Source organism: Polaromonas aquatica (genome assembly GCF_042659145.1).
GTDB classification, from domain to species: domain Bacteria; phylum Pseudomonadota; class Gammaproteobacteria; order Burkholderiales; family Burkholderiaceae_C; genus Polaromonas; species Polaromonas aquatica.
In genome coordinates, this window is the sequence record NZ_JBHSRS010000084.1 from 398,253 (window position 1) to 453,600 (window position 55,348).

Here is a 55,348-nt window from a genome sequence, read left to right on the forward strand (position 1 = left end):
ACATCGCCGGCAACGGCGGCATCAAGACCGAAGTGGCCCATTTCTTCACCAAGCTCAAGACGGCAGCCGAGGTGCTCGAATACACCGGCGCGTTTTGCGAGCTCTACCGCCAGGAGGGCTGGTACCTCGAGCGCACGGTGCACTACGTGAACCGCGTCGGCCTGGACTATGTGAAGAAAAAAATCCTGGAAGACCACGAAGGCCGCAAGGCGCTGTGGGAACGCCTACAGTTCGCGCTCGACGGCGAGCCCGATCCCTGGTTCGACCTCAAGGAAGCGGCTGTTGATACGCGCCAGTTCACCGCGCTGCCCGCCTGAGAGGCCGGTTCACCCTTCACACAACACAAGAAAACCTGATGCGACACACCCTTCAACGCCGCGCCTTTTGCAGCCTGACGCTCGCCCCTCTCGTTTCACTGGGCTCCCTGGCGCCTTTCACCGTCCACGCGCAAGTGGCCGGCATCGGCGACGCCATCAACAAAGCCGGCCGCCAGCGCATGCTGTCGCAGCGCATGGGCAAAGCCTGGTTCGGCCTGGGCCAGGGCATTCAGGCCGACTCCGCACGCCGCGTGCTGGACCAGTCCATGGCACTGTTTGACCGGCAGCTGGTGGAGCTCAAGGCGTTTGCGCCGGCCGGTGAAACCCGCGACACCTATGTCCAGCTCGAAGCGGCCTGGTCCGACTACAAGACCCTGTTGATTGGAACCACGCCCTCACAGGAAAAAGCCAAACAGGTGCTCGAGCAAGCCGGCAAGGTGCTGGCGCTGGCGCACAAGGGCACGGGGCTTTTTGAGCAGCAGGCCGGCAAGCCCGGCGCGAAGCTGGTCAACGTCGCCGGCCGCCAGCGCATGCTCTCGCAGCGCATGGCGCAGTTTTACCTGGCCAACAGCTGGAACGTTGAAAGCGCTGTCAGCCTGCGCGAAATCAACAAGGCCCGCGACGAGTTTGTGCCGGCGCTGGAGCTGCTGCGCAACGCACCTGAAGCCACGCCGGAGATCAAGCAGGAACTGGCGCTGGCCGACAACCAGTGGTTCTTTTTCGACAACGCCCTGAAAGCCCGCGTGACCAGCCCCAAAGCGGCCACCGACGTGTTCGTCAGCAGCGAAAACCTGCTGCAGGTCATGGACCGGGTCACCGGCATGTATGCCCGGGTTCTGGGTTAAGAGCGTCAGGAGGAGACAACCATGAGTGAATGGAAAAAAATCTGCCTGGTCGATGAAATCCCCGTACTCGGCTCACGGCGCGTTGCGCGTGCACAGGGCATGGATGTCGCGGTGTTCCGCAATGATCAGGACCAGGTCTTCGCAGTGCTGGACCGCTGCCCGCACAAGGGCGGGCCACTGAGCCAGGGCATTGTCTTCGGCACCAGTGTGGCCTGCCCCCTGCACAACTGGACGATTGACCTGGAAGGCGGCTGCGCCAAGGCGCCGGACGAAGGCTGCGTGCAGAAATTCAGCGTGCGCGTGGAAAGCGGCGCCGTGCACCTCGACGCTGGTGAGCTCGCCACGCTGGCCATCGATCTTTCCCCGCCAATAGCGGGACCAAAGCTCTTATCCCCTCTCCCTCTGGGAGAGGGCTAGGGTGAGGGCAGCCGCGTGACCACTGCACCCACCGCCGACCCTCACCCCCACCCTCTCCCAGCGGGAGAGGGAGCCAGACAAACCCGATCAACCTGCCCTTATTGCGGCGTCGGCTGTGGGGTGATCATTGAATCGCAGGGTGACGAAATCACCGGCGTGCGCGGCGACCCGCAACATCCGGCCAACTTCGGGCGGCTGTGCACCAAAGGATCGACGCTGGCGCTGACGGCCTCGGCGTCCGTCACGCGGCAGACGCGCCTCTTGCAACCGATGCGGCGCGAGCACCGGCATGAGGAGCCCAAGGCGGTGTCGTGGGACCAGGCGCTGGGTTTTGCCAGCGAAAGCTTTGCACAGATCATCCGCGAGCACGGCCCCGATGCAGTGGGTTTTTATATTTCTGGCCAGTTGCTGACGGAAGACTATTACGTCTTCAACAAACTGGCCAAGGGCCTGATCGGCACCAACAACGTCGACACCAACTCGCGCCTTTGCATGAGCAGCGCGGTGGCAGGTTACAAGCAGACGCTGGGCGCAGACGCACCGCCTGCCTGCTACGACGACGTGAGCCATGCGCAGTGCATCTTCATCGTCGGCAGCAACACGGCGTATGCGCATCCCATCCTGTTTCGCCGCATTGAAGACGCCAAGGCCGCCAACCCGGCGCTCAAGATTATTTTTTGCGACCCGCGCCGCACCGACACGGCCGAGATCGCCGACCTCTACCTGGGCATACAGCCGGGCACCGATGTGTCGCTCTTCAACGGCATGCTGCACATCATGCTGTGGGAAGGCTGGACGGATGCCGCTTACATCGCCGCGCACACCACCGGCTTTGACGCGCTCAAGGCCACGGTGCGCGACTACACGCCTGACCTGGTGGCCGAAACCTGCGGCATCAAAAAAGAAGACCTGCTCGCCGCCGCCAAACTCTTTGCCACCTCGGCCGCCACGTTGAGCCTGTATTGCCAGGGCCTGAACCAGTCGAGCAGCGGCACGGCGAAGAATGCCGCGCTCATTAACCTGCACCTGGCCACCGGCCAGATCGGCAAACCGGGTGCCGGGCCTTTTTCATTGACCGGCCAACCCAATGCGATGGGCGGGCGCGAAGTGGGCGGCCTGGCCAATTTGCTGAGCGCGCACCGCGACCTGGCCAACCCCGGTCACCGCGCCGAAGTTGCCGCGCTATGGGGCATCCCTTCCGTGCCAGAGACACCGGGCAAAAGCGCCGTCGAGATGTTCCAGGCCGCGGCCGACGGCGAGATCAAGGCGCTGTGGATTGCCTGCACCAACCCGGCCCAGTCCATGCCCGACCAGGCCACCGTGCGCCGCGCGATGGAGCGCGCCGAGCTCGTGATCGTGCAGGAGGCTTTTGCCACCACGTCGAGTTGTGACTATGCCGACATCCTGCTGCCCGCAACCACCTGGGGCGAAAAAATGGGCACAGTCACCAACAGCGAACGCCGTATCAGCCGCGTGCGCTCTGCCGTTCCCGCGCCCGGCGAAACGCGCCACGACTGGGCCATCGCGGTGGATTTTGCGCAGCGACTGGAGAAGCTCTTGCCCGGCCGCACGGCATCCGGCACAAGCCTGTTCCCCTACCCGCCAGACGATGAAGCAGCCGGCATAGAAGCCATCTGGAACGAGCACCGCGAATCCACACGCGGGCGCGACCTCGACATCACCGGCATGAGTTACGCCATGCTGGACGCCGCGCCACAGCAGTGGCCTTTGAAAACCGGTGAAACGACGGGCAAAGCCAGGCTTTACGAAGACGGCATCTTTCCCACAGCCGACGGCAAGGCGCGTTTCGTCAACACTGCCTACAAACCTGTGGCCGAACCACGCGAATCACGTTACCCCTTTTCCATGACCACCGGCCGCCTGCGCGACCAGTGGCACGGCATGAGCCGCACCGGCACCCTGGGCCGGCTGTTCGGCCACGTCGCCGAGCCCGCTGTGCAGATGAATGCGCAGGACATGGCGCGGCGCCTGCTGAAAGACGGCGACCTGGTGCACGTCACATCCAGGCGCGGCTCCATCGTGGTGCCGCTGCAGGCCTCGCCTGAGGTGGCGGTGAGCCAGGCTTTCATCGCCATGCATTGGGGAGAGGAGTACCTGAGTGGGCAATCCACGAATGGCGACACGCTGGCTGGCGTCAATGCGCTCACTACCTCGGCCTACTGCCCAAGCTCCAAACAGCCCGAGCTCAAGCACGCTGCGGTGAAGATCCTCAAAGCCGAAATGCCGTGGACGCTGCTGGCCATGGCCTGGCTACCCGAGGGCGACGTACTGACGGCGCGCGAACAACTCAAGCCGCTGATGGCGCAATTTCCCTTCACCAGTTGCGTGCCGTTTTCCAACAACACACCGCTGGCCGACCGCGGCCGCGAACGCACCGGCGTACTGTTTCGTGCGGCCAGCCACGAGGCGCCGCCGGACGAGACGCTGGCGACACTCGAACGCATCCTCGGCTTGGACAGCTCGTACGTGCTGCGCTACGCCGACCGCAAGAAAGGCCAGCGCCGCACCATGCGGCTGGTGCGCAGCGAAAGCGAGGCCCAGCTCGCCGGCTTTGTGCTGGCAGGCGACACCAGCGCCCAGGCCTGGATCAAGACCCTGCTGCAAGACGAATTGCCGGCGCAGGCCTATAGCCGGTTGCTGCTGTTGCCCGGCGCCAAGCCGCCGGTGGCGGTGCAATCGCGCGGAAAACCGGTGTGCACCTGCTTTAACGTCAGCGACATAGCCATCGACGAGCATCTTTCGCTGCTGGCAGCTGGCGGCGGCGACGCCGGCCACCTGGGCACGGACGAAGAACGCCTGGCGTCATTGCAGGACACGCTCAAGTGCGGAACCAACTGCGGCTCGTGCGTACCGGAACTCAAGCGCCTGGTGCACTCCGCCCGCAACGCACCGCCCGCCAGCGGCGCTGCACCACAACGCCCCATCATTCCCATCAAGCAGTTGGCTTAAGCAAATAACGAAAAGTTATCTGTATTCACCGACAATCTCCAAATGGGCATTAGTCAATACATCAAGGAAATCGGGCGCGGCAAGGATGGCGCCCGCGCACTCACGCGCGAACAGGCCGCGGACCTGCTGGGCCAGGTGCTGGACGGTGCCGTGACGGACCTTGAGGTCGGCGCTTTTTGCCTGGCCATGCGCATCAAGGGCGAAACACCGCAAGAGATGGCAGGGTTTCTTGACGCCACGCACCAGCGCCTGAGTCACCTGCCCGCCAACGCCGGCGACACGCCGACCGTGGTGCTGCCCAGTTACAACGGCGCACGCAAGCTGCCGGTGCTCACGCCGCTGCTCGCGCTGCTGCTGGCGCGCGAAGGCCTGGCAGTGCTGGTACACGGCACACCCACAGAATCAAGCCGTGTTTTTGCATCAGAAGTGCTTCTGGCCCTTGATATTCAAGCGCAACCAGCTATTAAATCAATAGCATCCGGCGAACTGGCCTTTGTGCCCACCGAATTGCTCTGCCCCGCATTAAAACGCCTGCTGGATGTGCGCCGCGCCGTCGGCCTGCGCAATCCGGCGCACAGCCTGGTCAAGGTCATGAACCCCTGCCTGGGCAAAAGCCTGGTGGTCAGCAGTTACACGCACCCGGAATACGCGGTGTCCATGGCGCAGACCTTTGAGCTCGTCAAGGCCAATGCCATGCTGCTGCGCGGCACCGAGGGCGAAGTTGTGGCCGACGCGCGCCGCATGCCGCAGATGGACGCCTTCATCGGTGGCCAGCGCCGCTTGCTGCAGGATGCCCAAAGCGGTACGCTGGCATCGTTGCCCGACCTGCCCAAAACAACAGACGCCGCTGGCACGGCGACGTACATCCGCTCCGTAATGGCCGGCAAGCAGCCCGTGCCGCCATCCATCGCCCTGCAGGTGGAACACATCTTGCAACTGGCTTCACAACTATGACAAGCAGCACAAACAACATGAATCCGGCCGGCCAATGCACCCTGGTCGGCGCGGGCCCGGGCGACCCGGAATTGTTGACGCTGAAGGCGCTCAAGGCCATACAGGCGGCCACGGTGCTGCTGGTCGATGACCTGGTCAGCGACGAGATCGTGGCCTTTGCCAAACCCGGCGCGCGTATCGTGCATGTCGGCAAACGCGGCGGCTGCAAGTCCACGCCGCAGGAGTTCATTGAAAAACTCATGATCATGGCCGTGCGCGAAGGCGAAAACGTGGTGCGCCTCAAGGGCGGCGACCCTTTCATCTTCGGGCGCGGCGGCGAGGAGGTCGAACACCTGCAGGCCGCCGGCATCACAGTGAAAGTCATCAACGGCATCACCGCCGGCCTGGCCGCGGTCACATCGCTGGGCGTGCCCCTGACCCACCGCCAGCACGCGCACGGCGTGGTGTTTGTCACCGGCCACGCCAAGCCCGGCGACAGCGGCACCGACTGGCGCGCGCTGGCCGAAACCGCGCACAAGGCCAAACTCACGCTGGTGATTTACATGGGTGTGAGCGGGTCACGGCGCATCCAGGACGAGTTGCTGACCGCCCTGCCCGCTACAACGCCTGTTGCGGTGATCCAGAGCGCCAGCTTGCCCACGCAGCGCCATGTGGTCTGCACACTCGCGGAGTTGCGAGCCAGCGTAGAGCACGAACACCTCGCCAGCCCCAGCGTGATCGTGGTCGGCGACGTGCTGCAGGGCCTGCTCGCCTTGCAGCAGGCACCGCAGGACGTTCAGGCCGCCTGAGCCTCCTCCTGCCGCGCGGCTGCACCTACACTGCAGTCCATGCAAAATTTCGACGTGGTGATTGTTGGTGCCGGTGCGGCCGGCCTGTTCTGTGCGGGCGTGGCCGGGCAACTTGGCCTGAAGGTGCTGCTGGTCGACCACAGCGAAAAAATCGCCGAAAAAATCCGCATCTCGGGCGGCGGGCGATGCAACTTCACCAACCGGGATGCAAGCCCCGCGCAATTCCTCAGCGAGAACCCGCACTTTTGCCGCTCGGCGCTGTCGCGCTACACGCCGCAGGACTTTATTGACCTGCTGCGGCGCTACAACATCCCCTTCCACGAAAAACACAAGGGCCAGCTATTTTGCGACCGCTCGGCCGAAGACATCATCAACATGCTGGTGGCCGAGTGTGATGCGGGTGGCGTTACGCGCTGGCAGCCGTGCAGCGTCAAGGACGTGACTGCCGAGGCTGACGGGAACTATCGCCTGCAAACCGATCGTGGCCCCGTCAGTGCCGGCCAGGTGGTCATCGCCACCGGCGGCCTGTCGATTCCGAAGATTGGCGCCACCGACTTTGGTTATCGGCTGGCCAGGCAGTTCGGCTTGCGCCTGGTGGAGCCGCGTCCCGCTCTGGTGCCGCTGACATTTGACGGTGAAGACTGGGCACCGTTTGCCCAGTTGGCCGGACTGGCGCTGCCCGTGCTGGTGGAAACCGGCGCAGCAGATGCCACACCCAAACAGCGCAAGAAGGCCACGGTTTTTTCGGAAGACCTGCTGTTCACACACCGCGGACTGAGCGGGCCCGCCGTGCTGCAGGTTTCCAGCTTCTGGCAAGAAGGCCAACCGGTGCGCGTCAACCTCGCGCCCGGCACCGATTTGCCCAATTTGCTGCTGCAGGCCAAGGCAAGGTCAAAAAAACTGATCGCCAATGAACTCGCCAGCCTGGTGCCCAGCCGCCTCGCGGACGCCTGGGTCAGCGCCGACCCGGCCCTGCAACGCCCCATCAGCGATGCCACCGACAAGGCCCTGCAGGGCCTGGCGCAACGCCTGGCCGACTGGCAACTGGTCCCCAACGGCACCGAGGGTTACAAAAAGGCCGAAGTCACCGTGGGCGGCGTGGACACCCGCGATTTATCGTCCCAGACCATGGAATCGAAGCAGCCGGGCCTGTATTTCATTGGGGAAGTGGTCGACGTTACGGGCTGGCTGGGTGGTTACAATTTCCAGTGGGCCTGGGCCTCAGCCTATGCCTGCGCGCAGGCCCTGCTTGTCCGGCAAGCCACATTGGCGGACAATTGACAACATCATCCATCCACCTGTTACAGGGTGGCGCGGAATTCCAGCTATAATCTTAGGCTTTGCTAGCAAACCCGCGCCTGGCCTGATCCTGATCAGATCAATTAAGGCGCACCTTTTGGATCAATTCATAAATGACGACCATTCGTGTAAAAGACAACGAGCCCTTCGACGTGGCTCTGCGCCGTTTCAAGCGCACCATTGAAAAACTCGGCCTGCTGACCGACTTGCGCGCGCGCGAGTTCTACGAGAAGCCAACGGCTGAGCGCAAGCGCAAGAAGGCTGCTGCCGTCAAGCGCAACTACAAACGCATCCGCGCCATGCAGTTGCCCAAGAAACTGTACTAAACCTGCAGTTCCGGTCTTGCCTCACGGCAACCCAAAGCCCGTATGAGGACGCTCTGCGGGCTTTTGTGTTTTTGACGCCCCTTTGACATTTCAACCGACCATTCAACCCGTTTCCTGGAGCCCGCCATGTCACTCAAAGACCAGATCACCGAAGACATGAAAACCGCCATGCGCGCCAAAGACAGCGAGCGCCTGGGCACCATACGCCTGCTGCTGGCCGCCCTCAAGCAAAAAGAGGTCGATGAGCGCGTGGTACTGGACGATACGGCCGTGATCGCCATCGTCGACAAGCTGATCAAACAGCGCAAGGACTCGATCGAAGCCTTCCAGAAGGCTGAACGCAAGGACCTGGCCGACAAGGAAGCCAGCGAGCTTGCAGTGCTTCAGGCTTACCTGCCGGCACGTTTGAGCGCAGAGGAAGTGACCGCCGCCGTCAAGGCCATCGTCACCGAGCTGGGCGCCAGCGGCCCCGGCGACATGGGCAAGGTCATGGGTGCGGTCAAGGCCAAGCTGGCCGGCAAGGCCGATATGGGCCAGGTCTCGGCAGCCGTCAAGGCTGCGCTGGCGGGCTGACCTCGGCAGGCGCGATCCCCGACCCCATCTTTTCAAGCAGGGGCCGCGGGACTGGCTCTGCCAGACCGCAGGCGCAGCGGCCCCCTCGGGGGGCAGGGAGCTACACGCAGTGAGCGACCGTGGGGGTCCTCAAGATCCAGCCACTTTCATACGATTCACAAGAATGGACCCTACGGTCTTGGCTCCGTAGTTGTAGGCATCCGCCCCCACGGCCTGTATGCCCATGAGCATGTCTTTCAGGTTGCCGGCAATGGTGATTTCCTCGACCGGGAAGGCGATCTGGCCTTTTTCGACCCAGAAGCCCGCTGCACCGCGCGAATAGTCGCCCGTCACGTAGTTCACGCCCTGCCCCATCAGTTCCGTCACGAACAGGCCTGTGCCCAGCTTTTTCAGCATGGCATCAAGGTCATCGCCGGCTGCGGTCTGGCGGCTGCTCATGACCAGGTTATGCGAACCGCCGGCGTTGCCGGTCGTGCGCATGCCCAGCTTGCGCGCCGAATAGGTGCTTAAAAAGTAGCCGCGCACAATGCCGGCGTCCACCACCGTGCGGGCGCGCGTCCTGACGCCTTCTTCATCAAAGGGCGCGCTGCCTTTGCCCTTGCGCAGGTGCGGGTCTTCGGTGATGTCGATATGGTCGGGAAAAGCCGGCTTGCCCAGGCTGTCCAGCAAAAAAGTGCTTTTACGGTACAGCGCACCGCCGCTCACGGCCTGCACAAAACCGCCCAGCAGGCCGGCGGCCAAAGGCGACTCGAACAGCACCGGGCATTCGCAGGTCTTGACCTTGCGGCTTTTCAGGCGCGACAGCGCGCGCTCGGCGGCATAACGGCCAACGACCGCCGGGCTGGCCAGCTCGGCTGCGTCACGCATGGAGCTGTACCAGGCGTCGCGTTGCATGTCGCCGCCCTTGCCCGGTGAAGAGGCAATCGGCGCGACTGAAATGCTGTGGCGCGAGCTGGCGTAGCCGCCCCTGAACCCGCGCGTGTGGGCGCTGAAAAAATGGCTTTGCTGGGCCGATACGCCGGCGCCTTCGCTGTTGGTGATGCGGCGCGAGGTGCCCAGCGCAGCGGCTTCGCATTCCAGTGCAATCCTTGCCGCTTCTTCTGAAGTGAGGTCCCAGGGATGGAACAGGTCCAGCTCGGGGTGCACTCGGGCGATGTCGCGGTCGGCAGGCAGGCCCGATGATTTGTCTTCTGCGGTGAAGCGCGCTATGTCGTAGGCAGCCTTGACGGTTTGCTTGATGGCCGCGGTGGAAAAATCGCTGGTGGCGGCATTGCCCCGCTTCTGGCCGACATACACGGTGATGCCCAGGGATTTGTCGCGGTTGCGCTCGACGTTCTCCAGCTCGCCCTTGCGCACGCTGACCGACAGGCCGCATCCTTCGGAAGCCTCTGCTGCAGCGTCCGTGGCGCCCAGTTTTTTGGCATGGGCCAGCGCCGTATCCACCAGGTGCTCGAAAAAATCGCGGTGGTAACTGAAACCTTTTTCCGGCTGGGTGGTGGGCCGGGCAGATGGTTTGCTGCGGGAATCGCTTGGAAGGGTCTTTGATGTCATATGGGTAGCTATGATACTGACTGCCATGAATACCAAAACCACAAAGCCGATTCCCAAAGCCATCAAAGGCTATTGGTCCAATGGCCGTTTCGTCAAACCAGAAGAAATCGCCGCTGAAGAAAAAGGCCCGCCCAGCAAGACCCAGCTCAAAGCCGAGGCCGATGAAAAACAGGCCCTAGGTGAAGCGCTGCTCACCCTGCGCGCCGACCTGATGGCGCGGCTGGACCTGCCCGACAAACTGCTCGACGCCATCAAGGACGCCAGGAAAATCACCAACTTCGAAGGCAGGCGCCGCCAGATGCAGTTCATCGGCAAGCTGATGCGCCCGCTGGACCCTGAGCCCATCCGCGAAGCCATCAACGAACAGCTCAACGGCTCGGCGCAGCTCACGCTCGCCCTGCACCTGGCCGAGCAATGGCGTGACAGGCTGGTGGCCGAAGATGAAGCCCTGGGCTCCTGGCTCAACGAATACCCCGGCACCGACGCACAGCAGTTGCGCGCGCTGATCCGCCAGGCACGCAAGGACTACAAACCCGAAAAACCGGGCGAAGCCCCGCGCCACGGCAAGTCGTATCGCGAGATTTTCCAGCTGGTCAAGGAAACCATGAAAAACGCGGCAGAGGAACCCGACGTATGAGCGCTGTACATGATGCCGTGAAGATCGGCATCGTCTCGGTCAGCGACCGGGCCTCCACCGGTGTTTATGTCGACAAGGGCCTGCCCGCGCTCAAGGAATGGCTGACACGCGCCCTGCTCAACCCCGTCACGTTTGAAGAACGCCTGATCCCCGACGAAAAGGACGGCATCAGCGCGGCCCTGATCGCGCTGGTCGATGCCGGCTGCTCGCTGGTGCTGACCACAGGCGGCACCGGCCCTGCGCTGCGCGATGTCACGCCGGAAGCCACGCTGGCCGTAGCACACAAGGAAATGCCGGGTTTCGGCGAGCAGATGCGCCAGATCAGCCTGAAGTTCGTCCCGACGGCCATACTGTCGCGCCAATGCGCCGTGATTCGTGACAAAAGCCTCATCCTCAACCTTCCCGGCCAGCCAAAATCCATCGCAGAGACGCTGGAAGGGTTAAAAAGTGAAAGCGGCGAGCAAATCGTGCCTGGCATCTTTGCCGCCGTACCTTATTGCATCGACCTGGTGGGCGGCCCCTACCTGGAAACACGCGACGAAGTCTGCAAGGCGTTCAGGCCAAAGTCGGCCCTGCGCCCGCCACCGGCCTGATTTTTATCGCCCAGCGGCTTTGGCGCGCGGTCCTTGCTCTTTTTTCCACAAGAAAGAACCCATGTACTGCCTGATCGCCCGAAATTCACAACAAAAAAGGCCTGTAGCCATTCAGGCAATAGCGCTGGCAGCTATTTTTTTAATAGCAACTACAGCAGTCCAGGCACAAACCCAGGCACGGCCAAGCGAGCCCAGCCTGCCTTACACCGTCAAGAGCTCCGACAAACTGATACGCCTGAGCCGCGAGATGCTGGTCAGCACGCAAGCCTGGAACGAGGTGGCGAAATACAACCAGCTCAAGGACCCGGACCTGATTTTCCCGGGCCAGAAGCTGGACATCCCGTTGCGTTACCTGAAATCGAAGCCGTCAACCGGCAAGGTCATCAGTGCCGAGGGCGAAGTCACGCTGGGTGGCAATAGCGCGCAGCCGGGCGCCGCGATAGGCGACGGCAGCCAGCTGAAAACCGGCGCCAACAGCTCGGCGGTGATCGAGCTCGGCGACGGCAGCCGCGTCAAGATCCTGCCCAACAGCCTGGCCGAAGTGGTCACCAACCGCGACTACGCCTTGCGTGATGCCTCGGCCAGCGGCTCGACCAACTGGTTTTCCGGCCTGATGCGGCTTTCCGCCGGCGCACTCGAAACGCTGGCGTCCAAAACCGCCAAACGCGCAACGCCGCTGCAGATCGAAACACCCACCTCGCTGGTCGGCGTGCGCGGCACCGAGTTTCGTGTGGCGTACGACGACCCAGTCAGCCGCAGCGCCCGCACCGAGGTGGTCGAGGGCAAGGTTCGCGCGGACAACCCGGCGCAGCACAGCGGCGCCGACCTGCCCACCGGCACGGGCGCTCTGGTCAACCCGCTTGAAAAAGAAGTCAAAGTTGTGGTCCTGCTGCCCGCCCCCGACCTTGCCAACATTCCCACAGAAGTGCTCAAGCCCCTGGGTGGCTGGGCCATGCCCGTGCTGGACGGCGCCGTGGCCTACCGCGTGCAGGTGTCGAGCGACGAGAAGTTCGACAAAATCGTGCGCGACCTCAAGGTCGCCGGCAACAGCGCCGACCTGGCCAGCCTGGCCAACGGCAACTGGTTTGCGCGCGTGCGCGGCATCGACCCGGCAGGCCTGGAAGGTTTTGACGCGGTCAAGCTGATCGCCGTCAGGGACGGCCAGTGGCGCGTGAGTTATTCCAGCATGAGCCTGATGAACGGCCAGGCCGTGCTCAGCTGGATTGGGCAGCAATCGAACGGCCAGCCCATGACCGGCGGCAGCTACTCGGCGCTGGTGGCGCGTGACGAGGCACTGACTCAGGTTGTGGCCAATGCCGAACGCGAAGTCCCTGGCCGGGGCCCGCGGCTGGAACTGGGCGACCTGAAACCCGGTGTGTATTTCATACGTCTGCGCAGCAAGCCGGCACAGGGCGGCGCCACGGACAGCGAGATTTACCGTTTTGAGATTCCCGCCAACTGGGGCAAAAGCGTTTTTGACCAGACCTCGTCGCTGCAGGCCGTCAAATAGCCCTGTTTCAGCATCAAAAAGGCCTGTGGCCGGCTGGTCATGCGCGCAGACAGCTATCGATTTAATAGCGCCTGGCTGGCCCTTTATTTGCCCATCAGCTGGTTGAGCTTGTCAGCCTCAAAGGTTTCCTGCAGCGCTGCATCGTCGGGCACGCAGTCCTTGTGGGTCTTGCCGTTTGCAGAGAGTTTTTCAATCGCCTGCCAGAGCAGCGTGATCTGGTGCTCCTGCGAGGAGGCGTTGTCGATCAGGCCCTTCATGGCCTGGGACACCGGATCGTCGTCCAGCGTGATGCCGTAAGCCGAGAACTTGTTCTGCGCCGTCGTGACGTCGGCGCTCTCGCCGGTTTTGGACGGGATGATGCGCGCCGGGATGCCCACCGCAGTGGCCCCGGCAGGCACCGGCTTGATGACCACGGCATTGCTGCCAATCTTGGCATCGTCCCCGACCAGGAAACCGCCCAGTACCTTGGCGCCGGCACTGACCACCACGTTCTTGCCCAGGGTCGGATGCCGTTTGGCACCCTTGTAAAGCGAAGTGCCGCCCAGGGTCACGCCCTGGTAAATCGTGCAGCCGTCGCCGATTTCGGCGGTTTCCCCAACCACAACACCCATGGCATGGTCAAAAAACACCCGTTCACCGATGACGGCGCCGGGATGGATTTCAATGCCCGTCAGCCAGCGCGCAATGTGCGAGATAAAACGCCCCAGCCATTTGAAGCCATGAACCCAGCACCAATGAGCCGGCCGGTGCAACACGATGGCATGCAGGCCCGGGTAGCAGGTCAGCACCTCCCAGGTGCTGCGCGCGGCAGGGTCGCGGTCTAGGATGCACTGGATGTCGGAGCGAAGTCTGGAAAACATGCCGTGAGTTTAGTTGTCGCCCGCCGACTCTGCTGGCGTGCTGGTTTTATGGCCCCCACACTCGTCACGTCCTTCGCCCGTTCGTCCTGAGCTTGTCGAAGGATGCCCCCAAGGATCTGCATTTCCCCTGGGTTTACCGGCGCTACGGTTTCGCGGCTTTGGACAGCATGGCCTTGGCCACGCCACGAAGGATGTGGATTTCCTCGGTACTGAGCTGGGCACGGTTGAACAGCTGGTTCAACCGGGGCATGAGTTTTTTCGGCGATGCCGGGTCCAGGAAACCGATGGCGGCCAGCGCTTCTTCCCAATGCCCGAGCATGCCCGCCACCTCCGCCGCATCCGCCAGCTTGCGCTCGCCGGTGGCCGGTTCCACCGCAAAACCGCCCAGTGCCTCGCGCCAGTCGTAGGCGATCAGCTGCACCGCCGCGCCCAGGTTGAGCGAGCCAAAGTTCGGGTCGGTCGGGATGCTCAGGGCCACGTTGCAGCGGTAAACGTCCTCGTTTTGCATGCCGAAGCGCTCGGAGCCGAATAAAAACGCAATTCCCTCCGGTTTTGAAGCCAAATCGGTGCTTGCCTCCCGTTCCGCCTGCGCAGTCAGCTCCTTTTTTGATAGCAGATTGGCGAAATGAACGCGCGGCGCCAGGGTGGGCGGGCCGAAGTCGCGCGGCGTCATGGCGGTGGCGCACAGGTGCGTCATGCCGTCCAGCGCCTCGTCCAGCGTTTCCACGATGCGGGCGTTCTTCAGCACATCCAGCGCCCCGCTGGCACGCTGTATGGTTTCCTCGCGCCTGAGCACATTGGCCCAGCGCGGCCTCACCAGCACCAGGTCGTCAAAGCCCATGGTTTTCATGGCGCGGGCGGCGGCGCCCACATTGCCGGCATGGCTGGTGCTGATCAGGATAAAACGGGTTTTCATGGGTAAATACCGGATAACCGGCCCGAGCCGGTAAAATGGCGTTATTGTCACCTGCCCTCCGGTTACCGGAACGCAGCCCTCCCGCTCTTTCTTAGTCCTATATGTCCAGCAATCTACACCCCATGCTCAACGTGGCCATCAAGGCTGCGCGCGCCGCCGGCGCCATCATCAACCGTGCTGCACTTGACGTGGAATCGGTCCGCATCTCGGCCAAGCAGACCAACGACTTCGTCACCGAGGTTGATCACGCTGCCGAAACCGCCATCATCGAAACCCTGCTCACGGCCTACCCCGGCCACGGCATCCTGGCTGAAGAGTCGGGCAGCGAGCACGGCGCCAAGGACTCCGAATTCGTGTGGATCATCGACCCGCTGGACGGCACCACCAACTTCATCCACGGCTTTCCCGTCTATTGCGTCAGCATTGCGCTGGCCGTGCGCGGCAAGGTCGAGCAGGCGGTGGTGTACGACCCCACCCGCAACGACATTTACTGCGCCACCAAGGGCCGCGGTGCTTACCTGAACGACCGCCGCATCCGCGTGGCCAAACGTGCCCGCCTGCAGGAATGCCTGGTTTCCACCGGTTTCCCCTACCGCCCCGGCGACAAACTCAAGCCCTACCTCAACATGCTCGGCGAAGTCATGAGCCAGTGTGCCGGTGTGCGCCGCCCTGGTGCCGCCGCGCTGGACCTGGCCTATGTGGCCGCAGGTTACAGCGACGGCTTTTTTGAAAGCGGCCTGCAGCCTTGGGACGTGGCGGCCGGCTCGCTGCTGGTCACGGAGGCTGGTGGCCTGGTCGGCAACTTCACCGGCGAAAGCGAATTCATGGACCAGGGCGAATGTGTCGCCGGCAATCCGCGCATTTACGGCCAGTTGGTGACCACGCTGGCCAAATACAGCAAGTTTGCCGGCGCCGGCGACAAGGCCAGGGTTCGCCATGCCACGCTGGACACGACCCTGAGCGAGACCGATGCGGACGGCAATGCCGCAGCAGCGGCGCAAGCCCCGGCAGCCAAACCCAGGCTGCAGGCCAAGCGCATCCGGGTCGGCAATGCGGCGGCCGCGCCCATCATCGACAACAGGGAACCTGACGCACAGGCCTGAGTGGCCTGAGCCGGTTTAACCGGCTAAAAAAACAGGCGCCTCTGGCGCCTTCGCGGACTGGCGCCGTTTCATTCGCTACAGTGTGGCTGATGTGCTGCCCTGGAATCCGCCTGAAATGAACACTTCGCAAAAACCGGCTACCCCCATGCACAAACGGCTGCATGACCGGGTACAAGGCTGGCTGCAACAGGGCTTGCGTGTGGTCCTCAGCCAGTATGTGGCCAACGGGCTGACCGTCGCACTCGGCCTGGTGCTGGTCATGCTGGCCATCTTCGAGGCCTCGGGGCTGGCCGCCGCGGCCACCGCCTCCGTCGGCGTGATGATCACCAGCCTGCCGGATGTGCCTTCCCCGCGCAAACGCAAGATCATGCAGATGTTGCCCGCTCCCTTGCTGGGCGCGCCGCTGTTTGCGCTGGTGCAACTGGTGCGCCAGGACGAGGTCTTGCTGGGCGTGGTGCTGGTGGCAGGCACCTTCCTGGCCATGATGATGATGGCCTGGGGCAAACGCGGCGGGCCCATCTGCTTCTCATTGCTGTTTTCCCTGCTGTTTTCCATGGCCGCGCCGCCCGCCGGCTCGCTGGAACACATCGCACAGCACACCGGCTGGTTCCTGGCAGGATCGGTACTGTACCTGCTCTGGGCGGTGCTCACCACACATTGGCTGAACCAGCGCTTTCGCACCCAGCTGCTGGCCGAGTGCCTGAGCAGTTTTGCGCAGATCCTGCGAACCCAGGCCCAGCGTTTTGCCGAGCAACCCGACCACCAGGCCCTGCTGGCCAGCATGTTGCAGCAGCAGGCCGCGCTGGCCGACCAGTTGCAAAACACGCGTGATGTGGTGCTGGAGTCGCCCACCACACCAGCGCGCCAGCGACTGGCCGCCATGCTGCTCAGCCTGCTCGAAGCACGCGACCACCAACTGGCCTGCGACCTCGACCTGGACTTCCTGCTGGAGCAAGGCGTAGGCACCACCACCCTGCCCGCACTGCAACACACGCTGGAGGCCACGGCGGACCGCCTGGAGGCGCTGGGCATGTCGCTGCTGCTGGGCAGGACCGGCCACGCGATTGAGCCCATTGCCGACCTGCGCCTGCCGCTGGCCGGCCTGTTGCCACCGCACTCCACCCCGGCAAACCAGCTGGCGCCCGAAGCCCTGAAACTGGAAACGCCCGACAGCGTGGCACTGCTGCACAACATGGCCGACCGCATCGGCCACATCAGCGACGAGGCCGTCAAGATGGCAGCCCTGGCGCGCGGTGACCTGGCACCCGAGCTGGCCGCAGTGCGCACGCAGTGGCAGCTGTTTGTCAGCGCCACCACCTGGTCGTGGAAGCCGCTGCTGGGCGTGCTCGCCTGGCGCGCGCCCATGCTGCGTTACGCCCTGCGTGCCACGCTGGCGGTAGCCGCGGGTTATGTGATCTCCCTGCACCTGCCCTGGGTGGCGCATGACTACTGGATTTTGCTCACCATCGTGGTGGTGATGCGCGGCAACCTGGCGCAAACCGTGCAGCGCCGCAATGCCCGCGTGGCCGGCACCCTGCTCGGTTGCGGCTTCGTCATGGCCATGCTGGCAACCCACCCCGGTGCCCGGACCATCTTCCTGGTGGTGGCGCTGAGCATGGGCCTGGCGCATGCCTTTGCCCTGCGGCGCTACCTCTACACCTCGATTGCGGCCACCGTGTCCGGCCTGTTGCAGGCGCACCTGCTGCTGGTCGGCGTGCAACCCACGTTTGCGGTGGGTGAACGCCTGGCCGACACCCTGCTGGGGGCACTGATCGCCTGGCTCTTCAGTTACGTGCTGCCTGCCTGGGAGCGCAACCAGCTCCCGGGACTGGTGCGGCGCAGCGTGCAGGCACAGGTCAAGCACGCCAGGCTGGCCCTGGCGCTGCTGGGCGGCCCGCAAACCTCGGACCTGGCCTGGCGGCTGGCGCGCCGGGATGCCTACAACAGCCTGTCGGACCTGACCCTGGCCACACAACGCACGCTGGCCGAGCCGCGCCAGGTGCGCCCGCCGCTGGAACCACTGGAAGCCCTGCAGGCACGCAGCTACCAGCTACTGGCCCAGCTCACCGCAGTCAAATCGCTGCTCCTGCTGCACAAACCGCAGCTCGACCTGGCGGTGGCCACTCCCGCACTGGCACTAGCCGCCGAACGCATCGCGGCGGAACTTTCAGACACGGCAGCGCCGCCCCAGACCACTACCCACCCGGTGGCGGGCCAGCCCTACCAGCCCCGGCCCGACCCACTGATGGCAGCCGACCTGACGCCCTGGCTGCTGCGCCGGCTGGACCTGGCCTGCGCCATGGCCAGGGAACTGCGCCTGGCCATGGGCCGGGCGCTCGCCTGAAGTGCAGATAGCATGAATTCGGCCTCATTCGACCAGGCACATGTTGCTCAGGCGGCGGCACGTCCGTCACCCAAAGCCAGCAGCATCTTTAGCACCGCTTCTCTGGCATGGGGCGCACGGCACAGTTGCGCATCGCTTGTCCAGAAAAGGCAGACCGAATAATGCGGCATGCCTTCCACCAGCGACAGGGCCTGTAAACCCAGGCTATCTGGCTCGCGCACCAGCGCAGGGTGTGACACCACACCCATCAGATCGCTGTGCGCTACCAGATTAATCAGCATGGAGTAGTCGGTGCAATGCACGGCGACACGCGGAGTCGCCAGTTTGCGAACGCGGAAGGCCTCCTCGATCACGTTCCCTGGCGTGCCAGGAACACCGGCAACGGCCCATTCCTGCCCTTCAATTTCAGCGAGGGTGCGCGCATTGGCCAGGGGATGCCCTGCACGGCAATACACAAAGGGTTCGCTGGTGTACATCACGTGCTGGTTAAGGCGGCCGTTGCGCAGATTGCGTGGCTGGGGCGCAATCACCAGGTCAAGGTCGCCTTGCAGCAAGCGGGCCAACAAGCCCGGCGCATTGCCCGTATCCAGCCGGAGTGCAGAAGCGGGAGCCAGCGTCCGCATGGTGTCGTAAATGGCCGGACTGTAAAGCAATCCGGCAGCAGGCGCCATGCCTACCCGCAATTCTGTAGCTTGTGAAGCCGCGCTGCCTGAAGGATCAATCTTTTCCATGGCGCGCTGGAGCTCATATCCGGCTTCGGCCACAGCGATAGCCTCAGCGGTCGGGATTTTTCGCTTGCCTTCGCGCTTGAACAGGACAAGTCCAAGTTCCCGCTGCAAGGCATTCATCGCCTGGGTAATGGCTGATTGCGATACCCCGGCGGATGCAGCCGCCTGTTCAAAGCTGCCGCCTGCAATGATCCAGCGCAGATACTCAAGATGGCGGAGTTTCATCCTGTGGTGCCACGCAAGCGGCCATCCTTATGAAGTTCAGTCAGCGGTATCGTAAGTCATCCCGTCTGAGCAACCCGAGGCGCCATCGGATTAACTCCGGGCGGGCAAAACCGTGCCTTCGCACTCGCCAAATCCGATACGGCGAAAACCCTCCCGCTCGCAATGCGCGCGCATGGTGACGCTGTCGCCGTCCTGCAAGAAGATGCGTTGCTCGCCGTTTTTCAAGGTAACTGGATTCCGCCCTCCCGCAGTGCGCTCCAGGAGCGAGCCGGCATTTTCCGGTTCGGGTGCAGATTGCGTGCCCGTGCCAAGCAAGTCGCCAGCGCGCAGATTGCACCCATTCACCGTGTGGTGCGCGATCATCTGGGCGACGCTCCAGTAGGCATCGCGATAATTGCTGCTCGACAACCTTTCGTGCGCAAGGCCGGTCTCACGCATTTTTTCCGTCTGAAGAAAAACCTCCAGGGTGATGTCGAAGGCACCGTGCGCCCGATGCGAGGCGTCATCGAGGTAGGCCAGGGGCTGAGGATCTCCAGCGGGGCGTGTCCATGGTGCATGAAAGGGCGCGAGCGCTTCCATGGTGACAATCCAGGGAGAGATGGTTGACGCAAAATTCTTTGCGAGGAACGGACCGAGTGGCTGATATTCCCAGGCCTGCACATCACGCGCAGACCAGTCGTTCAGCAGAACCAGACCGAACGCATGCTGCTGTGCCCTGGCAATGGGGATTGCGTCTCCAGAGACGTTTCCGATACCGATCATCACACCGAGTTCCAGTTCGTAATCCAGCCTTTGTGTCGGGCGCAATACAGGTGCATCTTCCTGGGGATTTCTGGTCTGGGCCGACGGGCGAAAGAATTTTTGGCCGCTGACGCCAATTGACGAACTGCGTCCGTGGTACGCGATGGGCACCCATTTGTAGTTGGGCAACAGCGGGTTGTCTGGACGAAACAAGGTACCAACAGCAGTAGCGTGGTGGATGCCTGTGTAGAAATCCGTGTAGTCCCGAATCTCGCACGGCAGCTCCAGGGTGGCCTGTGCCATCGGTATCAGCGCGTTCGCCCAGGTCGCCTGCTGGGCACTGCCCAGCCTCAGGCCTTGTGAAATCTTCGAGCGCAAAGCCTGGCGCTCGGAGGCCTCCGCCGACATCAGCGTGTGCATGTCATCGCTGTCTGCAAGACCGGCCGCGCGGAGGTCCAGTATCTGGTCCCCAATGGCCACCCCTATGCGCATTGTTTGTGCCCCGTCTTTGGGGCTGAAGCGGCCAAAGGGCAGGTTCTGGACAGGAAAATCCGTGTCCGCAGCATTGGCTGATGGAACCCAGCTTTGCAGCGATGCGTCGTGTGTGGTGTCTAACATGGTCATTTCAATTCTTGGAGTAGTCGCGCAAACCTTCCCAGCACGCCGCGTAGTCGGGGTCGAGCGTGGAGCTTTTTAGCGCGGTGGAGGTGGGCACAAAGGGGTAGCGGCTTTCGAACATGAACGCGAGCGTGTTCTCGAGTTTCTGGGGCACCAGCGTAGCGCCACGCGCCTTTTCGAAGGCTTCCCCATCCGGGCCATGCGGTACCATGCTGTTGTGAAGGCTGGCGCCACCTGGTTGAAAACCACCAGGCTTGGCGTCGTATTGACCGTAGACCAGCCCCATGAATTCACTCATGATGTTGCGGTGATACCAGGGAGGCCTGAACGTATCCTCTGCCACGAGCCACCGGGGCGGAAATATCACAAAGTCACAGTTGGCGGTGCCTGGCGTGTCACTTGGAGAGGTCAGCACGGTGAAGATGGATGGGTCGGGGTGGTCGAAGCTGATTGAGCCGATGGTCATGAAGTGGTGTGTGTCGTACTTCACGGGCGTCAAATTTCCGTGCCACGCGACAACATTGAAGGGCGAGCTTTGCAACGGTGCAGTCCAGAAAAAACCACCCGATTTTTTCACCAGTTCGTAGGCTGCCTCACCGCCCTCGCAAGCAGCCACTGGCGATAAAAAGTCACGCGCATTTGCCAGGCCGTTGGATCCAATGGGCCCGAGCTCAGGCAGGCGAAACATGGCCCCGTAGTTTTCACAGACGTAACCCCGGGCAGGGCCGTCCGGCAACGTCACCTGGAACGCGACACCCCGGGGAAGAAGCACAATCTCGCCAGGCTTGACGTCCAGCACACCCATTTCCGTACGGATCAGAAGCCGCCCCACCTGCGGCACCACCAGCATTTCACCGTCGTGGTTCACAAAGGCGCGTTTTTCCATCGAGCGGTTGGCGCAATACATCAGCGCGCCCATGCCGGCCTGCATTGCAGCGTTGCCATTGGCGACGAGGGTCGTCATGCCCTCAACAAAATCGGCGGGCACGTCACTGAATGCAGGAGGAGCCCAGCGCAATGGCTCCGGCGGGAGTGCCGTCCGTCCCTCGACGCCGGTACTCCAGAGCGTTTGAACAAAAGGTCTGTATCTCCCCGCGATCACCGATGGCTGTCGCCGGTACAACCAGGATCGACGGTTCTCATGCCGGGGCGCGGTAAAAGCGGTGCCGGACAGAAGCTCCGGATAGAGGTCAAAGGGCGCGAGCTGGGGACTATTTCGGCCTTGGGGAAGTGCCCCGGGGATGGCTTCGGTTGCGAACTCGTTGCCGAAGCCGCTTTGGTATGTCAACGTGGAATCTATTGCTTGTGTCATCGAAATATCGATTCAATCGGAAGAGGCTTTGCAGCCCGTATTTACAGGGCCAGAACAATTCGCTCGCCACGCGCCCGCGAGCAGCATGCCATCATGCGGTTTTGCCCTGCTCGCTCAGACGGCGTCAGCACCATATCGCGGTGATCTATTTGTCCGGCAACTACCCTGACTTCGCAGGAGCCGCACAGGCCTTCCTCGCAATCGCTTTGCACGTCTATATTCGCTTTACGCAGTGCCATCAATATAGTCTGGTCCGCAGCAACGGGCAACACCAGCCCAGAGTCACGCAATTCAATTTCGAAGGCGTTTTCCCTGGACGGATCCAGCGCCTGCAAGGTAGAAACGAAGTGCTCAATATGGAGTGCGCCCGCAGGCCAGTGGCTGGTGGCCGATTCAAGCGCCTGAAGCATGCGCACCGGGCCGCACGCATAAATTTGTGTCCCTTCTTCCGGGGACGCCAGAAGGGCCGGGATGTCATTGCGTTGCCCCTCTTCGCCCGAATAGACGTGCAGTTGCTCACCATGCAAGTCTCTCAGGTCATCAAGAAAGGGCATGCTCGCGCGACTGCGGCCGCTGTAGTGCAACGTGTAATCCAGCCCCAGTGCCCTGGCACGGCGAGCCATGGCGCTCACCGGGGTGATGCCGATTCCACCTGCAACAAAAATAATTCGCCGGCACTTCTCGTCCATGTGAAAGTGGTTGCGAGGCCCGCGAACGCGAACGCTATCGCCCGCACTTAGGTTGCCGTGAACCCATTGGGACCCGCCACGCCCCAAAGCCTCACGAAGCACGGCCACTTCCAGTACCGAGGTATCTTCCGGATCCCCACAAAGCGAATACTGGCGCGAGCGCTCGGGCGACCCACACTCCATGTCGATATGTGCGCCCGGCGTCCAGCGCGGCAGGGGTTTGCCATGGGGATCCGCCAGGCGCAGCTGAACAACATCGTCAGCCACCGGCGTCACCCGCTCAACAAGCAATGTGCGTGTCATGGAATGCCGTGACGGCTCACCTATGCGCACCGGCAAACGGGCCTGCAAAAGAGTTCTGTCTTTGCGTTCAGGGTTCTGCGCCGTATCCCATTCCACCAACAAATTCTCTGGCCCTCGAAAGGACGTGTTTGGCAGATAGCTGAAGCGCTGCGGCGAGAGTTTCATGTGAGGCAGACGGCGCGTGAATTCTTCCAGGAAAATCTGCATTTCCATGCGCGCCAGGTTCTTGCCCATGCACTGGTGGGCGCCATAACCGAAAGTAAGGTGATCGCTGGCGTTGTCGCGGCGGATATCCACCATGTCGGCATCAGAGAAGTGGCGTTCATCATGATTTGCCGAGGAAGTCACGATCAGGAGTTTGGATCCGGCCGGGATTTTGACGGCGCCAACCTCGGCATCTTTGGTAGCAATGCGCCGCCAGGCGGCAACTGAGCCGTTGTGGCGCAGGCATTCCTCAACGGCATTGGGGATCAGGCTGGGATCGGCACATATCTCCTGCCAAACCTGCGGGTTCTCAAGAAGCAGCTTGATGGCATTGGCGGATGCATTGGCAGTCGTCTCGTGGGCCGCCACGATTCCCGCCATCATCATCGAGTGGAGGTAGGAGTCCGTCACGATGTCCGGATGTTCCTTTTGCTTGCGAAGGCCATATTGCATCCAGCCTGAAGCGTCGGGATCGAGCCGCATCTTGTCCAGCACCTTGCCCGCGAACTGCCAGAAATTCCCAACGGCGTGCGCAACTTCGACCTGTTCCTCGACCTTGGGCCGCCCCCAGGTATTGACCGTGTGCGCGATCGAGTATTTCCGCAGTGTGTCCATATCCTCCTCTGGCACACCAAGAAAATGCAAGGCTACGGTAAGCGGCACTTCCCACAGGATTTGCTCTACCAGGTCGGCCTTGCCGTCGTCGATAAACCGGTCTACATACTCGCGCACGAGCTGGCGCACCATGGGCTCGTGATGCGCGAGTTCTTCAGGGGTGAAAGGGTCCATCAACAGCCGCCGGCGCGGCATGTGCGCCGGCTCGTCTTCATTGACCAGCGTGCGCGACATGCCGTATTTGTATGAGTCCAGCACCGCATTGGCTTCAGGACCAGTCGGCGTAATCTTCTCCAGTGCTATGGATGGGCTGAAGGTGATGTTGTCGCGAAAGATCGCCTTGATATCCTCATAGCGGCTCACAACCCAGTAGCCAAGACGAGGACTGTAAAACACAGGCTCCTGATCCCTTGCCCAGCGCAGATAGTCGGGGGGATCCTGCTGGTATTCGTCTTCAAAGGGATCAAATGCCGCAGCGCGCTTGCTGACAGGGCAGCCCGTTGGCGACTGTTCCCCTGTCAATAAGGTGTGGTCAAAAGGGCACCCGCGCTCGGGTGTAGAGGCTTGGTCAGTAGACATGATTCTTCCCATGCATGTCAGGCCAGCCGCGTGGGTCGCGGGCTGGTTTCGGAATGCTCCAGAACCTGCTGGATGAGTTGCAGCAATAACGATTCACGCAATGGCCTGGAATCGATTTCATCCCAAAGGTTTTGTGTCTCGTCGGGGTCGCTGCGAAGGTCATAGAGTTCACCCCATTCACCTTCTGCGAATACGCTCAGGCGGTGTGTGGCTGTCACCAGTGTTCGTACACGCACGGGGTGTTCAAAGCCCAGGTAGGCGCGCTGCTGGTTTTCCTCTATCAATACTGCGCTGCGTTGCGAGGAGCATCCTGTGCCGCCCACGTCAAACAGGGCCTTTCCCTGCATGCCATTGGGCGCCGCAATACTCGCACGCCTCAGGATGGATGCCGGCAGGTCAATCGAGCTGACGAGGTCCTCCCTCACGCCACCCTTTTCGCCGGCAGGCGCTTGCGGATCACGCCAGATGAAAGGCACACGGACCAGGCCTTGATAATGGATTGGCCCCTTGAGCATCAGGCCGTGATCACCCATGAGATCGCCATGGTCAGAGGTAAAAATGACGACAGTGTTGGCATCTGCGCCGCAATCCTTTAGCGTCTGCATCACCATGCCGATACGATCATCGATGTTTGAAATCATCCCGTAGGTGAGCGCAATAATTTCCTGTATTTCCCGCGTGTTCGATGCAAACATGCGCGGCGTCTCCAGCTTTGCGCGACCGGCTTCGCGTTCTTCCTGCAACCACCGTACATGGCCTGGCTCGACGCTTCCCGGACGCGCAGTGGGCGGCAAGGTGATATCCGAGGGCTTGTACATATCCCAGTACTTTCCGGGCGGTGTCCAGGGATGATGGGGGTCAGGAAACGAGCACACCAGCGCAAAAGGTTGATCAGGACGGTTGGCGTGGTGCTCCCGCAACCACTCGCAGCCCTGCTCCGCTATGAAATGGGTGGGATATTGAAACTCGGTCAGGGCGGTATGCCAGGCCTGCGGCGCAACATACGCCGGATCACGAACGCCATGCTCACGCCCTACCCTGGAGGCCACCGAGGGATGCTCGCGCTGAAGCCAGCGTGAGTAGTCCCCGAAACATTCGTCGGCATGGTGGTTGCACAGCACAACGTCCTGGAAACCGTAGTAAGGCAGTTCCAGGTGGTGATCGGGGGTTTCCCAACTCGAACGCAATTCCTGCTCGTAGTTTGAAGACTTGATCGAACGTGTTGTCGCCTCGGGGTAGCGTGCCGACTGGCGCAGGTTCTGCACTGCGGTTGTGGGGGGCAGCGCTGGAGGGGTGTCCTCCATGTTCTGGAGGTGACTCTTGCCGATAAGCGCTGTGTGATACCCGAACTCTGCAAGCAGCGCGGGGAAAGTCACCGACTCCAGCGGCAGCGGCGTGCCGTTGCCCCTGGCGCCATGGAGCGACGGGATTCGCCCGGTCAACATTGAGCCACGGTTTGGCGTGCACACCGGATTGTTGACGTAGGCGCGATTGAAGCGCGTTCCCTGCTCGGCGAGCGCATCGATATGCGGTGTGCGCAGCACGGGGTTACCCGCGCATCCCAGGTGGTCGGCGCGCTGCTGGTCGGTAACAAAAATCAGGAAGTTAGGCGACATAGCCGGTCACTCGGTGGTGATTTTTTTGCTCTTGATCAGACCTGCCCAACGGGCGTGATCCCTGGCAATCCAGTTCGCGACGGTTGCGCCGTCTTTGTCGAGCACATCAGCTCCTTGTGCTGCGATGGCTGCGCGCAACTCCGGATCAGCCATGGCTGTTTTCATGGCTTGAACCAGTTTGGCTTGAATGGCTTGCGGCACCTGAGCCGGCGCTACAACGGCCCACCACACCGCCGTTTCATCTCCCATGCCGCGAATGCCCGCTTCCGCAAACGTAGGCACCTGCGGAAGGCTTGGTGAGCGCTTGTTCCCGGTGATTGCAATCACGGCCATCTGGGGGCGGGATGCCTGCTGGAGAGCGACAGGCGTGCCGACAAACATGAGGTTTGTCTGCCCACCCAGCAGGTCTGCCATTGCGGGACCCGCTCCCCTGTATGGCACATGCAGAAGTTTCACCCCGGTTGCGTTCTCAAACAATGCCGCAACAAGGTGCGTGGGCGTTCCATTGCCCGCCGAACCAAAGGAAATGCGCCCTGGATTGGCTTTTGCCTGTGCAAGCAGGGATGGCAAGTCGGTGATGCCGGAAGCCTTGTTCGCAATCAATACATTGGATTGACCTGCCACTGACCCAATGGGCACAAAATCCCGTTTCGTCTCGTAGCCCGCTTTGGTCATCATCTGGGGCAGCAATGCCAGCTGGCCGTCGCCGGCAAACATCAGCGTGTAGCCGTCCGGGTCTGACCGGGCCACGGCCTGGGCGCCAATCGCCCCGCCACCGCCACCTTTGTTATCAACAATGACCGAAGTGCCAAGCGCTTTCCCGAAAGCGGTTGCAAAAATACGGGCAAGGATGTCGGTAGGCCCGCCCGCCGCAAACCCCACCACCAGTTTGACGGGCTTGTCGGGATAATTCTGGGCCTGGGCCGAAAACGGAAGGACCGGCAGCGCAGTGACCACTGCAGCTAACAAAAGGCGACGTGAAAGGCTTTTCATGGCGGTGTCTCTAAAAAGTTGGGTGATGGCAAATTGTGCTGATGAAGGGTGCCAGCCCGCAAGGCGACGGCGCCGAAAAACATAAGGTTTTCTTATGTGATCTCTGATTGAGAAAAAGTGACTCCTTTTGGCCCTGGCATCGCCTCTTGCAAGGAATTCAGCCAGCGTGTTGTCCCCGTAGTTACCAGCACGTCGCGGTGTGCGTCACATACAAGATAATTGGGAGCAGAGCATGGCCCCCAGGCCTCGTATTTCCTGTCCGGTTCGCATGCCTTCGGCAGCGTCATCTTTGAGATGAGGTCTGTCGTTAGGGTGGCCTTCAGGTGTGGATCTTTCCCCGATTGAGCTTCAGCCCTGGCATTTCGCCAAAAGAAGTCTGGATTACCGATCGATTTACCGTTTTGACGGCTTTCAGGCTCTTTGGGCAGACCGATGGGGCAAATTGCAGATCATCAGAGGGCGATAGAGAGTGATAAACCGGAGCGTAAAGTGTTGAAAAATATAGAGAAAACCGACATTCCCCAGAGGGAGGGTGCCGATTTTTCAAAACATACCCCGATGATGACCCAGTACCTGGGCATCAAGGCAGAGTACCCCGACACCCTGGTTTTCTACCGCATGGGCGACTTCTATGAGGTCTTTTTTGCCGATGCTGAAAAAGCCGCGCGCCTGCTCGACATCACGTTGACACGGCGCGGCCAGTCGGCGGGCGAGCCGGTGGTCATGGCCGGTGTGCCCTTTCATTCCCTGGAAGGCTACCTGGCCAAACTCATCAAGCTGGGTGAGTCAGTCGCCATCTGCGAACAGGTCGGCGACGTGGCCACCAGCAAGGGCCCGGTCGAACGCAAGGTGGTACGGGTCGTCACGCCCGGCACGCTGACCGACACCGAACTGCTGAGCGACAAGACCGAATCCATTTTGCTGGCCGTGCACCAGGGCGCACGCAACACCTGTGGCCTGGCCTGGCTCAGCGTCACGCAGGGTGAGATCAACCTGGCCCATTGCGCCAGCGAGGAGCTGGAAATGTGGATGGCGCGCATTGCGCCCAGCGAGCTGCTTTACAACGTCGATGTCACGCCGGCCTTTGAGCAGCGCCTCAAAACCCAGCGCTGCGCCGTCAGCGCCCGCCCGGCCTGGCAGTTTGACGCTGCCCTGGGCGCGCGCCGCCTGCTGGACCAGCTCAAGGTCGCCTCGCTTGCATCGTGGAATGCCGAAGACCTGAAAGAGGCGCATGCCGCGGCGTCCGCCTTGCTGGGTTACGCCGAACACACGCAAGGCCGGGCGCTGACCCATGTGCGGGGCCTGCAGGTGGTGCGCTCGGGCGAACTGATTGAACTGCCGCCCACCACGCGGCGCAACCTCGAACTCACGCAAACGCTGCGCGGCGAGGACTCACCCACGCTGTTCTCACTGCTCGACAGCTGCACCACCGGCATGGGCAGCCGCGCCCTGAAAAGCTGGCTGCTGAGCCCGCGCCGCGACCGCGCCCAAGCTGCGTCGCGGCTGGAAGCCATCACGCATTTGCGCGGCGGCCTGCAGCAGACCCTGCGCGGCCAGCTCAAGGGCAGCAGCGATGTGGAGCGCATCACCGCCCGCATCGCACTGCGCCAGGTGCGCCCGCGCGAGCTTGTGGCGCTGCAACTGACGCTACAAAAAGCAGAGCTGCTTGCGCCCATCCAGCATGGGCTACCGGCACTTTTGACCAATATTTTTGGTGATTTGCAGCCACCCGAGGGTTGCGCGGCGCTGCTCAAACGTTATGTGCTGGACGAGCCCGCCGCGCTGATCCGCGACGGCGGCGTCATCAACCACGGCTGTGATGCCGACCTGGACGAGCTGCGCGCCATACAGACCAACTGCGATGCGTTTTTGCTGGACCTCGAAGGCCGCGAAAAAGCCCGCACCGGCATTGCCAACCTGCGCGTGCAATTCAACAAGGTGCACGGTTTTTATATCGAAGTCACGCAGGGCCAGCTGGACAAGGTGCCCGACGACTACCGCCGCCGCCAGACCCTGAAAAACGCCGAGCGCTACATCACGCCCGAACTCAAGACCTTTGAAGACAAGGCCCTGTCGGCGCAGGAGCGCGCTTTGGCACGCGAGAAGTGGCTGTATGAACAACTGCTGGACCAGTTGCAGGATTTCATTCCGGCGCTCAGCCGGCTGGCGCGCGCGCTGGCTGCGCTGGATGCGCTGTGCGCACTGGCCGAGCGCTCGCTCACATTGAACTGGGCGGCACCGGTGTTCGTCAAGGAACCCTGCATAGACATCTCGCAAGGCCGGCACCCTGTGGTGGAAGCGCGGCTGGCCGAGCTAGGTGCCGGCTCCTTCATTGCCAACGACTGCAGCATGACAGGCAGGAGCCGCATGCAGGTCATCACCGGCCCCAACATGGGTGGTAAATCGACCTATATGCGCCAGGTGGCGCTGATCGTATTGTTGGCCAGCGTGGGCTCTTACGTGCCCGCCGCCAGTTGCCGGCTCGGGCCGATTGATGCCATCCACACCCGCATAGGCGCGGCCGATGACGTGGCCAATGCGCAGTCCACCTTCATGCTGGAGATGACCGAGGCCGCGCAAATCCTGCACGCAGCCACACCGCATTCGCTGGTGCTGATGGACGAGATCGGGCGGGGCACCTCCACCTTTGACGGCCTGGCGCTGGCCGGCGGCATTGCGGCCTACCTGCACAACAAGACACAGGCCTTCACGCTGTTTGCCACGCATTACTTCGAGCTGACCGAATTCCCGGCACAGCACCATGGCGCCATCAACGTGCATGTGAGCGCCGTCGAGTCCGGCGCCGACATCGTGTTTCTGCACCACATCGAGCCCGGCCCCGCCAGCAAGAGTTACGGTATTGCCGTGGCCAAACTCGCAGGTGTCCCCGCCGCCGTCGTCAACCATGCGCGCCACGCGCTCAATGCGCTGGAAGCGCACCAGACTGAGGCCCGCGCCCAGGTCGACCTGTTTGCAGCGCCGCCCGAAGCGCCCGCCATGGAGCAAAGCGCAGTTGACAAGACATTGGCTACCATTGATCCTGATGCCCTGAGCCCGCGTGAAGCACTGGATGCGCTTTACCGGCTGAAAAAGCTCTCGACCCAGACCTGACCCCTCTTACCCACACCATCTATGACTTACTGCGTTGCCATCAAACTGAATGCCGGGCTGGTATTCCTGTCCGATTCGCGTACCAACGCGGGGCTGGACCAGATCAGCACCTTCCGCAAGATGATCATTTATGAAAAGCAGGGCGACCGCTTCATGGTGCTGCTGTCGGCCGGCAACCTGTCCATTTCGCAGTCGGTGCGGGAAATCCTGCAGGTCGAGCAGGTCAAGGATGCGGACGGCGGCCCGCCCATCACCATCTGGAATGCCAAAAGCATGTTTGAGGCGGCGCGCGTGCTGGGTTCGGCGATACGCCGTGTGCATGAGCGCGATGCAGAGGACCTGAAAAACTCCGGCGTCGACTTCAACGTCTCATTGATCTTCGGCGGACAGATCAAGGGCGAAGGCATGCGCCTGTTCCAGGTCTATTCAGCCGGCAACTTCATAGAGGCGACGCTGGAGACGCCTTACTTCCAGGTCGGCGAATCCAAATACGGAAAACCGGTGCTGGACCGCGTCATCACGCCCGACACGCCGCTGGACGAAGCCGCCAAATGCGCGCTGGTGTCCATGGACTCGACGCTCAAGTCCAACCTGTCCGTGGGACTGCCGCTGGACATGGTGCTGTATGAGGTGGGCACATTCAAAAGCGACAAGCTGGTCTGCATAGACTACGACAACCCCTACTTCCGCATGCTGCACGACAACTGGGGCAAAAAACTGCGCGAGGTCTTTGACAGCATTGAAGACCCGACCTGGGATGGCGGCGAAACGCAAGTGCCGCTGATGACCCCGCTGACGCGCAACCAGCCCCTTAAAAAAATTACCTCCCCCGAAGAAAAACTGATCTAGCCCGTGCCCAACGCATCCCCCTCCGCCAAACCCCTCATCATCTTTTCCCACGGCAACAGCTTCCCGGCCAGCACCTACGGCGTCCTGTTTCGCAACCTGCAAACGCGCGGTTATGCCGTCAAGGCCGTTGAAAAATTCGGCCACGACCCCGCCTATCCCGTCACCAGCAACTGGCCGCACCTGGTGCAGCAACTCGCCGACTTCACGGCCAAGCAGGTTGAAAAATCGGGCCAGCCGGCGTTTCTGGTGGGCCATTCACTGGGCGGCTTTTTAAGCCTGATGTGCGCCGCCCGCCATCCCGCGCTGGGCGGCCAGCCGGTGCGCGGCGTGCTCTTGCTGGACTCGCCCGTGCTGGGCGGCTGGCGCGCCGCAGCGCTCAGCGTGGCCAAACGTGCACGGCTGGTCGGCTCAGTGTCGCCAGGCGCCATCAGCCGCAAACGCAAAAACCAGTGGCTGGGCAAGGACGAGGTGTTTGCACATTTCCGCAGCAAAAAGGCGTTTGCGCTGTGGGACGAAGAAGTGCTGCGCGACTACATCGAGCATGGCACCCACGATGGAGAAGGCCAGCGGCTGCTCAGCTTTGACCGCAACGTGGAAACCGCCATTTACAACACCCTGCCCGACAACCTGGACCGACTGCTCAGGCGCCACCCGGTCAAATGCCCGGTGGCCTTTATCGGCGGGCGCCAGTCGGTCGAGATGAAACAGGTCGGCATGGCCATGACCGAAAAAGTCACCAAGGGCCGCATCATGATGCTCGACGGCAGCCACCTGTTCCCCATGGAAAAGCCGGCCGCCACGGCAGCCGCCGTCGAAGCCGCATTGCTTAACATGGGCCATTGATGCGTTCTTGAGCGGCGGGCAACGCTAAACTAACAAAAAAACCGCTAGGCGCTGCCGCGCTGTGATGGCTCTGTTGCTTCCGAGGAGGATTTTCATGGCTGCACCTTTCATCGTCACCACGCTTGTGACGTTTGTCGCATGGGCCTTCGCGGCCATGCTGTCCCACAGCTTGAGCGATGCCGCCACCCTCAGCACCTCGGTCTGGCTGGCAACCGGCATCACCTTTGGCGCGCTGCTCGTGGTCAAGGCGCCCAGGCGCCCTGCAGTGCTGCTGGGCGCCGCTGTCGCCACCATGCTGCTGGGCCTTCTTGACGGCCTGAGTGTTTTGCAGGCCCTCGGCTTCGGCCTCAACGAGGTACTGTCGGCCGGGCTGGGCGCATGGCTTGCCCAGCGGCTGCGCGCGGCGGGACCCGACGGGTGGGCCGAGCCCGGCAAAGCCTATGTCGGCCTGCTGCTGGGAGCCTTGTTGACGGCGGCCCTGGGTGCCAGCGTGGCGCTGATGCTCTGGAACTGGGTACTGCCGGAGCAGGTCGAGCTGGCAACCGAATGGCGTGTCTGGTTTTGCACCACCGTCGTCGGCATACTGCTGATCACCCCGCTGATTCTTTCATTCGCGGGTTTTCGCATCAAACGCTCGGGCGGCATGGGCACCGGGCAGTTCCTGGCCGGCGCCGGTACTTTCCTGATGTTTTTTGTGGTCGCCACACTGATCTTTTCAAGCGATGTGTCCGACCGCTTTGGCGCCTCGCTAGGCCCCACGCTCACCTACCTGCCGCTGCCCTTCATCGTGGTGACGGCCATTCTCTGGAAGGAGCGCGGCGCCACACTGGCCACGCTCGTCGCAGCCCTGGCCCTGATCGCCTGGACCAATGCGGGCGGTGGCCCGTTTTCGGAAATCGAGGGATTCAAGGGCGAAGCCGTGATCGAGGTGCAGGGTTACGTCGCCGTGATGGCCCTGCTGGTCGGCGTGGTCAACGCGCTGGGCGCCACGGCGGCACAGGCCCTGGCGGACGCACAGGACTGGCGCACACGCTACCGGCAGGTGCTGGACTCCAACCGCACGGTGGTGGTCAATTTTGATGCCCTGACGGGACAGGCCCGATGGGGCGAAGGCGCCAGCGAGTTGATGCGTACCGATGCCGCCAACCTGATGACCGTGCACGATTTCATTGCCCACGCCGATCCTGCCGAACAGCCCGCACTGCTGGCCGACTGGCGCGACCTGACGCAAGGCCAGCGCGACCATGCGCTCTGGAAAAACACCCTGCGCTGGCGCGATGGCAAGGCGGTCAGCACGGACACCCGCCTCTCGGGTGTGCGCGGCGCAGACGGCCGGGTGGAGCAGGTCGCGGCGTTGCTTGAGGTCGAGGCACCCCATGGCAGCTGAAGCCCTGCCCGTGCCTGGCACCCCGCCCGCCGTTTTCCTGATCCACGGCCTGGGCGGTACGCAGTACGACCTGGGCTCCATGCACAGGCGGCTGAAAAATGCCGGTTTTGTCACGCATTCGCTCACCCTGCCCGGGCACGGCACCACGCCGGAAGACCTGGTCAAGGTCACCGCCGAACAATGGATGGAAGCGGTGACTGCCAAGTACCACGAAGTGGCTGCCCAGCATGAGACCTTTCACATCATGGGCATGTGCATGGGCGCGCTGCTCGCCACCGAGCTCGCCAAACGCCAACGCCACACACGTGGCCGGCTGATTGTTCTGGCCCCGCCGATTTTTTTCGATGGCTGGGCAACCGCCTGGTACACACCACTGCGCCATCTGGTGTATTACCTGCCGGGAGCGCCCGCCCGCATGAAGATAGAGGAAGAAGACCCCTTCGGCATCAAGAACGAGCAGTTGCGCGCCATCGTCAAGGCCAAGTTCGCGCGCGGCGAAAACTTTCATTACCGCTGGGTGCCGCTGGCCTGCATCAGGCAGGTGGACCGGCTGCGCGGCTGGGTCATGAAGGGGCTCAAAGGCATGGCCAGCGAAACGCTGGTGATCCACGCCCGGGAAGACGAACTCACCAGCCTCAACTCGGCCAACTACCTGGTCGAGCAGATTGGCGGCGCCAGGGCACGCATGGTGGTGCTTGAAAACAGTTACCACATGATTTGCGTGGACAACGACCGCGAGCAGGTCGCGCGCTGCGTGCTGGAGTTCTTTGGCGCCAGCAGCACCGCCTCACTGGGCATGGCGGTTGACGACGCAAAGATGAGCCCCGATGCCCTGCTGGCCTTTGCCCAGGAATTGCGCAGCGCGCTGGAGGCCGGCGACTTTGCCGGCCTGTATGCCAAAGGCAGCGCCGACATGGCCTGGTTCCAGCCCGGCAACAACAGTGCCAGCGGCGTGTACCGCGGCTCCAGGGGGCTGGTCAAGCTGCAGCAGTGGGCCCAGGGCCAGGCCAGGTTCAGCGCCTTTGGCCAGCCGGTCTTCAACGCCGGCGTGGCCGTGTGGCCGGCCACATTGACTGCGGGCAGCCTGCTCTCGCAAGGCGTGCTTGCCTTTGCGGTGCGCTCTGGCCGCCTGCTGGAGGCGCGCTGGTTTCCGGATGACGTAACACTCGAAGACGCCCATTTCGGCCTGCCGCTGGCCGCAACAGGGCCCAGCGAGGCAGAACGTGCCTTTGAAGCAGCGGGCGTGGCCGTCAAGACCCTGGCCAAACCGCCCGGCGACGATGCACTGCTGGCGCTTTACGCCCTGTACAAGCAGGCAACGGCAGGTGATGTCACGGGTGAGCGACCCGGCTTGATGGACATGGTCGGCCGCGCCAAATACGATGCCTGGGCCAAGCGCAAGGGCGAGGCCCGCGAGACGGCGATGGCGGCCTATACCGAGCTGGTGCAAAAACTCCAGCAGGCCTGACTTCGCCGGCCCAGCCGGATCAGCCAGCCCAGGTCACAACACCGCTCCATGCTGTTGCCAGCACCACCACACCAAAGGCGATGCGGTACCAGGCAAAGGGCACAAAGCTGTGGGTAGAGATGTAGCGCAGCAGCCAGCGAATGCACAACAGGGCGCTGGCAAAGGAAAACACCAGCCCGACCGCAAACAAGGGCACGTCAGCCATGGAGAGCAGCGCGCGCTCCTTGTACAGGCTGTAGACCCCCGCGCCAATCAAGGTGGGAATGGCCAGGTAAAAAGAGAAGTCCGTGGCGGCCTTGCGCGAAAGCCCGAGCAGCATGCCGCCAATGATGGTGGCTCCGCTGCGGCTGGTACCCGGGATCATTGCCAGGCACTGCACCAGCCCGACCTTGAGCGCGTCCATCGCGGTCATGGTTTCGACCTCCTGGATGCGCGCCACCGCCGGGTTGTTTTTCTGGCGCCTTTCAGCCCACAAAATAATGATGCCGCCAATGATGAAGGTGCTGGCCACCACCACCGGCGTGAACAGGTGCGCCTTGATGGCCTTGCCAAACAGCAGCCCCAGCACCACGGCGGGCACAAAGGCGATAAACACATTTAAAGCAAACTGCTGCGCCTGCTTTTCGGTGGGCAGGGCGACCAGTGTGTCGCGAATCTTTTGCCAGTACACCAGGATGACTGCAAAGATCGCGCCGGTCTGGATGGCGATGTCAAACACCTTGGCCTTGTCATCGTCAAAACCCAGCAAGGCGCCCGCCAGAATAAGGTGGCCGGTCGATGAAATCGGCAAGAACTCGGTCAGGCCTTCAACAATGCCCATGACGGCGGCTTTGATCAACAGTGCAATATCCACGCTGGCTCCTGAGTTTGGTGCGTGATTATCGCCCGCGCCTGAACTGCCAGATTCAAATACATTACGGTCACATGAGCTTTACAAACACTGGCACCATCACGTCCATGACGCCTACCGATAACAACACCTCTCCCGTCCCTTCCACGCCCCAGGCCATCCTTGAGTTCTGGTTTGCAGACGGACTGCAGGCCGGCTGGCCAACACGGGAGATGAAGGCCGTCTGGTTTGGTGCCGACCCGGCGCTGGACGCACAAATCAAGGCGCAGTTCGGCGGGCAGGTGCTGCAGGCAGTTCAAGGCGGGCTCCCGGACTGGGAGGCCCAGCCATTGACCCGGCTTGCGCTGGTGCTGCTGCTGGACCAGTTCACCCGCAACGTGTATCGCGGCACAGGCCAGGCGTTTGCGGGCGATGCCAGGGCCCAGCAACTGGTCATGGATTCCCTGGCCAGGGGATGGGACCAGCAATTGCCATGGGTGGGCCGCGTCTTTTTGTACATGCCGCTGATGCACGCCGAAAACCTCGCGCTGCAAAACGAATGTGTCAGCCGTTTCACGCAACTGGCCGCAAGCGCCCCCGAAGAACTCAGGACCCGCTTGCAGGGCAACCTGGACTTTGCGGTGCAGCACAGGGACATCATTGCCCGCTTTGGCCGCTTCCCCTACCGCAATGCCGCGTTGGGCCGCAGCAACACGGCCGACGAGCAGGCCTTTTTACAAAACGGCCCGCGTTTTGGCCAGTGAGCCGGACATGGCCTTCGTGGGCATCTTCAGCGTTTGAAGCCTGTCTGCGGCTTGTTACCCGCGCCTTGTCCTGCGGCCGCCCGGTTGTTTTGCCCGCAGATCGTGTCTCCCGCGTCCTACAGCCGTGTTTGCCCGCCCGGGTTGTACTGCAACAGACAAAACTGTTGAGCAAACCAACCGGGGATTTTTTCATGAAGAGCACACACAACACCGTTCGCGCCTATGGCAAGGGCGCACTCACCACACTGGCCATGGTTCTGGGCACCACCGTCCTGATGGCCGCATGCAACGTCACGCCTGTGGTCAGGCCCTACGACCAGACGAAGTTCTCTGAAAAAGTCCGCGTACCGGCAGGCAACGTGGTCGCACTTGAAACCACTGCCACAGGCAACCTCACCTATGAATGCCGCGCCAACACCCCGGCAGCCGGCAGCATCGGCTGGGTATTGGTCAGCCCTTCTGCCAATCTGTATGACCGCGACGGCAAACAGGTCGGCACCTATTCAGGCCCGCCCGCTACCTGGACCATGATGGACGGCTCCAGCGTGACCGGTACGCAGGTTGCCATCGAGCCCGTAGTCGGCGGCATCCACATCCCGCTGCAGCTCTCGGCCGGCACACCAGGCCCCGCCCCCGGCATGCTGCAAAACATCACCTACATCCAGCGCGTGAACACCAAAAACGGCCAGGACTTCATGAACGCCTGCACCCAGGCCGAAGTTGGCCAACGAGTAGTCCGCCCCTACCAGGCCGACTACATCTTCTGGAGAGCCTCTTAAGCCCTCCCGTTAGCAACACACCACGCAAGAAGAAAGAGAAAGCCCGCAGACTCCGGCCTGCGGGCTTTGCTTTTTTGCCTGATACCCGGTAAGTTGTGAATACCCATAAAAAAACCCGCACAGGGCGGGTTCTTGTTGCCTGCCATCGGTCAGATGGCAAACGGCTTAGCGACGGTAATAAACCGGTGCGTAGCCGGGGCCATAACCCGGGCGCGGGGCCTGCACGTAATAGCCGCCATGCCTGTGCGGGCGGCCGTAATAAACCGGCGGTGCCACATAAACGGGCTGGCCGTAATAGACCGGACGGGGCCTGACGTAAACCGGAGCGGGCTGCACATACACAGGCTGAGGCTGTACATACACGGGTTGAGGCTGCACGTACACCGGCTGGCTATACACGGGGTAGGCATTCGTCACACCGACCTGCACACCCGGCACGCCAATGCCGACTGAAAAAGACACGTTGTCACGGGCCTGCGCAGCGCCGGCAAATCCCAGGGCGGCCACGGCCAGCGTGGCAGCGACGCCTGCGATCAGGCCGGAGCGGTTTGCGGTGATGGCTGTCTTCATATATTTCTCCTTGAACAGGGCGCAAAGTGCCCATGTGTCTATTAAACGCATGCAATTGCCAAACGCCTACCGCACGCCCTGTTAAGAGCGTAGCGAAACGTAACTCCCGGGGGCCCTAAAATGACCTGATGACATCCCCCGCCCCCTCCAAAGCCACGGCTCCCGCGGCCTCCGACAAAGAAACCCACAAGCCGAGCAACTTTTTGCGCCAGATCATTGAGCATGACCTGGCCAATGGCACCTATGCCAGCCGCAAATGGGGTGGCAGCCCCGGCGACGCCGCCCACCACGCCGCCGGCCAGCCGGACCCGGCCAGGGTGCGCCTGCGCTTTCCGCCCGAGCCCAACGGCTACCTGCACGTCGGCCACGCCAAAAGCATTTGCCTGAACTTCGGCCTGGCGCGCGACTACGGCGGCGTGTGCCACCTGCGTTTTGACGACACCAATCCCGAAAAAGAAGACACCGAATACGTCGACTCCATCATCGAAGCCGTCAAGTGGCTGGGGTTTGACTGGGCACAGATCGGCAATGCGCCGGGCAAGGACGCGCCCTACCAGGCCAGCGACTACTTCGACTTCATGTACCGCGCCGCCGAGTACCTGATCGAATCCGGCCACGCCTATGTGGACGAACAAAGCGCCGAAGAAATGCGCATCAACCGCGGAGACTTCGTCAAGCCCGGCACCGACAGCCCCTTCCGCAGCCGCACACCGGCGGAAAACCTGGCGCGCTTTCGCGAAATGCGCGACGGCAAGCTCGAAGACGGCGCCGCCGTGCTGCGCGCCAAAATCGACATGGCCTCGCCCAACATCAACCTGCGCGACCCGGCCATTTACCGCATACGCCGCGCACACCACCACAACACCGGCGACAAATGGTGCATCTACCCCATGTACACCTTTGCCCACCCGGTCGAAGACGCGCTGGAACAGATCACCCACAGCATCTGCACGCTGGAGTTTGAAGACCAGCGCCCGTTTTACGACTGGCTGCTGGACAGATTGTGTGAAGGCGGCCTGATCGCCACACCGCATCCGCACCAGTACGAATTTGCGCGCCTCAACCTCACCTATGTGCTGACGAGCAAACGCAAGCTCGCGCAACTCGTCAACGAAAAACGCGTCAGCGGCTGGGACGACCCGCGCATGCCCACCATCGTCGGCCTGCGCCGCCGCGGCTACACGGCGGAAGCCATTCAACTCTTTGCCGAACGCATAGGCGTGTCCAAAAGCGACAGCTGGATTGACTACAGCACGCTCGAAGGCGCGCTGCGCGACACGCTGGACCCCATCGCCCCGCGCGCCATGGCTGTGCTCGACCCCGTCAAACTGGTGCTGACCAACTGGGACGAGGTCATGGGCGCCGGAACATTGGACGACTGCTCCGCCCCCGTGCACCCACACCACCCTGAACAAGGCACACGCCACTTCAAGATCGGCAAAGAGGTGTGGATTGAACGCACCGACTACGAAGAAACACCGCCCAAAGGTTTCTTCCGCCTCTTCCCCGCGCACACCAATGCCAGCGGCCAGGCCATTGCCGCCAGCAAGGTGCGCCTGAAGTACGGCCACGTCATCGAATGCGTGGGCGCCACCAAAGACGCCAATGGCCAAGTCACCGAAGTGCAAGCCAAGTTGATCCCCGACACCAAGAGCGGTACGCCCGGCGCGGACAGTGTCAAGGTCAAGGGTGTGATTACCTGGGTAGGCGTGAACGATGCGGTACAGGCCGAAGTACGGCTGTATGACCGGCTGTTTACCGAAGCGCATCCCGAAGCGAACGGCAATGATTTTCTGGAGAACCTGAACGCCAACAGCTTGAGCGTGGTCACGGCTTATGTGGAGCCGTCAATGGCCAGCATCCCCGCCGGTCAGCGCTTCCAGTTTGAGCGGCATGGCTACTTTGTGACCGACCTGGTAGACCACGGTACGGGTAAAGCCGTATTGAACCGGGTGACGGGAATGAAGGATTCATTTGGCAAATGAATCACGCTCAAAAGTCAATGTGACTAATTGTCATTTTTGTATTCATGCGTTACCATGAGCATTCGCAGGATCACCTGCGAAATCAGGTGAAACACCTGATCCACTGTTCTTTGATTAGCTTTTAAGTTGAGCGGAAAAATCTGGGTCTCTTGCATGAGACGTTCCATCAGGTTAACTGTATGGAACTTAACCGGGGCGTAAGGGGTGAAGACCGATGACGATGCGAGGTAATTCGGCACGGCGCGGCCTCTCCTTTTACAGATACGGTTGTTGAACGAAACATGCAGGCACTTGAGCTGACGGTAGGTTGTTAGTTTTCCGTTTCCTTTGGTAGTTGAACGTCGCAGGAATGTCCCTGCGAATAACCCAAAGGAAAGCGTTATGTCTAAAAAGACAAAATCCAACTTAAAAACCTGCGGTGCTCGCACCGCTAAGAAGATGACTACTGCCGAGCGTGAGCTCTGCAATAACAAAAGTGGAGCCTACCGTTGGCTCAATTGGTTCTTTCTCCTGATAAAGGTGGAGGACCTTTTTGAATCTTTGTTGGAGCGTTTGCCCCTCTAAAGTAAGTGCCTGTTTTTTTATGCAACCAACTTATCTCGAAAAACCAATCGGCAGTCCAGAAGCTCTAGCCGGAGTGCTCGGGTTGAGCGTCACAGTTCTTACCGATTTTGCAGCGACCGCATCATCAAAATATACGCATTTTGAAATAGATAAGGCAAACGGCAAAAAACGAGAAATTTCCAGTCCGAATCATGATCTAAAAATAATTCAAAAAAGGATCAATCGCTTTGTATTCGGAAAAGTGAAATATCCCGAATACCTTTTCGGCGGAATTGAGGGGCGCGATTATGTCAAAAATGCAAGCATCCACGCCAATGCAAAAGCGCTTATTACTCTAGACATAAAAGATTTTTATCCGAATATCCAAGCTAAGCATGTCTTTAAGATATTCAAATATTTCTGCAAATTCCCAGACTCAGTCGCGACGCTGCTAACTGACTTAACGACTCTAAAAGGATCAGTTCCTCAGGGTGCCTGCACGAGCTCGCACATAGCTAACTTGGTGTTCTACGACACTGAACATCGAATCGTTCGAGAATTTTCTCAGAAAAAATTAAGCTATAGCCGTCTGCTCGACGACATGTGCATCTCTTCTACAAAAGTGATGTCAGCATCGACGCTTAAAGCCACTATTGATAGTATTTCCGCCGTTTTGCACGGGAAAAATTTCAAACTAAAAAGTAGCAAAACCAAAATTTCATCGGCCTCAAATCCGGAAGATCTGATGGAGGTCACGGGACTTTGGTTGAACAGAGGGCATCCCCGAGTTCGGCGAGCAGAGCGGATAGATATACGTTCAGAACTGTTCAGATGCGAAGAACTTTTTAAAATCTCGAGGACAAGCCCCGAGTACCACCGTGAGCATGATCGCTTATCCGGCCGTGTTGCAAAGCTATCCTATCTTAAGCATTCTGAGTCCAAACCCTATAGGGCTCGGCTGAGGAAAATCCTCCCCCACTACGACCTCGGCGATCGAACAAAAACACTCAAACTGGTTAACGTCATAGAACGCACATCGGTAGGAGATCGAAGCAAATACTCATACATCGAACGTTTCCACCAACTGATGTATCGAATCAATATCCTCTCTAGATCAGATACCGGATTAGCACAAGCATTGAGGATTCGGATGAGTCTATGCCAGCCCACCAGTACAAAGGAGAAAATTACCTATGGTGAATAATGCGCAAGCTTATGGAGTAGTCAAGGTTTACTACCCTCTAAAAGGTTTTGGGTTTATCACTAGGGAGAAGGGGAAGGATCTCTTTTTTTTTAGAAGCTCTGTCGCTGATGAAGCAGCCTTAATTGAAGGAGCAACGGTGCGATTTCAAATCGAACATGGCGAGAAAGGACCTAGCGCTGTCAGCGTCAAACGCGAGGGTTAGAGCGTTCCCTCGACTCAACAAAGTCAAAGAGGTGTTCGTCCCGCGCGATCAAGAACTGGTTTGAACCCCTGATCAGCTTTTCCTCTCAACCGGGTTAGGCAACAACCAACTAGCCGCATACGCCCGCATGAACTCCTTGGCCTTTTCCCGCACTCAGCCAGTCGGCGTAGGTGCCCTCGTTCAGGATCGCCAACATGCGTTTTCGCTACCGGACTACTCACGCGACAGACTGCAGAGTCCATAAACAAAAATCCCCGCATTCTGGCGCGAAACCAGATCCCGCGCACCCCGCAGAACGGCGAGCTAACCTCCGGGCACAACTAGCCCCCCTTCTTTGCACGAACTGCCCGCGCGGTATACAGACAAGACACATCCGCCATGCACCATGGAGGCTCAAGAACACAAGGAGCCACACCATGAAAACCATGAAGTCCACCACCATCGTTTGTGCGATTGCCTTGGCCGGCGTGAGCCTCAGCTCGCTCTCGTTTGCCCAGGGCTACGACGGGCGTAACGGACCACCCCAGGGGCGGCCGCAGGTTCAGCAGCAGCACGGTCCGCAGCATGGGCCGCAACCCAACCAGTACCGTCATGCGCGCCCCATGGACCACCGTTTTGACCACAGCGACATGCGGCGCAATGACCGCGGCCATTACTACAACGCACGTGGCCCGGAATTCAGGCGCGGCGGTTACATTCCGCGCGATTTCCGCAACCGCCAGTACTACGTGACCGACTACCGCGCCTACCACCTGAGCCCACCTCCACGCGGCCAGCAATGGGTGCAGGTGGGCAGTGACTATGTGCTGATTGCCATCGCCACGGGCCTGATCGCCAACATCGTTCTTAGCCGCTAAAGTGGCGGCATACCGCGAAGCCCGGGTGAGCCATGCGCGCCCGGGCTTTCGCTGGAACCAATGGCGCACGCGCTGCTCCATATACCCATATCCACTGATGAGAACAACGAATGCTGCACGCCCTCAAGGAACTGTTTGAAAGCCTGCTGGCCCCGGCCGGCAGCCAGTCGCCGCAGGAGCGTGAGCATGCGCTTCAACTGGCCACGGCCGTGCTGCTGACGGAGGTGATGCGGGTAGACGGCAGCTCGGATGCCGCGCAGCAAGCGGCGATCATGGCTGCGCTGCGTGAAAGGTTTGCCCTGCCCGATGACGCGCTGGCGCAACTGGTGCAGCAGGCCAGGCAGGCAGCCCAAACGGCCAATGACTACTACCACTTCACCAGCAGCATGAACGAGCAGTTCACGCAGGCGCAGAAAATCGAGGTGGTGGAGGCCATGTGGCGGGTGGCTTATGCCGACGCCCATCTTGACGCGAACGAAATCAGCCTGATCGGCAAGATTGCAAACCTGCTCTACGTGACCCAGGGCGAGTACATAGGCGCCAAGATGCGGGCCAAGGAAGCGGCGCAGCTTGGATAGTCGCCAGGGCACATGAAACCCGGTGTCTCCCGCGTGCCAGGTGACGGCAGTGCACAGCGCCTAAACTTGGCGCCACACACCCTACGGAGACCTTCACCATGATCACGCTTTGCGGCTTTCCTGTTTCAAACTACTACAACAAGGTCAAGCTCGCGCTGCTTGAAAAAGGCGTGCCGTTTACCGAAGAACATGTGGCCACCAAAAGCACTGACGAAGCAGTGCTGTCCATCTCGCCGCTGGCCAAGATCCCGTTCATCCGCACGCCGCAGGGCGGCTTGTGCGAGAGCGAGGCCATCGTCGAATACATAGAGGCTGCTTATCCCAATCCGCCATTGCTGCCGGCAGACCCGTTTGCCGCAGCCAAGGTGCGCGAGCTCGTCACCTTCATTGACCTGCACCTGGAGCTGGTGGCGCGCGACCTGTACCCGCAGGCCTTTTTTGGCGGCAGCGTAAGCGAGTCAAGCCTGGCGCGCATTCGCAAGCAGCTGGACAAGAACATCCTGGCCTTCAAGCGCCTCGTCAAGTTCGCGCCCTATGCGGCGGGTGACACCTTCACCCTGGCCGACTGCGCCGCGTTTGCCAGCCTGCCGCTGGTGGGCATGGCCACCAAGGCGGTGTATGGCGAAGACCTGCTGCTGGCCGCCGGTGTGGACTACAAACCCTACATCAAACTGGTCGGCGAGCGACCCAGCGCACAGAAGGTGCTGGCGGATCGCAAGGCGGCAACCAGCAAGACCTAGCTTTTTCAATGTGGCCCCGGTGCGGGATTTTGCACCGGGTTCACCAGACTGAATACGCTATTATTTTTATAGCCGCTTGCGCTTGCCAATCAATCGCTACAGCAGCATTTCGCTTGAATTTTCGGTTCAAGCTGGTTAGTGGATGATGCCCAGCGGCTTTTTCTCAACCGGGTTGGCGTGCAGCCAGTTGGCCGGATAGGCCCGCATGAACTCTTTGGCCTTCTCATGGCGGGCGCCCAGCCAGGCGTCGTAGGCGCCCTCGTTCAGGATGGCCAGCATGCGCTTTTCATTGCCGGGCTGCTGGTAGCGGCTCATCAGGGCGTGGCTGTTGGCATTCACCGTGAGCAGGGTGTAGCTGACGATGGTCTCGCCATCCGCGCCCGTCCAGCTCTCCCACAAGCCTGCCACCCCCATGGGTTTGCCATCGACCCTGGCAATGCGCGTGGGCACGGCCTTGCCGCTGCGCCAGTCGTCTTCCATGAAGGCCATCATGGGCACGATGCAGCGCTGCCCGGCCAGCCAGGCTTCGCGAAAGTTGCTGGATGTGGTGACGGTTTCTGACCGTGCGTTGACCAGCTTGGTCGAACGCAGCTTGGCGTCGGAAGCCGACTTGACCCAGCGCGGCACCAGGCCAAACTGCCCGGCGACCAGTTCATGCGATGGCAGCGCACGCGAGGGCTTGTCAGCGTCGGCGGTCTCCTGGGCATCTTCGGTTTCTTCTGTTTTTGTCACGCGGATGAAAACACCCGGCTGGCGCGGCCACACCTGGCGTTCCACGGGTGAAACAGGGGCCGCCACACGAAAGACATCGGGGTAAAGCGTCGCGGTTTTAATGCTCTCGTATTGGGTACTCATGCGGCGATGCTATCGCAGTGCCGCTGCCCGGCTTGCAAAACCCTTATACAAACAAGCCCCGGCTGGGCTCACCTCTCTAGCCCATTAGGTCGCACTCACTAGGGAAAACCCGCAATATAGCGGCATCTCTCCAGTTTCAAACCTACTCAAAGGAAACGCCATGAGCGCCAAAAACCTGTCTACCGTTGCCAGCGATCTGATCGCGTCTTACGGCAATACCGCCAAAAACGTTATCGATGCCTACCGCGCCGGCGGCGAGCGTGTGGTCAGCCTGCTGGAGCAGCGCTGGAACCGCGCACTGAAAGAGTCGCGCCCGGAGCTGACGGCTGAAGTCGCCAAAAACGCCTCGGCTGCGCAGGTCGCATTCAGCACCTTCTACTTCAAGGGCCTGAGCCTGACGACCGATGGCGCGCAGCAAGTTGTCAAGCAACTGGTCAAGGTGGCCGAGGCCGGTGTCGAGCGCGCTGCGGCGAACGCAGCCCTGTTTGAAGAAAAAACCGGCGTGACCGCGCTGCAGACGCTGGCGCAAGCCACGGCTCCAGGCGCATTGGCACTGAGCAAACTGGCCGCACAGATCGAGCAAAAAACCGCGGACCTGGCCAGCAAGATTGCAGGCGACGATGTAACGACTGTGAGCGCCAAACGCCCATCAGCCTTCAGCCAGCGCCGCGCTTCCAGGGCCGTTTAAGCCGTTTCTTAAGGAAAAAGTGCCTGTAGCCCCGGTAGAACGGGCGCAACCAGCTATCAAAGGTATAGCAAATTAAACCAGCAAGCCGGCACCTCGCCGGCTTTGGTTTTTCTCCGTGGCCCGCTTTCAGCCGCCCAGCGCCCCATCAGCGACGGTTAGACTGAATCCATGCCCACCGCCATGACTCGCAAGCACGCCTTGCTGTTCTTTTTTGCCATGGTTTTTCTGTCGGCGGCCCTGCCCGCAGCCGCAGACACCACCCCGGTCACCGTCAGGGTATTTAAAAGCTGCGATATCTGCCCTGAGATGGTGATCATCCCCGCCGGCAGTTTCATCATGGGCGCAGCACCGGCGGAGCTGGCCCGCATCAGGGCGGCGGGTGGCTTGCCGCCGTCGCGCCCGCCGATGGCAGCGCCTGGACGCGTGATTGCAGCAGCCAGGACCGGGTGCTGCGTGGCGGCTCCTGGGTCGCGGGGCCATCAAGAGCCAGCTCGGCTTACCGCGTGTTCGACGGCGAAGCCAGCAGTGCACTGGATATCGGCTTTCGCGTCGCGATGACGCTAGCACCGTGACGTATCTCACCGCAGCCATCGCCTGTGCGGTCTAATCTCACCCATGTCAAAGCCCAACTTCAGCCCCGCAGCAGACCGCAACAAGCAGCCCATACTGGATGTCCTGCGTGAGGTCTTGCCGGATCATGGCATCGCTCTTGAGATCGCATCAGGCACAGGCCAGCACGTCGCCTGGTTTGCCGCAAATCTGCCTCAATGGACATGGCAAGCAACCGACGCGGTGCCCGCCGCGCTGGACTCCATCTCTGCCTGGGTGGCCGGGCAGGGTTTGCTTAATGTGCGCCCGCCCCTGGTGCTCGACGTCATGGCGCCTGAATGGCTGCCGGGCGATGTTGCTTTTGACCTGATCTACTGCGCCAACATGCTGCACATCTCGCCCTGGACGACCTGCGCCGCGCTGATGCAGGGCAGCGCACGCCACCTGGCACCGGGCGGTGTGCTGGTGACTTATGGGCCTTATCTGGAAGACGGCGTACCAACGTCAGAAGGCAACCTGGGCTTCGATAAAAGCCTGCGTGCACAAGACCCGGCTTGGGGAATCCGCCGCAAGGAGGATGTCGCGCAGGAGGCAGCCCGGGCGGGCCTTCGCCTGCAGGCGCGGCATGCGATGCCTGCCAACAATCTGCTGCTGGTCTGGGCCAAAGCGGATGACCGCTAGCGCCTGGCCAGAAAATAAGCACCGGGTTATCCTTTCAAAATGGCCACAACCATGAAAAAGGCGACAACAATCATGACAAAAAGCAGGAGCGCTCCGAAGGAACAGGAAGGAGGCGACGCCCCCTCCCAGCTGATCGACGCAAGGATCAGCGAGCTGGATGACTGGAGGGGCAAGACGCTCGCCCATGTTCGCGCGCTCATCAAACAGGCTGACCCCGAGGTAGTTGAAGAGTGGAAGTGGCGCGTTCCGGTCTGGTCTCATGATGGACTGATCTGTACCGGCGAGACATACAAGAAGGCCGTGAAGCTGACGTTCGCCAGGGGCGCTTCGATCCAGGACCCTTCAGGACTGTTCAATTCCAGCCTTGAAGGCAACACGAGGCGCGCCATTGACCTTCACGAGGGTGATGAGATCGATGAGCCGGCCTTCAAGACGCTCATACGCGCCGCTGCAGCACTGAACAGCGCCGGCAAAGTGCGCCGGTGAAGCGGGCGTTTCCCGCGACCCTGGACGCCAGCAGCAGCGTGCCAGCATCCGCCATCGCCTGACGGCGCGCCCTAGCCTTCCAGCGAAGCCTTCAAACTTCCCAGTGCCTGCTCCCACTGCCGGCCAATCACTTCCAGCGACTTGCGCGCCTCTTCCATCTGGGCCGGATCAAACTGCCACAGCCGTTCGCGGCCGACCTTCAGGTCCCTGACCAGGCCGGCATCGGCCAGCACCTGCAAATGCCTGGTCACGGCCTGCCGGGTGAGATCGGTGTTGGCGGTGAGTTGCGCGATGGAAAAAGCGCCGCCCGCACAAAGCACGGCAACCAGTTGCAGGCGCGTCCTGTCGCCCAGCGCGAAGAAGACCGATGCCAGGTCGGCGCCGGCCGCCGCGGCCTTGTCAGTTCGTGGATTGGTTTGCGGCATAGCGGGCAATGTTGTCGAGCTGTTGCGACCAGCCATTGCCGTTGCCGCGGAAGGCCTGCATGCGGCGGCCGGGCGGCACCTTGTCAAAGCCGGTTTCAACCACCGTCAGCAGCGTGCCCTCGGGCGCATCCTTGAGGGTAAAGGTCACCAGGGTGCGCTCTTCTTGCGAATAATCGACGGCGGGGTCTATCGCATGAGGGTGCCAGCGATAGCTCATCAGGGTTTCGGGTTCGACGCGTTCGATCACCACGTCAAACACCACATGCTCAAAACCCTTGATGGTGATGGGTCCCTGCACACGCTGGCCGGCAGCAAATGTCTTGCCGCTGAGGTTGGCGCCAAACCATTTGCCATAGGCCTCGGCATTGGAAAGTGCGCCCCAAACCCTGGTGCGCGGGGCCTTGATGTGGATGCTGCGTTCGATGCGATCGGTGCTGCTTTCGGTGGTCATGGGGAATCTCCTGAAGGTTAATGTTAACGGCGTGGATGGCGGGCGTGTTCAGGCAGAGCAGCAGTTCGCTTGCGTGGAGAGGTGAGGCGTGCCCTGCCCCGTCTCGACCAGGCTTTGCAGGCTGCCGAGATAAAGGTCCCAGCCGCGCTCGCAGACCCCAAAACATTCAAAGTCCGGCGTGAGGCCGACGTGTTCAAAGTCCAGCAAGGTTTTGCCGCCGGGCTGCGGCGTGAGCTTGAAGACGATGTCTGTGCCTACCCATTCGTCCTTGCGGGTGAAGGCGTCGACATTGATCAGGGCCTCCACGCAATGCCAGCGCACTTCCCGCTCAGGCGCCAGGCTTTTGACCTGCATGACCTTGTAGTGCTCGCCAAAACGGAAGGTGGACCGTCCGCCCACGGCGGTGGCAATGTCGCAGGTCTGCGTCCACCAGCTGCGCAGGCCTTCGGGCGTGGCCAGGGCCTGGTACACGGCGGCAGGCGTGGCAGACAGCAGGATTTGGCGTTGGTAGTGCTTCATGAAAATCTCCTTGAAGAATAAATATGCAATAAATTGATTGCACGTTTATTCTGCTCCGAAAAAATCCATCATGCAACAAATTTATTGCATTTAAACAAAACCCATCCAGATGGCAAAAGCTTCCTCCAGATCCCGTTACAGAGTCTTTGAGAAATTGGGCAGTTGCGTCAGCACTCGGTTATGGTGGAGCCAGCGCACGCGGCAAAACGCGTAGCAGCAACAAACACAGGCGCACTAAAATCTGCGGCCTGACGTCCCCTCTCACCCCACGCTTTCCAGCCCCCAACAGACAATACGCACATGCGCCGACCACTGATCTCCTACCTGCCCGACTGGACGCTAGACTGGCTTGAAATCATTGTGCCGGGCGTGCAGATCCTGCTGATCCTGCTGGTCGCCTGGGTGCTGCAGCACATGCTTCGCCGCCTCGTGAATCGCGCCGGAGAGCACTACCAGCTGCCGATGGAACTGACGATGCCGCTGAAGGGTTTTCTTCGATGGACCATCATGATTGCGGCGCTGATGCTGGTGCTTGAGCGGCTGGGCGTTTCGGCCACTGTTTTATGGACGGCCTTCACCGGGTTTGCCACTGTCGGCGCCGTGGCCTTTTTTGCCGCCTGGAGCGTGCTGTCCAACCTGTTTTGCGCCTTCCTGATCTTCACCGTGGGGCCGTTTCGCCGGGGCGACACCATCGAACTGCTGGACACGGCCGAGAAGCCCGGCGCCCGCGGCCGCGTGATAGACATCAACCTGCTCTACACCACGCTTGAAGACAGCAACGCCGGGTCCGCAGGCACCTTGCTGCAGATTCCCAATGCACTGATCTTCCAGCGCGTGGTGCGGCGCTGGAAAGGCGGAGAACCCGCACGACCCGCCACGCCGGAAACACCCGCAGTGCAGGCCGCGACCGAAACGCTGGCGTCGTGAAACGGCGCAGCCACCACAACAGCGGCCTGATACTCCCGGGTTGACCCCCTTCACACTGAATCCACCCTGATCGCCCGCCGTGACCACACACTCCAACAACCGCCGCTCTGCCTTGTTTGCCACGCTGGGCCTGCTGGCCTGGCCAGCCTCATTCGCGGCCAGGCCAACCGCCTCATCTCCTACCGCGTCACCCGAGGTTTGGCCCAGGGCGGCCCAGGTCCCCGGTGGTGTCGCCCGCCTGTCGCTTGGCCCGGCAGCGCTGCGGCCTGCCGCGCACACGGGTGATGTGCCTTTGCTGGTACTCGGTGATGCGAGTGACTGGACTGCGCTGGTGGGCATTCCGCTGGCGGCCGTACCCGGCGAAGCAAGCATCATGGTGCAGACCGAAGGCAAGGGGCCACGGCAGATGGCCTACACCATTGCACCCAAACGTTACAGCGAGCAGCGCCTGAAGGTGTCACCCAAAACCGTGGACCTGTCGCCGCAGGACCAGGCGCGTTACGAGCGCGAGCGGGACCACCAGGCGGTGGTCATCGCCACTTTCAGCACACCGCTGCCGCAGGCATCCACATTGCGCATGCAGGTGCCGGTGCCGGGGCGGCGCTCCAGCTCCTTCGGCTTGCGGCGCGTGTTCAACGGGCAGGCACGCAATCCGCACAGCGGCATGGACATCGCAGCCGGCACGGGCACGCCCGTGACTGCGCCGTTGCCCGGCCGGGTGATTGATACGGGTGACTATTTTTTCAATGGCAACACGGTGTGGCTGGACCACGGCGGCGGCCTGCTGACCATGTACTGCCACCTGAGCGCCACCGACGTGAAGACCGGTGACGTACTGAAAACCGGGGAGCGCCTGGGCGCAGTGGGCGCCACCGGCCGAGTGACCGGGCCGCACCTGCACTGGGGCGTGATGCTGAACCGCACCATGGTGGACCCGGCGCTGTTTCTCGCAGCCTGAGCGGCACCGGACCGCTATCATTTAAATAGCGGGTTGCGCGCATAACACGGCGGCTGGAGGCCAAAAACATGCCCAAAACATGGCAAAACCAGGCGCACAATGATGTCTGAAGCCTGTTCACGGCCTGTATCTGCGTCTTGAGCAGGCCATGCGTTTCTGGAGGTGCCATACGATGAAAACCCGCTCTTTCCTCGCCACCGCTCTGGCCGCAGTGATCGCGGCTGGCCTCACACCGGCCGTGCACGCCCAGCCGGCAACAGATTTCGTCACGGTCAGCGGCAGCGCCACCTACCTTCAGCGCATCGCCCTGCCGCCCGAAGCGGTTCTGACCGTCCGGATTGAAGACATCTCCAGCGCCGGCAACAACGCCCAGGTGCTGGCTGAAACGCGCGAGCCCTTCGGCCAGCGCCAGACGCCATTGGCCTACTCGCTGCAGGTGCCCAGCTCCGCCATTGATCCGAAACAAAGTTATTCCGTTCGGGCCACCATCACCGTGGGTTCAGAGCTGCGGTTTACCACCACACGCCTGTACCCGGCGCTGACACAGGGCGCGCCCAACCTGGTGAATGTCGTTCTTTCCGATGCCTCGACAGCACAGGCGCAAGCCCCCGCGGCCACGCTGCAAAACACCTACTGGAAACTGGTCGAGGTGGGCGGCCGGCCCGTCGCCATGCTGCCCCAGCAGCAGCGCGAAGCCGGCATCATGCTGAGCGGCGACAGTCCTCGTTTGAATGGATTCAGCGGCTGCAACGCATTGGTTGGGACTTACACGCAGGACGGCCCAGCCCTGAAGTTCTCGCAGATTGCCGGCACGCTCATGGCCTGCACGCCAGCGCTCGGCGAGCTTGAAAACAGCATTCTTGAAATGCTCGCCACCACCACCGGGCAACGCATAGAAGGGCAGCAGCTGAGCCTGCTGGGCGGCACACAGGTGCTGGCGCGCTTTGAAGCGGTTTACCTGCAGTGAGGCGAAAGCCAGCCCAGGCCCGCCTGCCCCTTACTTGAGGTAGTTCACAAACCCCGTGATGATCACGGCGTTGAAGAAGTCGATAAACAGCGAGCCCACCAGCGGGATCACAAAAAATGCCTTCGCCGACGGGCCGTTGGCGCTGGTGAAGGCCTGCATATTGGCCATGGCGTTGGGCGTAGCACCCATGCTGAAGCCGCAGTGGCCGGTGGCGATGACAGCCGCGTCATAGTCGCTGCCCATGATGCGGAAGGTTACCCAGTAGGCGTAGGCGAACATCAGCGCCGTCTGCGCCAGCAGGATCAGCAGCAACGGGCCGGCCACCTCGGCCAGTTCCCAGAGTTTCATGGACATCAGCGCCATGGCCAGGAAAAACGCCAGCGACACCTGGCCCACCGCCTCGAACTGGCGCGTCGGCAAGCGCGCCTGGCGCCAGTCGATGACATTGCGCATCAGGGCCGCCAGCACCATGGGGCCGAGGTAAGCCGGCAGCACAATGCCTCGGGCGCTGAGCAAATTCACCAGCACGGTACCCACACCAATCGCCACCGAAATCAGGATGGCAGCGTGCATGAGAGCCCCCTTGCTGCCCGCATCGACATCCTGCGTTTGCGCGGCCTGCGACACGACGGCAACGGCGGACTCGTCCGGTCCGCGCAATCCCTTGCGCCGCATCAGCAGCTTGCCGACCGGCCCTCCAATCGCACAGCCGGCCACCAGCCCGAAGGTGGCGGCGGCAATGGCCGCCGGCAAGGCGCCCACCACACCGGACTGCTCCAGCAACGGGCCAAAGGCTGCCGCGGTGCCGTGCCCGCCTGTGAGTGCAATCGACCCTGCAGCCACACCTATGAGCGGATGCACACCCAGGGCCGAGGCCAGCAGCGCGCCCAGCGTGTTCTGCATCAGCACCAGCCCTATGGCTGCCGCCAGAAACAGCGCCACACCCACGCCGCCTTTTTTCAACAGCTCGAAACTGGCGGAAAAACCGATGGTGGTAAAAAACACCAGCAGCATCAGGGTGCGCACGTCATCGTCAAAGTGCAGCACAAAGCTGCCGGTCTCGTGGCCCACCAGCGCCACCAGCGAAAACAAGACCCCGCCAATGATGGGGCCGGGAATGAAATAACGCGCGAGCAGCCCGACTTTTTTCTTGATGAACTCGCCCACCACCAGCAACACGGCGGCCATGCCGACGGTTTGGGCGATGTCGAGGGAAATGATGATCATGGTCATGTGTCCTTGAGGGGGTCAGGCAACACTTGCCCATCTGAAGCGCTATTAAATGCATAGCTTCCGGCGCGCGTATGCCAGGCGCCAGCGATCAATTCTATCGCCAGGGCCTGGTCACAGGCTGCAAATGGAGGCGGCAATTTCCGATCAAGCCCATGTGCATTCACCACAGGCTGGCGCCCGCAAGTGAAAATGGGGGCCGCTGCTTCAGTGGTCGTGGTGCAGGTACTTGCCCTCGCGCGGCAAACGCCAGGCCACTGCAAACGCGATGACCATCATGACCGTCACATACCAGTAAAACGCCGATTCGTGGCCTATGGATTTCAGGCCCAGCGCAACGTACTCGGCCGAGCCGCCGAAGATGGCGTTGGCTACGGCGTAGGCCAGGCCCACACCCAGTGCCCGGACCTCGGGCGGGAACATCTCGGCTTTCACGATGCCGCTGATGGAGGTGTAAAAACTCACGATGGCCAGTGCCAGCACGATCAGTACACCAGCCATGAAGGGACTGGTCACGCCCTGCAGTGCGCTGAGTATGGGCACCGTTGCCACTGCGCCCAGCGCACCGAAGAGCAGCATGTTGGTGCGCCGGCCTATGCGGTCCGACAGCGCACCGAACAGCGGCTGCATGCACATGTAGAGGAACAGGCACACCGTCATGACGTTGCTGGCGGTCTTGATGGACATGCCGGCCGAGTTGACCAGGTACTTCTGCATGTAGGTGGTGAAGGTGTAGAAGATCAGCGAGCCGCCGGCCGTGTAACCCAGCACCGTGAAAAACGCCGCCTTGTGGTGGCTGAACAGGTGCGAGATGGTGCCGGCATTCTTGTTGGCGCGGCCTTCGGCTGTCGTTGTTTCGTGCAGCGTGCGGCGCAGCAGCAGCGCGACGACGGCGGTGATGGCGCCGATCACAAACGGGATGCGCCAGCCCCAGGCGCGCAGCTCGGCATCGTCCATGAGCTGCTGGAGCACCACAACCACCAGCACGGCCAGCAACTGGCCGCCTATCAGCGTGACGTACTGGAAGGAAGAATAAAAGCCGCGCTGGCCGCGCAGCGCGACCTCGCTCATGTAGGTGGCGGTAGTGCCGTATTCACCGCCAACCGACAAGCCCTGGAACAGCCGCGCCACCAGCAGCAGCGCGGGCGCCCAGGCGCCGATACTGGCATAGGTCGGCAGGCAGGCGATGAGCAGCGAACCGCCGCACATCATGGAGACCGAAATCACCATGGAGTTCTTGCGGCCGTTGCGGTCTGCGATGCGGCCGAAAAGCCAGCCGCCAATCGGACGCATCAGGAAACCCGCGGCAAAAATGCCGGCGGTGTTCAGCAACTGGGCCGTGGGGTCGGACTTGGGAAAAAAGGACGGCGCGAAATACACCGCACAAAACGCGTAGATATAAAAATCGAACCACTCCACGAGGTTGCCCGACGAGGCCGCCATGATGGAGAAGATGCGATGACGCTTTTCATGCTCGGTGTAGTGTGGAGCTGCGGAGGGGTTTGCAGTGTCGGCCATGCGCCATGATGCCGCTGCAAAGCCTGTTTGTCGTCGGAAATTTTTACCTGTTGCTGTAGGACCAGGCTACAACCAGCGCCTGACGCTGGCCAGGTAGTCTGCATAGCTGCTGCCAAACAGGGCGGCCAGCGCCCTTTCTTCAGGCCTGATCTGAAAGCGCGTGATGTACAGCACAAACACCAGTGGCCCCAGCAAGGCCCACGCCGATGAAAGCAACACGGCCCAGGCCAGCAGTATCAATGCCATGCCGACGTACATGGGGTTTCGGGTGATGCGGTAAACACCCGAAGTCACGACCGTTGCCGTCTTGTCCGGCCGCAACGGGTTGACCGTGGTCTTCGCGCGGCCAAAGGCGATGACACCCGCCAGGTCAAAGCCCAGGCCGGCCAATGCAATGAGTGAAGCCGCCGTCACGCGCACGGCAGGCGGCAGTTCAACATGGGGAGCCAAGCCGCCAAGACCCCACATGGCGACGGCAAGCAGCAACGCCACTGCGGGCGGCGGGACTTTGAGTTCAAGTTTGTGCATATGGACTGGAGTGACGGAATCAGCGGCTCAAAGATGGCGCAAATGTCACACCAGTTTAACCAGACGGCCTCAGCAGGCCAGGAAAAACCTGTGGGCACACAGCGCCCCGGTTTTTCCAAGCCCGGCCCTCCCGGCCGGCCTACTGGCCCAGCAGTATCTGGGCAATGATGCCGGTGGCAACGGCCACCAGAACGTAGTCGGCGCCGGTCTGCACCCAGTGGTAGCCGCGTGGTGGCGGGCTCAGGTGATGGCCGCGCCAGTCGTCCACCACATAACTGCGGCTGCGATACTGGGGCGGCAAACGGCCACCGCGATAGTAGTTGTGATCCGGACCCGCGCCACGTTCGCCCCGTTGGTCCATATGGGCTTGCTGCGGAGGCCGGTTCTCCGGTCCGCGCCCATTGTTACGCTGGCCCTCAGGGCCGCCACGCTGGTACTGCGGTGGCCCCCCACGCTCATCCCGGCCCTGACGGCCGTCCCGCTCCTGCGCAAGTGCAAGACCGCTAAAAGTCAGTGAAACCGCAGTCAGCGCGGCAATGGCAGCTTTGCTTTTCATGATGGGGCCTTTCCTTGTTTTGAGGCTTGATTGTTAGCCGGTCCAGCCCGGCCTCCGCGTAGGCCAAAATCCTCTTTACCTCACAATCGCACAAACCTTACATTGTGAAAAACACGTAAAAACCGTAAAGGGGCCACGATCAGGGCCTCCGCTTGAAATGCCCGCCGCAGGCTCCAGTTGCAAAAAATGACCGAACCACTGCACATCGTTTGCCCGCATTGCCACACCACCAACCGCGTACGCGCAGACCAGCTCGGCAGCGAGCCGACCTGCGGCAACTGCAAAAAGGCGCTTTTTACGGCGCACTCCACGGCCCTGGACGAAGCGGCGTTTGACCAACACATCAGCCGCAACCAGATCCCCGTGCTGGTGGATTTCTGGGCGCCGTGGTGCGGCCCCTGCCGGCAGATGGCGCCGGCTTACGAGCAGGCGGCGGCGCAACTGGAGCCGCAGGTACGCCTGGCCAAGGTGGACACCGAAGCCGTGCCCAGCCTGGGCGCGCGTTTCAATATACGCAGCATTCCCACACTGGCCTTGTTCAAAAACGGCCGCGAGGTGGCGCGCCAGGCCGGGGCCATGGGCGCCTCAGACATCGTGCGCTGGGTGCAGTCACACCTGCGCTGACCACCTAAAGGCCATCGCAATTGCTATTAATTAGATAGCTTATCCCGCGCT

General features: G+C 61.6%; 56 protein-coding genes (1 of these 56 running past the window's edge). 35 read left to right on the forward strand and 21 right to left on the reverse strand.

Annotated features, from left to right (window positions below; translation table 11 throughout):
- The 9 genes from nirB to ACFQND_RS23100 all read left to right on the forward strand — a co-directional run.
- Positions 1-317, forward strand: the 3' end of a protein-coding gene (gene nirB, locus ACFQND_RS23060; protein ID WP_371439876.1) for a nitrite reductase large subunit NirB. It extends 2,140 nt beyond the left edge of the window; the window shows 317 of its 2,457 coding nt (coding positions 2,141-2,457); its start codon lies beyond the left edge, outside the window; it ends in the stop codon at positions 315-317.
- Positions 318-355: 38 nt separating this feature from the next.
- Positions 356-1,162 carry a type IV pili methyl-accepting chemotaxis transducer N-terminal domain-containing protein gene (locus ACFQND_RS23065; protein ID WP_371439877.1) on the forward strand — a complete coding sequence of 269 codons (807 nt, stop codon included), beginning with the start codon at positions 356-358 and terminating at the stop codon, positions 1,160-1,162.
- Positions 1,163-1,183: 21 nt separating this feature from the next.
- A complete protein-coding gene (nirD, locus tag ACFQND_RS23070; RefSeq protein ID WP_371439878.1) occupies positions 1,184-1,579 on the forward strand; it encodes a nitrite reductase small subunit NirD in 396 nt (131 codons plus the stop codon).
- A 15-nt stretch (positions 1,580-1,594) separates the two neighbouring features.
- Positions 1,595-4,549, forward strand: a complete 2,955-nt coding sequence (locus ACFQND_RS23075; RefSeq protein ID WP_371439879.1) for a nitrate reductase — start codon at positions 1,595-1,597, stop codon at positions 4,547-4,549.
- A gap of 42 nt (positions 4,550-4,591) precedes the next feature.
- A complete protein-coding gene (ybiB, locus tag ACFQND_RS23080) occupies positions 4,592-5,503 on the forward strand; it encodes a DNA-binding protein YbiB (RefSeq protein WP_371439880.1) in 912 nt (303 codons plus the stop codon).
- Positions 5,500-6,291: a uroporphyrinogen-III C-methyltransferase gene (gene cobA, locus ACFQND_RS23085; RefSeq protein WP_371439881.1), complete on the forward strand. Its 792-nt coding sequence runs from the start codon at positions 5,500-5,502 to the stop codon at positions 6,289-6,291. The genes ybiB and cobA overlap by 4 nt, the downstream gene beginning before the upstream one ends.
- 39 nt (positions 6,292-6,330) lie before the next feature.
- Positions 6,331-7,572: a BaiN/RdsA family NAD(P)/FAD-dependent oxidoreductase gene (locus tag ACFQND_RS23090; protein ID WP_371439882.1), complete on the forward strand. Its 1,242-nt coding sequence runs from the start codon at positions 6,331-6,333 to the stop codon at positions 7,570-7,572.
- A 131-nt stretch (positions 7,573-7,703) separates the two neighbouring features.
- On the forward strand, positions 7,704-7,916 hold the full coding sequence (gene rpsU, locus ACFQND_RS23095) for a 30S ribosomal protein S21 (protein WP_011484193.1): 213 nt from the start codon (positions 7,704-7,706) through the stop codon (positions 7,914-7,916).
- A gap of 126 nt (positions 7,917-8,042) precedes the next feature.
- Positions 8,043-8,489, forward strand: a complete 447-nt coding sequence (locus ACFQND_RS23100) for a GatB/YqeY domain-containing protein (protein WP_371439883.1) — start codon at positions 8,043-8,045, stop codon at positions 8,487-8,489.
- A 129-nt stretch (positions 8,490-8,618) separates the two neighbouring features.
- Here the strand turns inward: ACFQND_RS23100 and pmbA are convergent, their stop codons facing one another.
- Positions 8,619-10,040, reverse strand: coding sequence for a metalloprotease PmbA (pmbA, locus tag ACFQND_RS23105; RefSeq protein WP_371439884.1), 1,422 nt, complete (start codon positions 10,038-10,040; stop codon positions 8,619-8,621).
- Between the two features lie 25 nt (positions 10,041-10,065).
- On the opposite strand from pmbA, the gene yjgA reads away from it, so the two are divergent.
- From yjgA to ACFQND_RS23120, 3 genes are all read left to right on the forward strand, one after another.
- On the forward strand, positions 10,066-10,677 hold the full coding sequence (gene yjgA, locus ACFQND_RS23110; protein WP_371439885.1) for a ribosome biogenesis factor YjgA: 612 nt from the start codon (positions 10,066-10,068) through the stop codon (positions 10,675-10,677).
- Positions 10,674-11,270: a molybdopterin adenylyltransferase gene (gene mog, locus ACFQND_RS23115; RefSeq protein ID WP_371439886.1), complete on the forward strand. Its 597-nt coding sequence runs from the start codon at positions 10,674-10,676 to the stop codon at positions 11,268-11,270. The genes yjgA and mog overlap by 4 nt, the downstream gene beginning before the upstream one ends.
- A gap of 61 nt (positions 11,271-11,331) precedes the next feature.
- Positions 11,332-12,780 (forward strand): FecR domain-containing protein, encoded by a 1,449-nt coding sequence (locus ACFQND_RS23120; RefSeq protein WP_371439887.1) that lies wholly within the window; start codon positions 11,332-11,334, stop codon positions 12,778-12,780.
- An 83-nt stretch (positions 12,781-12,863) separates the two neighbouring features.
- On the opposite strand, the gene cysE is transcribed toward ACFQND_RS23120, so the two are convergent.
- A complete protein-coding gene (gene cysE, locus ACFQND_RS23125) occupies positions 12,864-13,640 on the reverse strand; it encodes a serine O-acetyltransferase (RefSeq protein WP_371439888.1) in 777 nt (258 codons plus the stop codon).
- Positions 13,641-13,782: 142 nt separating this feature from the next.
- Positions 13,783-14,556 (reverse strand): RNA methyltransferase, encoded by a 774-nt coding sequence (locus ACFQND_RS23130; protein WP_371439889.1) that lies wholly within the window; start codon positions 14,554-14,556, stop codon positions 13,783-13,785.
- A 101-nt stretch (positions 14,557-14,657) separates the two neighbouring features.
- Between ACFQND_RS23130 and ACFQND_RS23135 the strand changes: the two genes are divergently transcribed.
- Both ACFQND_RS23135 and ACFQND_RS23140 read left to right on the forward strand, forming a co-directional pair.
- A complete protein-coding gene (locus ACFQND_RS23135) occupies positions 14,658-15,659 on the forward strand; it encodes an inositol monophosphatase family protein (RefSeq protein ID WP_371439890.1) in 1,002 nt (333 codons plus the stop codon).
- Positions 15,660-15,774: 115 nt separating this feature from the next.
- On the forward strand, positions 15,775-18,003 hold the full coding sequence (locus ACFQND_RS23140; RefSeq protein WP_371439891.1) for an FUSC family protein: 2,229 nt from the start codon (positions 15,775-15,777) through the stop codon (positions 18,001-18,003).
- Positions 18,004-18,050: 47 nt separating this feature from the next.
- Here the strand turns inward: ACFQND_RS23140 and ACFQND_RS23145 are convergent, their stop codons facing one another.
- The 6 genes from ACFQND_RS23145 to ACFQND_RS23170 all read right to left on the reverse strand — a co-directional run bounded on the left by ACFQND_RS23145 (position 18,051) and on the right by ACFQND_RS23170 (position 26,626).
- Positions 18,051-18,956, reverse strand: coding sequence for a LysR family transcriptional regulator (locus ACFQND_RS23145; protein ID WP_371439892.1), 906 nt, complete (start codon positions 18,954-18,956; stop codon positions 18,051-18,053).
- A gap of 90 nt (positions 18,957-19,046) precedes the next feature.
- Positions 19,047-20,321: a fumarylacetoacetase gene (fahA, locus tag ACFQND_RS23150; RefSeq protein WP_371439893.1), complete on the reverse strand. Its 1,275-nt coding sequence runs from the start codon at positions 20,319-20,321 to the stop codon at positions 19,047-19,049.
- A gap of 1 nt (position 20,322) precedes the next feature.
- Positions 20,323-21,627, reverse strand: a complete 1,305-nt coding sequence (hmgA, locus tag ACFQND_RS23155; protein ID WP_371439894.1) for a homogentisate 1,2-dioxygenase — start codon at positions 21,625-21,627, stop codon at positions 20,323-20,325.
- Between the two features lie 41 nt (positions 21,628-21,668).
- Positions 21,669-24,017: a cytochrome P450/oxidoreductase gene (locus ACFQND_RS23160; protein WP_377414658.1), complete on the reverse strand. Its 2,349-nt coding sequence runs from the start codon at positions 24,015-24,017 to the stop codon at positions 21,669-21,671.
- A 17-nt stretch (positions 24,018-24,034) separates the two neighbouring features.
- Positions 24,035-25,633 (reverse strand): sulfatase family protein, encoded by a 1,599-nt coding sequence (locus ACFQND_RS23165; protein ID WP_371439896.1) that lies wholly within the window; start codon positions 25,631-25,633, stop codon positions 24,035-24,037.
- Between the two features lie 6 nt (positions 25,634-25,639).
- A complete protein-coding gene (locus ACFQND_RS23170; protein ID WP_371439897.1) occupies positions 25,640-26,626 on the reverse strand; it encodes a Bug family tripartite tricarboxylate transporter substrate binding protein in 987 nt (328 codons plus the stop codon).
- 558 nt (positions 26,627-27,184) lie between these two features.
- Here ACFQND_RS23170 and mutS point away from each other — a divergent pair.
- The 5 genes from mutS (at position 27,185) to ACFQND_RS23195 (ending at position 34,284) form a co-directional block, all read left to right on the forward strand.
- On the forward strand, positions 27,185-29,737 hold the full coding sequence (gene mutS, locus ACFQND_RS23175) for a DNA mismatch repair protein MutS (RefSeq protein WP_371440083.1): 2,553 nt from the start codon (positions 27,185-27,187) through the stop codon (positions 29,735-29,737).
- 21 nt (positions 29,738-29,758) lie between these two features.
- Positions 29,759-30,586, forward strand: a complete 828-nt coding sequence (locus tag ACFQND_RS23180; protein WP_371439898.1) for a peptidase — start codon at positions 29,759-29,761, stop codon at positions 30,584-30,586.
- 3 nt (positions 30,587-30,589) lie between these two features.
- Positions 30,590-31,429 carry an alpha/beta hydrolase gene (locus tag ACFQND_RS23185; RefSeq protein ID WP_371439899.1) on the forward strand — a complete coding sequence of 280 codons (840 nt, stop codon included), beginning with the start codon at positions 30,590-30,592 and terminating at the stop codon, positions 31,427-31,429.
- A 94-nt stretch (positions 31,430-31,523) separates the two neighbouring features.
- The gene (locus ACFQND_RS23190; RefSeq protein ID WP_371439900.1) at positions 31,524-32,816 is read left to right on the forward strand and encodes an MASE1 domain-containing protein; all 1,293 of its coding nucleotides are present in this window, start codon (positions 31,524-31,526) and stop codon (positions 32,814-32,816) included.
- Positions 32,806-34,284 carry an acyl-CoA-binding protein gene (locus ACFQND_RS23195; RefSeq protein ID WP_371439901.1) on the forward strand — a complete coding sequence of 493 codons (1,479 nt, stop codon included), beginning with the start codon at positions 32,806-32,808 and terminating at the stop codon, positions 34,282-34,284. The genes ACFQND_RS23190 and ACFQND_RS23195 overlap by 11 nt, the downstream gene beginning before the upstream one ends.
- 19 nt (positions 34,285-34,303) lie before the next feature.
- Here ACFQND_RS23195 and ACFQND_RS23200 read toward each other — a convergent pair whose 3' ends face one another.
- The gene (locus ACFQND_RS23200) at positions 34,304-35,137 is read right to left on the reverse strand and encodes an undecaprenyl-diphosphate phosphatase (RefSeq protein WP_371439902.1); all 834 of its coding nucleotides are present in this window, start codon (positions 35,135-35,137) and stop codon (positions 34,304-34,306) included.
- Between the two features lie 71 nt (positions 35,138-35,208).
- On the opposite strand from ACFQND_RS23200, the gene ACFQND_RS23205 reads away from it, so the two are divergent.
- Positions 35,209-35,877 carry a DUF924 family protein gene (locus ACFQND_RS23205; RefSeq protein WP_371439903.1) on the forward strand — a complete coding sequence of 223 codons (669 nt, stop codon included), beginning with the start codon at positions 35,209-35,211 and terminating at the stop codon, positions 35,875-35,877.
- Positions 35,878-36,068: 191 nt separating this feature from the next.
- Positions 36,069-36,656: a DUF3455 domain-containing protein gene (locus tag ACFQND_RS23210; RefSeq protein WP_371439904.1), complete on the forward strand. Its 588-nt coding sequence runs from the start codon at positions 36,069-36,071 to the stop codon at positions 36,654-36,656.
- Positions 36,657-36,821: 165 nt separating this feature from the next.
- Here ACFQND_RS23210 and ACFQND_RS23215 read toward each other — a convergent pair whose 3' ends face one another.
- Positions 36,822-37,226, reverse strand: a complete 405-nt coding sequence (locus tag ACFQND_RS23215; RefSeq protein ID WP_371439905.1) for a hypothetical protein — start codon at positions 37,224-37,226, stop codon at positions 36,822-36,824.
- 128 nt (positions 37,227-37,354) lie between these two features.
- Here ACFQND_RS23215 and ACFQND_RS23220 point away from each other — a divergent pair, with 128 nt between their 5' ends.
- Positions 37,355-39,211, forward strand: coding sequence for a glutamine--tRNA ligase/YqeY domain fusion protein (locus tag ACFQND_RS23220; protein WP_371439906.1), 1,857 nt, complete (start codon positions 37,355-37,357; stop codon positions 39,209-39,211).
- A 23-nt stretch (positions 39,212-39,234) separates the two neighbouring features.
- Here ACFQND_RS23220 and ACFQND_RS23225 read toward each other — a convergent pair whose 3' ends face one another.
- A complete protein-coding gene (locus ACFQND_RS23225; RefSeq protein WP_371439907.1) occupies positions 39,235-39,366 on the reverse strand; it encodes a hypothetical protein in 132 nt (43 codons plus the stop codon).
- Positions 39,367-39,592: 226 nt separating this feature from the next.
- Between ACFQND_RS23225 and ACFQND_RS23230 the strand changes: the two genes are divergently transcribed.
- The 6 genes from ACFQND_RS23230 (at position 39,593) to ACFQND_RS23255 (ending at position 43,335) form a co-directional block, all read left to right on the forward strand.
- Positions 39,593-39,775 carry a hypothetical protein gene (locus tag ACFQND_RS23230; protein ID WP_371439908.1) on the forward strand — a complete coding sequence of 61 codons (183 nt, stop codon included), beginning with the start codon at positions 39,593-39,595 and terminating at the stop codon, positions 39,773-39,775.
- Positions 39,776-39,794: 19 nt separating this feature from the next.
- Positions 39,795-40,958 (forward strand): reverse transcriptase family protein, encoded by a 1,164-nt coding sequence (locus ACFQND_RS23235; protein ID WP_371439909.1) that lies wholly within the window; start codon positions 39,795-39,797, stop codon positions 40,956-40,958.
- A complete protein-coding gene (locus ACFQND_RS23240; protein WP_371439910.1) occupies positions 40,948-41,160 on the forward strand; it encodes a retron Se72 family effector protein in 213 nt (70 codons plus the stop codon). The genes ACFQND_RS23235 and ACFQND_RS23240 overlap by 11 nt, the downstream gene beginning before the upstream one ends.
- 416 nt (positions 41,161-41,576) lie before the next feature.
- Positions 41,577-42,017, forward strand: a complete 441-nt coding sequence (locus ACFQND_RS23245) for an RcnB family protein (RefSeq protein ID WP_371439911.1) — start codon at positions 41,577-41,579, stop codon at positions 42,015-42,017.
- 110 nt (positions 42,018-42,127) lie between these two features.
- Positions 42,128-42,595 (forward strand): tellurite resistance TerB family protein, encoded by a 468-nt coding sequence (locus tag ACFQND_RS23250; protein ID WP_371439912.1) that lies wholly within the window; start codon positions 42,128-42,130, stop codon positions 42,593-42,595.
- A 98-nt stretch (positions 42,596-42,693) separates the two neighbouring features.
- Positions 42,694-43,335 (forward strand): glutathione S-transferase family protein, encoded by a 642-nt coding sequence (locus tag ACFQND_RS23255; RefSeq protein WP_371439913.1) that lies wholly within the window; start codon positions 42,694-42,696, stop codon positions 43,333-43,335.
- A 135-nt stretch (positions 43,336-43,470) separates the two neighbouring features.
- Here the strand turns inward: ACFQND_RS23255 and ACFQND_RS23260 are convergent, their stop codons facing one another.
- The gene (locus ACFQND_RS23260) at positions 43,471-44,190 is read right to left on the reverse strand and encodes an SOS response-associated peptidase (protein WP_371439914.1); all 720 of its coding nucleotides are present in this window, start codon (positions 44,188-44,190) and stop codon (positions 43,471-43,473) included.
- Between the two features lie 160 nt (positions 44,191-44,350).
- Here ACFQND_RS23260 and ACFQND_RS23265 point away from each other — a divergent pair, with 160 nt between their 5' ends.
- A complete protein-coding gene (locus ACFQND_RS23265; protein ID WP_371439915.1) occupies positions 44,351-44,878 on the forward strand; it encodes a hypothetical protein in 528 nt (175 codons plus the stop codon).
- Between the two features lie 155 nt (positions 44,879-45,033).
- Here ACFQND_RS23265 and ACFQND_RS23270 read toward each other — a convergent pair whose 3' ends face one another.
- A complete protein-coding gene (locus tag ACFQND_RS23270; protein WP_371439916.1) occupies positions 45,034-45,216 on the reverse strand; it encodes a hypothetical protein in 183 nt (60 codons plus the stop codon).
- 277 nt (positions 45,217-45,493) lie between these two features.
- Between ACFQND_RS23270 and ACFQND_RS23275 the strand changes: the two genes are divergently transcribed.
- Both ACFQND_RS23275 and ACFQND_RS23280 read left to right on the forward strand, forming a co-directional pair.
- Entirely contained in the window at positions 45,494-46,108 is a 615-nt protein-coding gene (locus ACFQND_RS23275) for a DUF938 domain-containing protein (protein ID WP_371439917.1), read from the forward strand.
- A gap of 51 nt (positions 46,109-46,159) precedes the next feature.
- The gene (locus ACFQND_RS23280; protein WP_371439918.1) at positions 46,160-46,594 is read left to right on the forward strand and encodes a DUF1801 domain-containing protein; all 435 of its coding nucleotides are present in this window, start codon (positions 46,160-46,162) and stop codon (positions 46,592-46,594) included.
- 71 nt (positions 46,595-46,665) lie between these two features.
- Here the strand turns inward: ACFQND_RS23280 and ACFQND_RS23285 are convergent, their stop codons facing one another.
- From ACFQND_RS23285 to ACFQND_RS23295, 3 genes are read right to left on the reverse strand one after another with little or no spacing between them, the layout of a single operon-like run.
- A complete protein-coding gene (locus ACFQND_RS23285; protein WP_371439919.1) occupies positions 46,666-47,019 on the reverse strand; it encodes an ArsR/SmtB family transcription factor in 354 nt (117 codons plus the stop codon).
- Positions 46,994-47,470, reverse strand: coding sequence for an SRPBCC family protein (locus ACFQND_RS23290; RefSeq protein WP_371439920.1), 477 nt, complete (start codon positions 47,468-47,470; stop codon positions 46,994-46,996). The genes ACFQND_RS23285 and ACFQND_RS23290 overlap by 26 nt, the downstream gene beginning before the upstream one ends.
- 48 nt (positions 47,471-47,518) lie before the next feature.
- Complete coding sequence (locus tag ACFQND_RS23295) at positions 47,519-47,989, reverse strand: SRPBCC family protein (RefSeq protein ID WP_371439921.1); 471 nt, start codon at positions 47,987-47,989, stop codon at positions 47,519-47,521.
- Between the two features lie 300 nt (positions 47,990-48,289).
- Between ACFQND_RS23295 and ACFQND_RS23300 the strand changes: the two genes are divergently transcribed.
- From ACFQND_RS23300 to ACFQND_RS23310, 3 genes are all read left to right on the forward strand, one after another.
- Positions 48,290-48,916, forward strand: a complete 627-nt coding sequence (locus tag ACFQND_RS23300; RefSeq protein ID WP_371439922.1) for a mechanosensitive ion channel family protein — start codon at positions 48,290-48,292, stop codon at positions 48,914-48,916.
- Positions 48,917-48,995: 79 nt separating this feature from the next.
- On the forward strand, positions 48,996-49,874 hold the full coding sequence (locus tag ACFQND_RS23305; protein WP_371439923.1) for a peptidoglycan DD-metalloendopeptidase family protein: 879 nt from the start codon (positions 48,996-48,998) through the stop codon (positions 49,872-49,874).
- Positions 49,875-50,046: 172 nt separating this feature from the next.
- Positions 50,047-50,841 (forward strand): YbaY family lipoprotein, encoded by a 795-nt coding sequence (locus tag ACFQND_RS23310; RefSeq protein WP_371439924.1) that lies wholly within the window; start codon positions 50,047-50,049, stop codon positions 50,839-50,841.
- A 30-nt stretch (positions 50,842-50,871) separates the two neighbouring features.
- On the opposite strand, the gene gltS is transcribed toward ACFQND_RS23310, so the two are convergent.
- The 4 genes from gltS to ACFQND_RS23330 all read right to left on the reverse strand — a co-directional run bounded on the left by gltS (position 50,872) and on the right by ACFQND_RS23330 (position 54,673).
- The gene (gltS, locus tag ACFQND_RS23315) at positions 50,872-52,068 is read right to left on the reverse strand and encodes a sodium/glutamate symporter (protein WP_371439925.1); all 1,197 of its coding nucleotides are present in this window, start codon (positions 52,066-52,068) and stop codon (positions 50,872-50,874) included.
- 210 nt (positions 52,069-52,278) lie between these two features.
- Positions 52,279-53,589 carry an MFS family transporter gene (locus ACFQND_RS23320; protein WP_371439926.1) on the reverse strand — a complete coding sequence of 437 codons (1,311 nt, stop codon included), beginning with the start codon at positions 53,587-53,589 and terminating at the stop codon, positions 52,279-52,281.
- Positions 53,590-53,655: 66 nt separating this feature from the next.
- A complete protein-coding gene (locus ACFQND_RS23325) occupies positions 53,656-54,117 on the reverse strand; it encodes a methyltransferase family protein (protein WP_371439927.1) in 462 nt (153 codons plus the stop codon).
- A 139-nt stretch (positions 54,118-54,256) separates the two neighbouring features.
- On the reverse strand, positions 54,257-54,673 hold the full coding sequence (locus tag ACFQND_RS23330; protein ID WP_371439928.1) for an RcnB family protein: 417 nt from the start codon (positions 54,671-54,673) through the stop codon (positions 54,257-54,259).
- 186 nt (positions 54,674-54,859) lie between these two features.
- On the opposite strand from ACFQND_RS23330, the gene trxC reads away from it, so the two are divergent.
- Positions 54,860-55,297 carry a thioredoxin TrxC gene (gene trxC / locus ACFQND_RS23335; RefSeq protein WP_371439929.1) on the forward strand — a complete coding sequence of 146 codons (438 nt, stop codon included), beginning with the start codon at positions 54,860-54,862 and terminating at the stop codon, positions 55,295-55,297.
- Positions 55,298-55,348 lie beyond the last annotated feature (51 nt).

Excerpts from the sequence above, each read along its gene's own strand:
- mutS (WP_371440083.1), top strand. The coding sequence starts at position 27,185 with ATGATGACCCAGTACCTGGGCATCAAGGCAGAGTACCCCGACACCCTG.
- ACFQND_RS23090 (WP_371439882.1), top strand. The coding sequence starts at position 6,331 with ATGCAAAATTTCGACGTGGTGATTGTTGGTGCCGGTGCGGCCGGCCTG.
- fahA (WP_371439893.1), bottom strand. The coding sequence starts at position 20,321 with ATGACCATGTTAGACACCACACACGACGCATCGCTGCAAAGCTGGGTT.
- ACFQND_RS23220 (WP_371439906.1), top strand. The coding sequence starts at position 37,355 with ATGACATCCCCCGCCCCCTCCAAAGCCACGGCTCCCGCGGCCTCCGAC.
- ACFQND_RS23225 (WP_371439907.1), bottom strand. The coding sequence starts at position 39,366 with ATGCAAGAGACCCAGATTTTTCCGCTCAACTTAAAAGCTAATCAAAGA.
- ACFQND_RS23260 (WP_371439914.1), bottom strand. The coding sequence starts at position 44,190 with ATGAGTACCCAATACGAGAGCATTAAAACCGCGACGCTTTACCCCGAT.
- ACFQND_RS23285 (WP_371439919.1), bottom strand. The coding sequence starts at position 47,019 with ATGCCGCAAACCAATCCACGAACTGACAAGGCCGCGGCGGCCGGCGCC.
- ACFQND_RS23215 (WP_371439905.1), bottom strand. The coding sequence starts at position 37,226 with ATGAAGACAGCCATCACCGCAAACCGCTCCGGCCTGATCGCAGGCGTC.
- ACFQND_RS23065 (WP_371439877.1), top strand. The coding sequence starts at position 356 with ATGCGACACACCCTTCAACGCCGCGCCTTTTGCAGCCTGACGCTCGCC.
- ACFQND_RS23250 (WP_371439912.1), top strand. The coding sequence starts at position 42,128 with ATGCTGCACGCCCTCAAGGAACTGTTTGAAAGCCTGCTGGCCCCGGCC.
- ACFQND_RS23170 (WP_371439897.1), bottom strand. The coding sequence starts at position 26,626 with ATGAAAAGCCTTTCACGTCGCCTTTTGTTAGCTGCAGTGGTCACTGCG.
- ACFQND_RS23100 (WP_371439883.1), top strand. The coding sequence starts at position 8,043 with ATGTCACTCAAAGACCAGATCACCGAAGACATGAAAACCGCCATGCGC.
- ACFQND_RS23120 (WP_371439887.1), top strand. The coding sequence starts at position 11,332 with ATGTACTGCCTGATCGCCCGAAATTCACAACAAAAAAGGCCTGTAGCC.
- yjgA (WP_371439885.1), top strand. The coding sequence starts at position 10,066 with ATGAATACCAAAACCACAAAGCCGATTCCCAAAGCCATCAAAGGCTAT.
- ACFQND_RS23195 (WP_371439901.1), top strand. The coding sequence starts at position 32,806 with ATGGCAGCTGAAGCCCTGCCCGTGCCTGGCACCCCGCCCGCCGTTTTC.
- ACFQND_RS23235 (WP_371439909.1), top strand. The coding sequence starts at position 39,795 with ATGCAACCAACTTATCTCGAAAAACCAATCGGCAGTCCAGAAGCTCTA.
- ACFQND_RS23165 (WP_371439896.1), bottom strand. The coding sequence starts at position 25,633 with ATGTCGCCTAACTTCCTGATTTTTGTTACCGACCAGCAGCGCGCCGAC.
- ACFQND_RS23180 (WP_371439898.1), top strand. The coding sequence starts at position 29,759 with ATGACTTACTGCGTTGCCATCAAACTGAATGCCGGGCTGGTATTCCTG.
- ACFQND_RS23275 (WP_371439917.1), top strand. The coding sequence starts at position 45,494 with ATGTCAAAGCCCAACTTCAGCCCCGCAGCAGACCGCAACAAGCAGCCC.
- ACFQND_RS23300 (WP_371439922.1), top strand. The coding sequence starts at position 48,290 with ATGCGCCGACCACTGATCTCCTACCTGCCCGACTGGACGCTAGACTGG.
- ACFQND_RS23255 (WP_371439913.1), top strand. The coding sequence starts at position 42,694 with ATGATCACGCTTTGCGGCTTTCCTGTTTCAAACTACTACAACAAGGTC.
- ACFQND_RS23135 (WP_371439890.1), top strand. The coding sequence starts at position 14,658 with ATGTCCAGCAATCTACACCCCATGCTCAACGTGGCCATCAAGGCTGCG.
- ACFQND_RS23160 (WP_377414658.1), bottom strand. The coding sequence starts at position 24,017 with ATGTCTACTGACCAAGCCTCTACACCCGAGCGCGGGTGCCCTTTTGAC.
- cobA (WP_371439881.1), top strand. The coding sequence starts at position 5,500 with ATGACAAGCAGCACAAACAACATGAATCCGGCCGGCCAATGCACCCTG.
- ACFQND_RS23295 (WP_371439921.1), bottom strand. The coding sequence starts at position 47,989 with ATGAAGCACTACCAACGCCAAATCCTGCTGTCTGCCACGCCTGCCGCC.
- ACFQND_RS23230 (WP_371439908.1), top strand. The coding sequence starts at position 39,593 with ATGTCTAAAAAGACAAAATCCAACTTAAAAACCTGCGGTGCTCGCACC.
- ACFQND_RS23310 (WP_371439924.1), top strand. The coding sequence starts at position 50,047 with ATGAAAACCCGCTCTTTCCTCGCCACCGCTCTGGCCGCAGTGATCGCG.
- pmbA (WP_371439884.1), bottom strand. The coding sequence starts at position 10,040 with ATGACATCAAAGACCCTTCCAAGCGATTCCCGCAGCAAACCATCTGCC.
- ACFQND_RS23290 (WP_371439920.1), bottom strand. The coding sequence starts at position 47,470 with ATGACCACCGAAAGCAGCACCGATCGCATCGAACGCAGCATCCACATC.
- ACFQND_RS23330 (WP_371439928.1), bottom strand. The coding sequence starts at position 54,673 with ATGAAAAGCAAAGCTGCCATTGCCGCGCTGACTGCGGTTTCACTGACT.
- ACFQND_RS23140 (WP_371439891.1), top strand. The coding sequence starts at position 15,775 with ATGAACACTTCGCAAAAACCGGCTACCCCCATGCACAAACGGCTGCAT.
- mog (WP_371439886.1), top strand. The coding sequence starts at position 10,674 with ATGAGCGCTGTACATGATGCCGTGAAGATCGGCATCGTCTCGGTCAGC.
- nirD (WP_371439878.1), top strand. The coding sequence starts at position 1,184 with ATGAGTGAATGGAAAAAAATCTGCCTGGTCGATGAAATCCCCGTACTC.
- ACFQND_RS23145 (WP_371439892.1), bottom strand. The coding sequence starts at position 18,956 with ATGAAACTCCGCCATCTTGAGTATCTGCGCTGGATCATTGCAGGCGGC.
- ybiB (WP_371439880.1), top strand. The coding sequence starts at position 4,592 with ATGGGCATTAGTCAATACATCAAGGAAATCGGGCGCGGCAAGGATGGC.
- ACFQND_RS23270 (WP_371439916.1), bottom strand. The coding sequence starts at position 45,216 with ATGATGAAACTGCCGGCGGGGATGATCACCATCTCAGGGCAGATATCG.
- rpsU (WP_011484193.1), top strand. The coding sequence starts at position 7,704 with ATGACGACCATTCGTGTAAAAGACAACGAGCCCTTCGACGTGGCTCTG.
- gltS (WP_371439925.1), bottom strand. The coding sequence starts at position 52,068 with ATGATCATCATTTCCCTCGACATCGCCCAAACCGTCGGCATGGCCGCC.
- ACFQND_RS23190 (WP_371439900.1), top strand. The coding sequence starts at position 31,524 with ATGGCTGCACCTTTCATCGTCACCACGCTTGTGACGTTTGTCGCATGG.
- ACFQND_RS23240 (WP_371439910.1), top strand. The coding sequence starts at position 40,948 with ATGGTGAATAATGCGCAAGCTTATGGAGTAGTCAAGGTTTACTACCCT.
- ACFQND_RS23320 (WP_371439926.1), bottom strand. The coding sequence starts at position 53,589 with ATGGCCGACACTGCAAACCCCTCCGCAGCTCCACACTACACCGAGCAT.
- ACFQND_RS23130 (WP_371439889.1), bottom strand. The coding sequence starts at position 14,556 with ATGAAAACCCGTTTTATCCTGATCAGCACCAGCCATGCCGGCAATGTG.
- trxC (WP_371439929.1), top strand. The coding sequence starts at position 54,860 with ATGACCGAACCACTGCACATCGTTTGCCCGCATTGCCACACCACCAAC.
- hmgA (WP_371439894.1), bottom strand. The coding sequence starts at position 21,627 with ATGACACAAGCAATAGATTCCACGTTGACATACCAAAGCGGCTTCGGC.
- ACFQND_RS23325 (WP_371439927.1), bottom strand. The coding sequence starts at position 54,117 with ATGCACAAACTTGAACTCAAAGTCCCGCCGCCCGCAGTGGCGTTGCTG.
- ACFQND_RS23280 (WP_371439918.1), top strand. The coding sequence starts at position 46,160 with ATGAAAAAGGCGACAACAATCATGACAAAAAGCAGGAGCGCTCCGAAG.
- ACFQND_RS23265 (WP_371439915.1), top strand. The coding sequence starts at position 44,351 with ATGAGCGCCAAAAACCTGTCTACCGTTGCCAGCGATCTGATCGCGTCT.
- ACFQND_RS23205 (WP_371439903.1), top strand. The coding sequence starts at position 35,209 with ATGAGCTTTACAAACACTGGCACCATCACGTCCATGACGCCTACCGAT.
- ACFQND_RS23245 (WP_371439911.1), top strand. The coding sequence starts at position 41,577 with ATGAAAACCATGAAGTCCACCACCATCGTTTGTGCGATTGCCTTGGCC.
- ACFQND_RS23210 (WP_371439904.1), top strand. The coding sequence starts at position 36,069 with ATGAAGAGCACACACAACACCGTTCGCGCCTATGGCAAGGGCGCACTC.
- cysE (WP_371439888.1), bottom strand. The coding sequence starts at position 13,640 with ATGTTTTCCAGACTTCGCTCCGACATCCAGTGCATCCTAGACCGCGAC.